This is a genomic window from Leptodesmis sp., from assembly GCF_052746595.1.
The window spans coordinates 1-51483 of sequence record NZ_JBRAGO010000019.1 but is presented as its reverse complement, the minus strand read 5'-3'; the positions used below and the strand labels follow the sequence as shown (position 1 = coordinate 51483).

Sequence of the window (51483 nt, the reverse complement as noted above, 5' to 3'; positions counted from 1 at the left end):
TCTCAGATTAGCACTGACACCACCACCTCGCGTCAGCAGGTGGTCTGAGCTTCATAACCTACGCTCAGGCAAATTTGAAATATCGGGAGGCCAGAGCACAGGCAGAGCATGCTCGCTCTGTGCTGGATCAGGCGTTGAGTACTTCAGAGCCAGAGAAAACCGTAGAGCCAAAAACCTCTAACAAATAGAGCCATTAGTAGTAAGAGCGTAAGCAGACTGCCCATTAAATAAAAGGGTTTTTGAAAAGTATCTGGCGGTTAAAACTGCGACTACACTCACCAAATCTGCCGACGCAGACTCAATACAATCAAGGTTTTCAGTAACCTGCGTCGGCAGATTTTCTCCGCATAGCCGCGACTTCAGCCGCTGGAGTGATCAACGAATACTAATCCAGGTAGCCCATCAATACCGCGGGTTCAGGATCATCCTCGTTGGGGGCAATAGGACGATTGCCAGGGAGCATGGAGGCTTCCAGCAGTTCGTGCGGACTTGCCATAATCGGCCGATGGCCAGGTAGCATAGCACCCTCTACAGCCCTAAATCCACTGTCAAAAATAGGACGATCGCCCGGCAGCATATCCAGCACTCTCAAGCTACTGGCTTCAATGGGACGACCATTCAAATAGGAACCAGCTAGCACTAAATGACTGACTGCTATCGGGCGCACCCCTGCTACAGAAATGGTTTCTGCAACCTCAATTTCACTGGGCATCACAGGCCGATCCCCAACCATTGCAACAGGTTGGCGCAGGGCGATCGAAGATTGTTCCGAACCCCCTTCTTGAACAGGTCGAGTTGTGATTTGAACCACGTTGTCTGTGCTCATAGAATCTCCATCGTTTGTGTTAGCACTGTCCGGCTTGACCGTCTGCTCCTCAACCACTTTGCTGACTTCTGATGCAGCTTTGGTAGAGCGGGAAGAACGCGCTTTTTGACCAGAGGATTTAGATAAGTCTTCAGTTGCCTTCGCCGTATTATCAGCAGTCATGGCGGATAGCTCCTTAAGCAATTTGTTAACGCTAGGAATACACCTGATTTCTTACCAGCTTTGTCTATATAAGCCCGTTGCTGATTAAGCTTGATTGCTCCAAACGGGTAAGCTAGGTTTTCCAACGATATCTGTAAAACTTAATTAATAATTATAGATGGAAGTAGCAACAGAAAATCCTCAGGTTCATCGGGAAAAGCTGTAGCCCTTATTGAGTCAACTAATCAATGAAAGGGAGCACAGATCCCTCCGTACTCCCACGTTTACAGTTCTAAACTCGAGCTGCAATTTTAGCTTCTTTTGCCGCTAGACGTTCATAGGTAGCCCGCATCTTTAAGCCCGTTAGCACCTGGAACAGACCCGTACCGTTGTTAGAACCTGGATAATCCCGATGCTGCAACAGCAACTCAGTTAATTCACCGTTATACTTGGCGGACGTATTGCTCAGGTGTTGTTCGATGTAAATCACTTCTTCCAGGCGATCAAACTGGCCATCGACCTCCAGCACAGAAACTCCATGCCCATAGTAGGTATCGGGACCGTAGTGCATCCGAATTCCAGGATAAGAACAGGTGAGTTTGCGGCCACAGGGGATCCAGTCGATTGTCGAACCTTCATCAAACAGGTAAGCGGGTTCAAATCCTTCTACCCCATCCCGCTGAATCATTTGTACACGCAGGACTTTGCGCTCCTGATCGTTTTGAATCAGCTTCGTCGGTAATACTTGAATGACCACATCCGCAAATTCTTTTTGAGGGTCAATATAAGCCTCAAAATCCGGACGACGGGAGTTAATGGCTGCCAACACATCTTCATAGGTGTGGCCCCGTTCTGACATATCCCGCTGGATCTTCCAGGCGATTTTCACTTCATCGCTAATATCTAGGTAGACACTGAAGTCGAGCAATCCCCGAACCCGCTCATCATAGAGGGGATGCAGTCCTTCAATCACAACGATGTGATTAGGTTCCACAAGCTCCGGCGGATCGATCGTGCCAGTCTCATGATTGTAGATGGGCTTGTTAATTGTTTCGCCGCTCTTCAGGGCTTTGATCTGCTCATACATCAGATCAAAGTTATTGGCTTTGGGATTGAGCGCGGTAATGCCTGTTTCCTTCCGTTGCTTCCGATCCAGACAGTGGTAGTCATCCAAGCAAATGACGGTGACAAAGTCTTCTCCAAATAAATCTGTTAATCGGCGCAGGAAGGTGGACTTGCCGCACCCAGAATCTCCGGCAACGCCAATTAAAACCACACGGTCTGGCTTACTGGTCATAATTTTCCTCTAACGAAAGGGTTGCTCAATCACTAGGTTGACGAAAAAATTTTTCACCTTTGGGCTAACTGGATTTGCTTGGAGTGGCAATGCACTAGCGAAACCAAGTGTTGAGTTGCCGGAAATGACACTTAACACTATGACGACTAACCCTCAGCAGTAGCGCAAAAAATTGCGCTAAAAATCAAGAAAAGATTTTGCAGCTTATAACAGCAGAGCTGATCTGACTCGCTGGCAGCGCAAAGTCTTTTACATAAGTATTTAATACTACCGTTATAGTGATCTTACCAAAAGGGGATCATCGCTACAAGCTAGAGGCTAAGGAAATTTATGAGAGGTTTGATATCCAACAATTGAAGTTTTCTAAAGTTTTCTGGAAAATTGTAGCGATCGCTCGCTGCACATTCCCTTTGATCCCTCCATTTCCTACATTTACCTACATTTAAGTTTAGTAGTTCTATTCTAAATTGCTTTTGCATCTAGCTCCTTTAGGATAAAGGTATGCTGGGTAATTGGTCAAATAGGGCACATTACCGCACAATAATTAAGTTAGGTTAGGTTTTCAGCGGAGTATTAGACAACATGGACAATCCAAGCGCATCCAGCGCAACGGCCAACACAGGCTCTGGAAGCCGTTTGTTTCGATTTGAGGTCGTTGGGCTACGCCAGAGTCCGGCAACGGATGGGATGACTTACCCGATTCGGAACAGTGGCCATACCTTCATTACCGTTCCCTACGAGCGTATGAGCGATACCTTCCAGCGCATCACTCGGATGGGCGGCAAAATTGTCAATATTGAGCCTGTCGATGTTCTGCAAAGTAAGAATGGAAACGTTCCTCCAGAACAGAAATCAACCTCGAAAGCCTCGCAAACTGTACACAACAGTACACCAGCAACCGAGAGTAAGCCCATGACTCAAGCGAAAGCGGCGGCTACGGATATTCCCATTAACATTTACCGTCCCACCGCGCCTTTTATTGGCAAGTGCATTTCTAACGAACCTCTGGTCAAAGAAGGTGGGATTGGCATCTGTCAGCACATCAAGTTCGACATTTCCGGCAGCAATCTGCGTTATCTGGAAGGTCAGAGTATTGGCATTATTCCCCCTGGATTGGATAAAAATGGCAAGCCTGAGAAACTCCGTCTCTACTCCATTGGTTCCACTCGCCACGGCGATGATCTGGATGATAAAACCGTTTCCTTGTGTGTGCGACAACTGGAGTACAAGCATCCCGAAACTGGGGAGACGGTCTACGGGGTCTGCTCAACCTATCTCTGCAACCTGAAACCGGGTGATGAAGTTAAGATTACAGGGCCAACGGGCAAAGAAATGTTGTTACCAGAAGATCCGGATGCCAAAATCATTATGATGGCGACTGGAACTGGAATTGCTCCTTTCCGGGCCTACCTGTGGCGGATGTTTAAAGATGGAGAACGGGCCATCAATCATGACTATCAATTTAAAGGGTTAGCCTGGTTGATCTTTGGCGTTACCACCACGTCTAATATCCTATACAAGGAAGAACTGGAAGAAATGCAGCAAAAATATCCCGATAACTTCCGTCTCACCTATGCCATCAGTCGGGAACAAAAGAATCCCGAAGGAGGCCGGATGTACATTCAACACCGGGTTGCAGAACACGCCAAAGAGCTATGGAACCTCCTGAAAGAGGAGAAAACCCATGCTTACATTTGTGGCCTCAAAGGTATGGAAGATGGCATTGATGCAGCTTTTTCAACTGTGGCAGCAGCAGAAGGTATCGAGTGGAAAGAATATCAGCGCCAGTTGAAGCGAGCAGGCCGCTGGCACGTTGAAACTTACTAGAGATCCCTAGAGTTGCTCTAGAGCGGGAAACCGGGTTTCTCAGAAGAAACCCAGTTTTTGAATGTTTAACAGACGATCGCAGGTTTCCGTTCTGTAACTAAGACTCCCGGTTCCCGCTGAATCGGTACGATGCTGAGAATGTCAGTCTGAGAGCAATATTTGAGGTCTTCGTAACATTCCAGCCGGAGCAGTCGCTTCCCATGACTGGCGTGACAAAACAACTCCAGCAGCCGATCCTGCCACTGGCGGTAGAGGCTAATCGCCCCAATCACCTCATCATTGGCTGCCAATTCTTCTAGGGAACATCCCAGGGCCTGCAACAATCCCTCTGCGATCGCACCAGCACAGACCGTATCTTCCAACGAGAAGTCGCCTTCCCATCCCGATCCAACAATCCATACGGTTTCAGGCTTTAAGTCCAGGACATACTCTACAACTGCTCGGCGATTAGTTAAAGCAGCAGCAATCACTGTAGGCGCGGCCTGCACCCGTTGCAAGGCGCGAGTTCCATTGGTGGTGCTGATGAAGAGACGACGACCGCCTACACGATCGGGAGTGCATTCCAGGGGAGAGTTCCCAAAATCAAAGCCATCGACCGTGGCCCCGCCTCGCTCACCAGCCCGGATTCGCTTATCAGGCAACCAGTTTTCGCTCACTTGCAGCAGTTTATCGAGGTCACTGAAGACTTGCACGGCTTCTGCCCCTGCCGATAGAGCCGTGACCATTGTGCTGGTAGCTCGCAATACATCGACGGCGATCGCGCAATCGGCTGCAGTGGTAGTCGGGGTTTGTTCAGGGGTATGGAAAATCGATAGCTTCATAGATGGGAGGTTACTCGTACTGCGTGGTTTCAACTTTATGACAAATTGTGTATCACTGAGTATGAGTCTAGCGGCTGAACCAAAGCCGCAATTTAAGGAGTCGACCAGGATACAATGCCGCCAGACTATCTGTTTTAGCAGCTTGGTAGGGGCATTTTAAGCAAAGGCTTGGTTGTATCAATTTTTGCCTTCTTCTTTGTAGGGTTTTCTCTATAAACTGCGAGCTTAGATTGCTTCCCTTTCCATTCCTTCCTACAATAAACCAATCTGCAGCCATTTAGATGGACTGTTTCTCTGCATGGAGGAATCATGAGCAATCGCCCAATCATTCTTGGCATTGTGGGAGACAGTGCCGCTGGTAAAACTACCTTGACGAAGGGGATTGCTTAGGTGCTGGGGCCGGAAAATGTCACCGTAATTTGCACCGATGATTACCACCGCTACGATCGCAAGCAGCGGGCTGAGCTTGGCATCACCGCGCTGCATCCAGACTGTAATTATCTGGACATCATGCAGCAGCATTTGGCCCTTCTCAGCAGCGGGCAACCCATCTTGAAACCCATTTACAACCACTCAACAGGCACGTTTGACCCACCAGAGTACATCAAACCCAACAAGTTTGTGATTGTCGAGGGCTTGCTGGGCTACTCTACCCGTGGGGCACGGGACTGTTACGACGTGAAAGTTTACTTGGCTCCTCCAGAAGACCTACGGGCGAAATGGAAAATCAAACGGGACACCCGGAAGCGTGGCTATACCGAAGAGCAAGTGCTCGCAGAAATGCGGAAGCGGGAACCGGATTCTGAACAATTTATCCGTCCCCAGCGCCAATGGTCTGACATTGTGGTGAAGTTTTATCCACCTCAAGAAGCCCCGAATGAGCGCAGCGCCCATTTAAACGTCCGGTTGGTACTCAGACCCAATATTCCTCACCCCGACCTGACCAAGGTTGTCAGTTGCGATGCCACGGCCTACTCCAAGACGACCATTCGCTTAGGACTTGATCGCGACATGGGCAAACCCGTAGATGTGCTGGAGGTGGATGGCCACGCTACGGAAGACCAGGTGATGGAACTGGAGCATTTCATTTGCGGCGATATTCCCCATTTGTTGTCGTTTTGCGATCGGGAAATGAACCCGGAACTGGGCAAAGTTGTGGGAACCACCGGAGAAATGCTGCAAAGCTACCCGCTGGCAATTACCCAACTGCTGGTGGCCTACCACATGCTGAAGGCGATCGAGGGGTCGCTTTAATGGAAAACGGAGAGGGCGGGATTCGAACCCGCGAGGCTCATCACCTGCTCGATTTCAAGTCGAGTGCATTCGACCACTCTGCCACCTCTCCAGAAGTGACTGTTTTAGTTTAACCTGTCTCGATCGCTCCGTACATGATTCAGCATTTACTCAGCCATGACCCATTTTTTAGTGTTGCGCAACAGTCGCTAGGGTGATTTTAATCGCTTCTGCAATGCAGCCCGGTTTTGTTGGGCTTTGGTATCGTCTGGGTTAATTTCCAAAACTTTGTCAAAGCAGACAATCGCGGCTTCCAAACGGCCCAGCTTAGCCAGTACACCACCCCGATTATTCCAGGCTCGATGATCACCAGGACGAATGACCAGCGCTTTGTCATAGCTGGCCACCGCCTCTTCCAAACGGTTCAGGTTCCTTAAAGCAACGCCTCGGTTAAACCAGGACTCGTAAGAGTCGGGGTTCAGTTCCAAAACGCGGTCATAGCTGGCGATCGCGGCTTCAAAGTTGCCCGATTTTATCTGCACACCAGCCTGACCATACCAGGCTTCCCAGGAGGCAGGATCCAGTTCCAGCGCTTTCTGGTAAGCTATTAATGCTTCCGGCTGGCGATTCAGATACTTCAAACTGTGAGCCTGTTGTAACCAGACTGCGGCATCCTGGGGTTGCAGTTCCAGGGCTTTCTGATAGCTGGAGACAGCCGCTTCGTGATCCCCTAAAGCTTGCAAAGCATCGCCACGTCCAACATAGGCAGCTTGGTAGTCTGGTTGTAATTCCAGGGCCTGAGTAAAATGCTTAATGGCTCCTTCGTAGCGGCCTGTAGCCCTTAAGGCTTGTCCCTGATAATACCAAACTTCGGCACACTGAGATCGCAGTTGCAAACAGTGATTAAACGATGCGATCGCCGCTTCTGCCTGACCTGTGGCGTAAAGGGCGTATGCCTGGTAATACCAGGCATCAAAACAATCTGGTTGGGTCTCTAGAGCAGGCTGAAAATGAGTAATTGCCGCCTCGTACTGCCCTAGTGCATAGTACGCCAGTGCCAGACTGTAATGACCGTTGGGAAAATCGGGCTGCAGGTCTAATGCTTTTTGGAAACCTGCGATCGCCACTTCGTACTGCTCCATGGCATAGGCTGCCGATGCCAGACCGTAGTGAGTCAAGGGATCATCGGCTTGTAGGGCGATCGCCTGTTCAAAGCAGGAAAGAGCATCGGCGTAGTGTTGCAGATTCAGTAATGTATAGCCTTTTTCATTCCAGGCGGCGACATGATCGGGTTGCAACTCCAGCACCTGATCAAACTGTGCGATCGCCGCTTCAAAGTTTTCCTGCTGACTCAACTCCAACGCCTGTTGAAAAATTGTTTCCACCCTGGTCGCCTCACGATAAACGATCTGACTCATAAGAGCACTCTTTGTATTTTTGCTCGAATGTTCTGCTGGCAATCTCAATTTGAGATCTTGCAACTAAGGATACCCGGATGAATTGAAAGGACTACAGGGGAATAATTTATCGATTTGGGATTTGGGGAAGCTGAGAGTAAAGAGTTGAAAGTGAAGAGTAAAACGTTTTAAGTTTTAAGTTCTGAGTTTAGAACGATCCCCTCCCCCACCTCTTCACCCCCTCCCTCCCCTCCCCCACCTGCCCCCACCTCTCACCCCTTACTGTAGACTTGAAGAGTCTTCCCGGTTCAATTGGATGCAGTCTCATGACTATCTCACCCGTTGTTGCTCCTGATTCCGCTTTTCTGTCTTCCCTGGTTGAGTTAGCAAAAAGAACTCGTGCCAGTGCACTGCACCTGGGAAGGACACCGACAGAGATGAGAAATCAGGCGTTGGAGGCGATCGCCCAGTCTCTGGAAGCCGCTGCACCGGAAATTCTGGCAGCCAATCAGGCGGATTGTCAGACTGCCCAGGAAGAGGGGTTAGCCAGTGCGTTGTATGCCCGGTTGAAACTGGATGAGACAAAGTTACGAGGGGCAATCGCAGGAGTGCGGGATGTCGGCAGGTTGCCAGATCCGATCGGAGCAGTGCAAATTCATCGAGAACTGGATACCGGATTGGTGCTGAAGCGAGTCACCTGTCCTCTAGGCGTGCTAGGCGTAATTTTTGAAGCGCGGCCCGATGCAGTAGTGCAAATTTCCAGCTTGGCGATTAAGTCGGGCAATGGAGTGATTTTGAAGGGCGGCAAAGAGGCCATTCGCTCCTGTGAGGCATTGGTGAAAGCCATTCGTCAGGGACTGGAGCAGGCCGGATTAGATCCGGAGGTGGTGCAACTGCTGACCACTCGTGAGGAAACGCTGGAATTGCTCAAGTTGGATACTTATGTGGATTTGATCATTCCCCGTGGCTCCAATTCCTTTGTCCGATTTGTTCAGGAAAATACTCGCATTCCGGTGTTGGGACACGCCGACGGCATCTGTCATTTATATATAGATAAAGCCGCTGATATTCCCCAAGCGATCGCCCTGACGATCGACTCCAAAACCCAGTATCCCGCTGCCTGCAACGCGATTGAAACCTTACTGGTGCATCAGGCGATCGCCAAAGATTTTCTCTCGCAGGCAATTGTCCCTTTGCAGGAGAAAGCCGTGGAGTTGCGAGGCGATGCCCGTACCCTGGAAATTCTCCCGATTCAACCGGCCACGGAGGCAGATTGGTCAACCGAGTATAGCGATCTGATTCTGGCGATCAAGATTGTCGATTCTTTGGAAGACGCGATCGCTCACATCAACACATATGGATCACGGCATACAGAGGCGATCGTCACCAAAGATGAGCAGGCCGCTGCAACCTTCATGGCTCAAGTGGATGCGGCTGGTGTGTACCATAACTGCTCCACCCGATTTGCCGATGGCTTCCGCTATGGTTTTGGCGCAGAAGTCGGCATCAGTACCCAAAAAATGCCTCCCCGTGGCCCCGTGGGGTTAGAAGGATTAGTCACTTACAAATATCAATTAGTCGGTAATGGCCACATGGCTGCCACCTACTCCGGTTCCAACGCCAAACCCTTTACTCACCAGGATCTGTAATGGAGGTTTTATGTCTCTCATGGTTAAAGACCTGGAGAAATTGCAACAACAAGCTCCTGACTATCGTATGGAATTAGTCAATGGGGAAATCATTGTGATGAGTCCATCAGGCTATGAGTCAGATGAAGTAGCTACTTGACTATCAGCAAAACTGTTTAACTGGGTTGACGATCATCGCTTAGGTCAGGTAGCAGGATCTGGGGCGAGATCAGGAGTGAACTACCTGACCCCTGATCCCTAATCCCCAATCCCCAACCCCCCACCGGGCTGTTAGAATCCAAGAATCTTTTTTTGATTCCTGACTCCCTATGAGCGACACGGTTCTCAACGTCAAAGACCTACAAGTTCAATTCACCACTGATGGACAAATTGTTAAAGCCGTTGATGGAGTTTCCTTTGAAGTCAAACGTGGGCAGACGCTGGGGATTGTTGGGGAATCGGGATCTGGAAAATCGGTTACGTCCTTGGCAGTAATGGGATTGGTGCCACCTCCAGGAGCCATTACAGGGGGACAAATCCTGTTTCAGGGGCGACAGGATCAGATCGAACCTGTGGATCTGGCTCAGTTACCTACTCGCCGTTTGGAAGATTACCGGGGGGGAGAAATTTCGATGATCTTCCAGGAACCCATGACTTCTCTCAATCCGGTCTATACCATTGGGTTCCAGTTAGTCGAGGCAATTTGTCTTCACAAACGACTCTCCAAAGCTGATGCGGAAAAAGAAGCGATCGCCCGCCTACAGGAAGTGCGCCTGTTGCCCAACAATGACCAACTACACCAACAATTTAATGGAGATCAGCGCGAGATCGATCGCCACAAAAACGCTTTTCTCAACCGCTATCCCCATGAGTTATCCGGCGGTCAGATGCAGCGGGTGATGATTGCGATGGCGATTTCCTGCGATCCAGCTCTGCTGATTGCTGATGAACCTACCACGGCTCTGGATGTGACGGTACAGGCGACAATTTTGGACTTACTGCGGGACTTGCGCGATCGGCGGGGCATGTCGATCATGTTCATTACTCACGACCTGGGGATCATTGCCGAAATTGCCGACCATGTGGCCGTTATGTATGCTGGCAAAATTGTCGAAGCTGGCCCGGTCTGGCAGATTTTTTCTAATCCCCAGCATCCCTATACCAAAGGGCTACTGACCTGCCGCCCGCAACTCAATCAGCGATTGCGAAAGTTACCGACGGTGGCCGATTTTATGCAGGTGTCCAAGGGACCGGATGGAGAACTGGTGATTCAGGAGCGGGCCAGGGACATTAATCAGGCGATCGCAAGTGAGGAAGTCAGTCCTGAAGAATTGCAGCAGCGGTTAACGGATTTGGAGAAAAAAGCACCCCTGCTATCGGTGCAAAACCTGCGCGTGGGATTTCCGATTCGTAACATTTTTGGCCGCACAAAACGCTATTTCATGGCCGTTAATGATGTCAGTTTCGAGGTTTATCCCGGTGAAACCCTGGGTCTGGTGGGTGAGTCCGGCTGTGGTAAATCGACGCTGGCGCGGGCGATTCTGCAACTAATTAAGCCGATGGATGGACAGGTAATGTTTGACGGGCAGGATATTACCAAACTGGAGCCTGATCAGTTGCGTCGGATGCGGCAGGATATGCAGATTGTGTTCCAGAATCCTTTCAGTTCTCTGGATGCCCGGATGACGGTGGGAGCTGCGATCATGGAGCCGATGCGAATTCACCACAAGCCCAACGATCGCACTCAACAACGCCAGCGAGCCGCCTACTTACTGGAACGGGTAGGACTGACGGCTGAGGCGATTAATCGCTATCCCCACGAGTTTTCCGGCGGTCAACGACAGCGCATTTGTATCGCCCGTGCGCTCGCCTTACAACCCAAGTTCATTATTTGCGATGAATCGGTATCGGCTCTGGATGTATCGGTTCAGGCTCAGGTGCTGAATCTTTTAAAGGAACTGCAAGCGGAATTTGATCTCACCTACATTTTCATCTCTCACGATTTAAGTGTCGTGAAATTCATGAGCGATCGCATTATCGTTATGAATCGGGGGCGTATTGAGGAAATTGGCTCTGCTGAAAGCATTTATCGCCATCCCCAGCAGGAATACACTCGTCAGTTGATTTCAGCCATTCCCGTGGGCACGCTCGAGCGCATCCGGGAACGCCAGGCCCAAAGAGGCATTTCTTTGGGATAAAGTAAATAGGTAAACAGTTCTAGCAAGGCCTATTCTTCAAGGCTCAAGTTCTTACTTACGCTCAGAGTACAATCTCCTTTAGTAATGCAAATGGAATAAACCGTTCCCTTATGCAGAAACCTCGTTTCTTCCACTTCTTTCAGCATCTCAGCCTTGCTGTTATTAAAGAAGTTATTGTCTGCTCAGGGAAACAAAGGTTACCTGGATTGGCAGCAGAGATTGCCTTTAATTCCATGATGGCAATGTTTCCGGCGATTGTCGCGATGCTGACAATCATTGGCATGGTCGGATCTTCTGAGCGGGTGTTTAAGGAATTGATGGCTCAACTAAGCCGGATCGCCCCGGTAGAGGTTTTGCACTTGATCAATAATTTTGTGACTGCCATCAGTCCGGCCAGCAATCGGGGGTTACTCTCCATTAGCTTTGTAGCCGCCATCTGGATTGCCTCTGGAGCTATTAGCTCGACTATGATTGCGCTAGATCACATTCATCAAATCCCGCATCAATATGTCCGGCCCTTCTGGAAGACGAAACTGGTCTCGCTAGTGCTGACCATTGGCACAATTCTGCTCCTGGCCATCGCATCCGTAACGTTTTTTGTCGGTGATCTGATTGTGAAAGCCCTGATTGTGCACAGCGATCAGATTGTTGAGACGATTTCGAAACGCCCTAATAATCTGACTCCCCAATTACTCACAGCCTGGTACCGCTTGAGTATGCCGATTGCCCTGCTGATGGTAGCGTTGGCGTTTGCCTTCATCTACCGCTTTGGCCCCAGCCGCTGGCGCAGAGGCACGCCTATTCTGCCAGGAGCAATTCTGGCAACCGTATTTTGGGCCATTTTTTCCACGGGCTTTCGGCTCTATGTCTCTAACTTTGGCAATTTCAACCGGATTTATGGAGCCGTAGGAGCCATTATTGTGCTGCTGATCTGGCTGCAATCCAGTGCTTTGATGATGTTGATTGGGGCGCAACTGAATTACACGGTTGGCAAAACGATTTATCAAAAGCAGCGATCGCTAGCGGATACTGCTCAATACGACCAGCAGAATACACGCAAAAATCAGTATCCACAAGACTATTCCCGGCATAAATCCCAGTAAGCCAATTCCCCGTAACAGCCAGAGGGCGATCGTCAGGGCCAGCACACCTAAAAAAATTCGAGTCGTCAGCTTCAATCGTTGCATCATCGCTTACTGCTACTCCGCAAACCGCCAATAATGCCTCCTCCCAACGCCAGCAAGACCAAAGCCCAAAGCACATAATCTGGGATACTGGGCACCCATCCCAACCCTTTGAGCAGGATCAGCACGGCCATCATGACCAGCAAGATGCCCACAATGTACAGCAGGATGGTGAGCAGCATATTGGAAGGTTGACGGTTCACAAAAAAAATCTCCTTTCAGGGGGTTTACCGGGTCGTGCCTTGATATTCTCTAGATCTTCATCCCCCTAGTCATGATCACGCAACATCCTTTTACAAAATAGCGTTACGCTGTGGAAGGGGCAGTGAGCTAGTGAGTCAGTCTGGCAAATGCCCAAGGCTTGTAGATCCAATTTTCCATTGCTCAAGGAGTTACCCAATCAGAATGACTGCTTCTACTGTATCCAACCCACGTCCTTACTCCCTCACCGTTCCTCTGCAATACCGGGATGCTCGCACTATGGCCCTGCTGCAGGGAGAAATTTTGTTAGAAACCCGTGCCCATTCTGCCTGGGGGGCTGGGGTAACGGCTCAGATGTATTTGCCAATCCAGAGAGATCGCGTCTGGGCACAACTCACAGACTATCCGCGCTGGGTGCAATTTTTTCCTGACATCACTCAAAGCCGCATTCTGGAGCGATCTCCAATTGGTCAAGGACAGGATACCCGTCAGCGTTTGTATCAGGCCGCTTGTAAGTCCTTCCTTTTTATCACTGCTGAAGTCGAAATTTATTTACAAGTGATCGAAACGGCTGGCCAACGTATTCAGTTCTATTTAGAATCCGGCAGCTTCCATGATTTTCAGGCCGACTTGCAGTTGCAAGACCTGGCTGAGGGGGTTGTACTGACGTACTCTGTGCAAGCCACTCCGACTATTCCAGTTCCCAGTCCTTTCATCCAACAAGCCATTCATTGGGATTTGCCACACAACATGCGAAACATGCGGCAAATGTTGGGTAGTCAGTAGGTTCGCAGGGCCTTATCAGGCATCAATTCGGTATCAATAAAAACACGATTGCTTCTGTAATCTTCCTTGGAGAGACTTTTCTGAGCGTCTTAACATTCCCTTTACCGTTCTTTTACAGGAAAGTTATACGGTAAGGAAGTCGTAATGTCGTGATGTGAGGAAGACGAGATTATGGTTTCCTTGGTGAAGCTTAACCGCTGGATACTTTCAGCGTCTGCCGCGCTGCTGGCAGCCGGTCTGGCTTCTTGTGCTCCCAGTGCGCCTCCTACAGCTCCAGGCGGTAGCCCCGCTACGGGTGGCGGTGGCACGATTTCAATTACTGGTGCAGGAGCAACAGCCCCTAATACCTTGTATCAGCGGTGGTTTTCGGAATACCGTACTGTGAAGCCTGATGTACAAATCAGCTACCAGTCGATTGGGAGTGGTGCTGGGGTAAATCAATTCCTGGCTCAGACTGTTGACTTTGGAGCATCAGATGATCCCATGAAAGAATCCGATGTCGCCAAGTTTCCCAAGGATCGAGGAACCCTGGTTCAAATTCCAACGACAGGTATCTTTCTCGTATTTGCTTATAATCTTGAAGGCGTTAAGGGGCTGAAGCTGTCTCGCGAAGCTTACTGTGGCATTGCCGATGGCACGATCAAAACCTGGAATGATCCTAAAATTGCCAAGGATAATCCAGGTGTAAAACTTCCCAGTACGCCACTTACCTTTGTCGTTCGTTCTGATGGTAGTGGTACCACTGCTGTCTTTACCAATCACCTGTCCAAAGCTTGCCCCAATTGGAAAGCAGGAGCCGGGAAGTCGATCGAATGGCCGACGGGTCAAGGAGCGAAAGGAAATGAAGGTGTAACGGCTCAGATTAAGCAAACTCCGGGTGGTATTGGTTACGTTGAGTTTGCCTATGCCAGAGAAAATAATCTGGAGATGGCGACCCTGCAAAACAAAGCTGGAGACTTTGTAGAACCCTCACCGGATGCGGCGGCTAAGGCATTAGAGGGGCAAAAGCCAGATGCCAACTTCGTGATTAAGGTTCCTGATCCAGCCGGAAAGGGTGCTTATCCAATTGTGAGTTTGACCTACGCCTTGCTTTACGGAAATTATCCTGCACCCAAGGGGTCTACCCTTAGAGATTTATTTACCTGGACCCAAAAAGAAGGCGGTACTGCAGCAAAAAAACAGGGCTTTATTACCCTTCCCCCAGAACTCCAGAAACAAGTGATTGCCAAACTGGATACTCTCGAGGAGAAGTAAATAGGCTTCTTTAACCACTTCGGGAACTTCCCGAAGTGGTTGTTATTGGTGCATTGAGTTCGATGGTGTATGGCTGGGGCTAGGTAATTGAGTTAGTGGTTCAACAGATTATTTCAACTATATAGATTGACGGATTATGGCTTCAACAGCAGAAAGACTTTCAGGGATGTCTTACGAACGTACGCAGACAGCGCGGGTCGTAGACAGTGGCTTTAAGTGGTTGACCTGGCTTTTTGCCATTGGTATTGGGGTAACGCTCCTAGCGATCGCTTTTCAAGTCGCCATAGACGCAATCCCGGCCATTCAAAAGTTCGGCATTATTGACTTTGTCACGGGCGTTCGCTGGAATCCCGTAGAAGATATCTACGGAGCCTGGACTCAGATCTATGGAACATTGGTCACTTCGTTCATTGCGCTGCTGATTGCTGTTCCAGTTGGTCTGGGAGTTGCCATTATTTTGAGTGAAGACTTTCTGCCCCCCAAAGTTCAACAACCGCTGGTGTTCATGGTGGAACTGCTGGCCGCGATTCCCAGCATTGTGTATGGTCTGTGGGGGATTTTTGTGCTGGCTCCTTTTTTGCAGGGGGCGATGACCTGGATTCACCAGAATTTTGGCTGGATTCCGCTGTTCAGCACTCCTCCAACGGGACGGGGAATCTACATGGCATCGATCATCCTTGCTATTATGATTCTGCCGATTATTTCCTCTATTTCCAGAGACTCTCTGGCAAGCGTCAACCCAGCACTGCGTCAGGCTGCCTATGGTTTGGGAGCCACACGCTGGGAGACCCTGATCCAGGTGATTATCCCCACCGCGATTTCTGGGATTATCGGGGGTGTGATGCTGGCACTGGGTCGAGCGATGGGAGAAACGATGGCCGTCACCATGTTGATCGGAAATGCTAATCTGCCTTCTCCATCTTTATTTGCTCAGGGATCAACGATTTCTGCACTGCTGGCTAACCAGTTTGCTGAAGCCTCTGGTCTGCAGGTCGCTTCTTTGATGTATGCCGCGTTAATTCTCTTTGTTCTGACTTTGCTGGTAAATGTCCTGGCTGAATACATCGTGAGCAAAGTTGAGATCAAAAAGCTTTAGCCATATAGGGCGATCGCGCTACCCATCTCACAACCCAGTTCTTTTAGCATCCCCATCCTCTTCCAATCAGCACCTGAGAACTTTGTATGACCAGTCCTGAGATCACTACCTCCCTTGCTCAAGGCCGTAGCCTGACTCGTAAAGTCTCTTCCAAGACCATTTTTTCCAATCTCATGACGGGCCTGGTAATTGCCTGTGCTATATTGGCCCTGATTCCGCTGGTGGCTCTCCTCTATTACGTGATTGCGCAAGGTGTTGTCCGACTCAGTCCGCAGCTATTTACACAACTGCCGCCGCCCCCTCTTCCCCGCGATAACCCTCAGTTTTACTCTGGCGGTTTTGGTAATGCGCTTGTTGGAACATTTATGACCATTGGGATTGCTGCGCTGATCAGCATTCCCTTTGGGGTGCTGGCGGCGGTTTACCTGGCAGAGTTCGCACGAGATACTAAACTGGCTGATGTCATTAACTTTTTGACCAACGTGCTAAGCGGGGTGCCCTCGATCGTGATGGGTGTGTTCGCCTATGGTCTGATCGTAGTCAAGACTCGTTCCTATTCTGCCTTTGCCGCAGGGGTGGCGCTGGCTGTCTTGATGCTGCCGACCATTGTTAGAACCGCGACCGAAGCCTTGGAATCAGTCCCCAATAATTTACGGCAAGCTTCTGTAGGTCTGGGTGCATCTAATTATCAAACGGTTCTGCGAGTTATCCTGCCAGCCGCGATTCCGGCAATTATTACGGGAATTATTCTGGCGATCGCGCGGGCGGCTGGAGAAACTGCACCGATCATCTTTACGGCCCTGTTCAACAACTTCTGGAACTGGGACATCTGGCAACCAACCGCAACGCTCTCAGTCCTGGTCTACAATTTTGCTATTGCCCCCTTTGTCAACTGGCAGGAGTTGGCCTGGGCAGCGGCTCTTGTCCTGGTAGTCCTGGTGCTAATTGCTAACATTTTGGCTCGACAGATTACTCGCAGACGGTAGCCCTCTCCAAAGTTTTTACAAATTTAGCCAAGTTCCTTCTTCGTTTATTTCACTCCCTCCTAACTTCCAATTCCGCTTATGGCTCCCAATCTCCAGCGCAGCGCTAAAACCGATACCAGCGTTGTCTTCAGTACAGAAAACGTCAATATCTACTATGGCGATTTCCTGGCCGTCCGGGATGTTAACCTTGAGGTTCCCAAAAATGCCATTACTGCTTTTATCGGCCCTTCAGGTTGTGGTAAAAGTACCGTTCTCCGTTGTTTCAATCGCTTAAATGACCTGATCAAGTCCTTCCACCTGGATGGCAAAATTCTTTACTACGGTCAAGACTTATACACGCCTGATATTGACCCCGTTGAAGTGCGTCGCCAGATTGGGATGGTGTTCCAGCAGCCAAATCCCTTCCCCAAAACGATTTATGACAATATTGCCTTTGGCCCCCGGTTGCTGGGCTACAAGGGAGACATGGATGAACTAGTGGAAAACTCCTTGAAAGGGGCTGCACTGTGGGACGACGTGAAAGACAAGCTGAAGGCATTAGGAACTGACCTGTCTGGTGGGCAACAGCAGCGTCTTTGTATTGCTCGGGCGATCGCGGTTCAACCCGAAGTGATTCTGATGGACGAACCTTGCGCCGCTCTTGACCCGATCTCAACCCTGAAGATCGAAGACCTGATGCAGGAATTGAAAGAGAAGTACACCCTGGTCATTGTGACCCACAACATGCAACAGGCTTCTCGTGCCTCCGACTACACTGCCTTCTTCAACGTTCAGGCAAATGAGAAGGGCCAGCGGACAGGATATATTGAAGAATACGATCGCACAGAAGTGATCTTCCAGAGTCCCAAAAAACAGGCTACCCAGGAATACGTCAGTGGGCGTTTCGGTTAACAATATGCCCAGTAGAGGAAGACATGGTGCTCTTGAGCAGCTTGTCAACTGAATCCAAAACTTTTCCAAATTTTCTGTCTTAAGAAGTACCCAATCGAGATAGGATTATGGAAGGTTGCAAACGTTACAAAATGTAACAAGTCTGGAAGTTGTTCAGTGACTGGAAAATCTATGAAGCGCTATCTGTCTCGCTGGTTGTCTCTGGTTCTGGTTGTATGTATCGGTCTGATGGGTTGCTCCTCAGCTCCCGAAGGAATCCTGGGTATGACTGGAAACTACCGCCAGGATACTCTGACTTTGATTGATAGCTTGCGATCGGCCCTCCAGTTGCCTGATGATTCTCCCGACAAGGGATCTGCCCAAGCTCAAGCCCGTCAACAGATTAATGAGTTTGCGGCTCGCTATCGTCGCGATGGTTCATTGACCAAATTGCCCTCTTACACAACGATCCGTACTGCCCTCAATTCACTCGCAGGTCATTACAGTTCCTATCCTAACCGTCCAGTTCCTCAAAAGATGAAGGATCGACTGGAACAGGAATTTAAGCAAGTGGAACAGGCAATCGAACGAGGAGCCTAAGACATAAGACAATTTTGGATTAGTGATTTTAGATTTCTGATCTCAAAGAACTCCGACTTCTGCCAGGAATCGGGGTTCTGGTTTTCAGGAATTAAGAGGGAACGGCGACCTCTGAATTAACAGCCTGCCCATTCATCTCATCAGGCTTCAGGAGTCCAGTCAACAGAGAGGCAGGACGTTGACCGTAAGGCCATGCAAAGGCATGACGGAAGGCCGCATCCTGACAGGCTTGCAACTCCTTAAAGCCGATAATATCGTGGGTGAGTAGATTTTCGTATTCAAACGGCAACCGCATATTATGGAGTCCGGCATTATCGGTACAGATGGCAATATCGACTCCAGCTTCAAAACAACGATCGAAGACTAGCTTCAACTGGTTCATGTCCTCTAAAGTACCTGTTTTGAAATAAGTGGTCGGACACACCTCCAAGCACTGATGCTGATCTGCCAGTTGTTTCAGTAGGTGCGGGTAGTGAATCGGAATCTGAATCCCATGTCCAATCCGCATCAAATAGGGTAAAAGTTCAGGATAGCCGCCTTCTCGCGTTTCGTAGAGATGACCAGTGGTGTTGAGACCAAGCGATCGGGCATGGGCGTACAACTCCACAAACTCATCCAGCCGTTCCGCATAGTGATTGTCCCCCCCAGCGACATCAATGCCACACACATAGTCCCGGAACTGAGCCGCCATCTCGACAATGGCACGATTTACCTCATAGGGTAGCTTCGTGTGCATGCAGAGGATCTGACTGGTCACGATCGGATATTCATTCAACCGACTAGCCTTGCCTACAATCTCCACAATCTCTGCCATAAAATCAATCCGCTGGGTTTGACTGAGATGGGTAGGAGTACGGAGGTAGGGAGTGTATCGCAACTCCAGATAAGCCAGATTTTCAAAAATGTATGCTCCCCGCATCAATCGGTAAATGAAATAAGGAAGAGCTTCTGCCGTTTGCACCGATTCAACCAAAGTATGCAGTTCCAGATATTCGTCCAACGTGTTCCGAGGACGAGTATAGAAATCTTCAAACTCTGGATAATCGGAGAAGCGTTGCACTAAATCAGAATCATGACGTTGTAAATAGCGCCAGAGAATGCGAGGAACAACAGATCCTCCCAAGTGTCGGTGTAAATCAGCATATAGAGCCACAAGAACCTCACTGCATCGTACAAATTAGGCGGTTATTGCCAGCGTAGCGCACTTGACATGGGAACCTGTGTGATGTGTGACGCAAGTGCAAGATGAAGTTGACACTCGTATCAATCAGCCCTGATAATAGACGTTTGTGCAAACTCTCGCGTTCATAAAAATCTTGGCTAACGTCATTGTAATTGGTGCCCAGTGGGGCGATGAAGGGAAGGGAAAGATCACCGATTTGCTGAGCAAGTCGGCAGATGTAGTAGTACGCTACCAGGGTGGTGTGAATGCAGGCCACACCGTAGTCGTTAAAGATCAAACCTTTAAATTGCATCTGATCCCCTCTGGAATTTTGTACCCCGATACCGAGTGCATTATTGGCTGCGGTACGGTGATTGATCCCAAAGTATTGATTGGGGAACTGGATCAGCTTGAAGCATTGGGAATTTCAACGAAAAATCTACTGATTTCCGAAACGGCCCATGTGACGATGCCCTATCACCGCATCATTGATCAGGCATCGGAAGAACGAAGAGGAGAGCACCGAATTGGCACCACCGGGCGTGGGATTGGCCCTACGTATGCTGACAAGTCAGAGCGTACCGGGATCCGGATGATTGATCTGATGGATCGGGATTCCTTGCGCAAACGGCTGCGCTGGACGGTGGATTACAAAAATGTCATCCTGGAAAAGCTTTACAACCTGCCACCCCTGGATCCTGAGGAAGTGATCGATGAGTATCTGGTATATGCTGATCGCCTGCGGCCCCATGTCGTCGATAGCTCTTTACGGATTTACGATGCTATTCAACGCAAGCGCAACATTCTATTTGAAGGTGCTCAGGGCACCCTGTTAGATCTGGATCACGGCACCTATCCCTATGTCACCTCCTCCAATCCAGTGGCCGGCGGAGCTTGTGTGGGCACCGGGGTTGGGCCAACGATGATCGATCGCGTGATTGGAGTAGCCAAGGCGTACACCACAAGGGTCGGTGAAGGTCCATTCCCGACTGAATTGCATGGCACAATAGGAAAGTTGCTCTGCGATCGGGGGGCTGAATTTGGCACTACCACGGGTCGGCAACGTCGTTGTGGCTGGTTTGATGCTGTTATTGGCCGCTATGCAGTGCGGATTAACGGGCTGGATTGTCTGGCCATTACCAAGCTGGATGTACTGGACGAACTGGACGAAATTCAGGTCTGTGTAGCCTACGAAGTAAATGGCGAACGGTGCGAAGACTTTCCCAGTAATGCCCGCAAGTTTGCCTGTTGCAAGCCCATTTACAAAACCGTTCCAGGCTGGAAACAATCTACTGTCCACTGCCGCTCTCTGGAAGACTTGCCCACAGCCGCCCTGGACTATCTCAAGTTGCTAGCAGAGTTGATGGAAGTGCCGATCGCGATCGTTTCCCTGGGAGCCAGCCGCGATCAAACTATCATCGTTGAAGACCCAATCCACGGGCCAAAACGTGCTCTGCTCTATACCAATGGCACTCCCAACCAGGAGATTGCCAGCCAAACCCTGGAAGTCAGTTAGTAAGTTTTAAGTTCTCAGTTTTAAGTGATGAGTTAAGGCATTCAGATATCTCAATTCAAAACTTAAAACTCAAAACTTAAAACTTGCCTCACGTTCTCCACTTATCTTTCTGAACTATGGAACTTACGATCGATTGTCAGCCTCGTCCTGAAGGCAGCAAACCCAATTCTCTCCGTCGTGCTGGACAACTTCCGGCAGTACTGTATGGGCACAAAGGAGCAGAATCTATTGCTCTCACCGTACCCATGAAAAAAGCAGAACTGTTGCTGCGGGACGCTTCCCTGAATAACACTTTGATTCAGGTGAATATTCCCGAACTGTCCTGGAGTGGCAAGGCGCTCCTGCGGGAAGTGCAAACCCATCCCTGGCGTGGTACTCCCTACCACATCAGCTTTTTTGCAGTATCAGCGCAAGATTCCTTGGAAGTGGATGTGCCACTCCACTTTGTTGGCACAGCTAAAGGTATTAAGGAAGGAGGCGGTTCTCTTGATCCTTCTATGTCGTCTTTGCATGTGAAATGTGCCCCTGATAGTATTCCCGAACAAATTGAAATTGACGTTTCCAATTTGGGTGTTGGGGAAGCATTGCATATCGGTGACATTAACTTGCCTGTTGGAGTGGTGGCTCTGGGAGATGCGAACCGAGTTGTGGTCAGTGTGCTGGCTGGCCGTGGCGGTAGCGAGGAAACAGCAGAAGGCTAATTAAAAACAGTAGGGACTTGCCATACCCCTACTGTTTTTTAATCGTTTGCACTAGTAGCACCGATTTCACGGGTCGCTGGATGGCTTTACCAGACTTGTTGACTTTGCCATAAATGGTTTCTCCACCATAGTACAAAGCAGCAGAACTCCCTCCATCCAGATTCATTGCTTTTTGTACTTTCAAACTTTGCAGATAATGGGCTAGTTCTTTGAGGGTCATACCAGAGTTTGTTGGCTCATCCGGCTTTTGACCCGCCATGACTAAGACGATCGCCCCATCATAAGTAATGCCGACTGCGGAACGAGCATTGCGGCGATCGCTGGCCAGAGAATCCCGGATCACCTTGCCATTGCTGCTATCTTGAAATCCTTCCTGCACCAGCGTTATATCCGGGAGTAACTGAGGGCCGCCCCCTAAGGCCGATTCCAGTTCACAGCCAGGAGCAGGCAGCGTCTGACGCAACGTAATGTCATAGACAATTTGCGAACCACAGCGATATTGCCGAAACTCAGAACGGTTGAGAATTTTATCCAGGTAGGGCAGTAAATCGGGATTCGTCATTAACCGCTCGTTTTCCTCTGGTTTGGCGACCTGTCGAGCTTGCACGATCGCGGCCGATGTGGACTTCTGGTTCTTTGGATCAAAGAATCCGCCATTAATCGCGGCGATCGCGCCATAGGTTTGCACAAACGAGACTAGTGGTTCGACCGTATTCGCCACTCCCGGCGTCACTAAATACTGCCCTTGATTGGGAATGTGCAGAGTATATACAATGCTATGCGGCAACCGCTCCACCTTAAATTCGATCTTGGCAGGAGAAGGAGATACTACGGGATAAAGGGACACAGGAGACCGAGCCGTTGGCGAAGACGACATCAAGGGGAATGACTCCGAACAAGCGACCACCAGCATCCCCATTCCCATGAAACCAAATATCCGTACTCGAATCTTGTCCATTCCTTTCCCATACAGTTGTGAACCACCCTTGATTATCTGATATTCAATTTGCAAGAGAGGGCCGAATCTGAGTATTTCTTTTGGAGAGGGAAGAAAATGGTTAACTTAGAGAAATTAGATCAGGTCAAGCTACTCTTTAATGCCAATTTAGCCTCTAAGGTGAGAGAAAAGATTGTTAAGAATCTATCTGCTGTGGCCTTTTCCCATGAAGGTCAGTATCTTTGGTTGGGAACCGACGAATTTACGGCCATAGAACGATTAACGCAGCTAAAGGGTAAAACGTTTGGTAATCATATCCGCTTTGAATTCAAAACCTTTATTAAGGGTTTTAATGAAGCTCAAGGAGAGGTTGATATCGAAGGATTAGACTACGACAATGGCTACCTTTGGATTATTGGGTCTCACAGCAGTAAGCGTAAAAAGGTAGAAATTGAGGAAAACAAGTTTGAGGTTCAAGGAAAAGAACTAAAAGGCATCGAAAGGCAAGAGAATCGTTACTTACTAGCGAGAATTCCGATCGATGAGCAGGGCAATTTAGCGGCTGAATCACCCCAAAGAGCCTGGTTAAACCGAAGTGAGAAGAGTGATGCTCTCACTCAAGCCCTTGCAGGAAACGAATACCTTGATCTGGCAAAGATTGTCGAAGGTGAAGAGAGCGGCTCTTTACCAGGGAAGGACTTTTACTTCTATCTCCCTAGTAAAGAAAATGGTTTGGATATTGAAGGATTGGCAGTAAGCGGCAACAGAGTTTGGATCGGTTTGCGAGGGCCGGTTCTTCGCGGTATTGCTATCTTGCTTGAAATTGAAGTCGAAGCAAGCAAAGCCCATGAATTGAAACTTAAACCCATTGGCAATCATGGCAGGCTATACAAACGCCATTTTCTTGATCTCGATGGTTTAGGAGTTCGAGAGCTTTGTTGGAACGAAAAAGACAACTATTTGCTCGTTTTAGCAGGCCCAACCATGGATTTAGATGGTGCTCATTCACTGTTTCGCCTGAATCAGCCATCCACTCCAGTAGATAACAGTCTTTCTAGCCAAAAGAATCAGCAATTAGAGTTTCTCGGAGAGATTCCTCATCAACGCAAGAGCGATCGCGCTGAAGGGTTGACATTTTTCGAGGAAGCCAAATCAATTCTGGTTGTTTATGATAGCCCTGCCAAGGAGCGGTTAATTACCAATGAGCAAGACACTGTGACTGGAGTTCATACAGATATTTTCTCCTTAAAGTCAAGTGAATCGAATGTTCAACATCAGTTGCAACACCCTTGACCTGTGGTTGAAGCGAAAAGCAGACACTAGCGATTGCCAAGCGATTATCCACTAGCAACAGGGTAATAGACACAAAATCAGGGACTGGCAACGCTTTCCAGAGTTTGTTCAAGAGCATGGCGAGCAGCCCCAAGGAGAAATGGTCAAACTGTGGGGAGACGGTGTAACGCAGCAAAACATCAGTGATGCGCTGTGTAAACTGGGCATGAGTTGAAAAAAAGACTTAAGGCTATCAGCAATGAGATGCACTCAAGTGCCAAGAATTCCTCGAGTGCTTGAAGACTAAGTCGGCAGACTAGCTTGGCTGCGCTGATGAAGCTGGCATCGACAAGCGAGACAATGATTCCTATGGCTACTGTGAAACTGAACAGCGCTTTGCTCCCTTAAATCAGGCAAACGCACCGAGCGCATCACCAGTTTTCATCGCTCGCAATCTATTGATGAAATAGTAGCCGCCGCAGGCTGTAAGTTGGTATCTGCCCGCCTATAGCAATTGAGGGGCGGGTGAGGACAATTGCAGAAAGGCATTATCGACTGCATCCCAAAGAGTTGAAAGCTCAACCCCTTGAGAGCCGAAATCAATTCTGATGAAACTATACAAAGTACCCTGGCTACTCTTTTTTGATTCTAGTCAACCCAATCTGTTGCCACGCAGAGACAAGTATATCTTTCTGACAATGGAGCTACATCAAGCAATAAAAAGACAGGTCTCCGGACTTCCTAAAAGACCTTGTCTCGTCTGCTGCTCACACCAACCTGCAATCATGCTGAGGCGCTCCATTCGATGCCCTAACTTCAACACCTCAAATTGGCTGGATTGCTCACACCAACCGTAGGCATAGTCTGCGGTATCATTCATCCCAGCTTCGCCCACATGTCAGATCGCCTTCTAGTTGTGCAATCAATCCGTCTTCGTACACTTGCAACTTGCGTCCGCGCCAGTAAACTTGTTGACCATAGGAACCTGCAACCCAGATCACAAAGCTGAGTAGATCGCGCAGTGGTAATGCCCACAACCAGCGAAATAAGTTGGGTGCTCTCATGCACACGATCGACAGGCAGACCTGGCCGTAACGAGTCAGGTAGGTGACGATCGTCAGGGCGATCGCCCAGCCAGCCCATCCCGTAACCAGTAGCAGCGGCAGGCAAAAGACCGTGCCAAAGCAAAAAATCATGCTGTAGTACTGCAGCCCTCGATTGAAGCGAATCGTGCGTGCCCAGCGCAATTCTCGTTGATAAACGTCACCGATGCTTTCCGTACCTGTATCCGATTCCAGGACGTATTGGGATAATTCAACAACATACCCTGCCTGGGCAGCCCGTTTGCCCAGGTTGTAATCTGACCCGATGCGGTTCATGTGCAACCCACCATAGTTGGCTAACGCATCCCGTCGTGTGGCAATGGTCGTTCCCACCGCACACTTCAAGCCACCATCGATTGCCCGCGCGATCAGCAGACTGGGAATGAAATCAAAACAGCGGCCAAAGGAGGCGATCGCTGCTCCCAGGGACTTGGGATGGTAACCAATAAAGGCACAGGTCACTACACCGATGGCCTCATCCTTTAACGGAGCAGTGACGGTGTAAATATAATCCTCATGTACCCGAATGTCGCTATCGACAAAAATAATCCAGTCATACCTGGCTTCCTCCAGTAGATAACTGAGGCTGCTGTCTTTGTGATTAATGCCTCTTGGCTTCAGTCCGACAAATAACTTCACTTTGTCAGGAAACTCTGTGGCCAACTCCTGAATCACTGGAATGGCTGGATCATCCAAATCCACCACGCCAAACAGCACTTCATAGAGCGGGTAGGTTTGAGTACAGAGGGATGACCAGTTTTCCTTGGCTCCTGCATCAAGGCCGCGCACAGGAACCAGGATCGAGACACCAGGCGGAGGGGGATCGAAGATCGGGAATCGGAGATCAGGGGGATGGTGCTTAATGTCCCCAGGAGTCATCTTTTCGTGGTCTTCAGTTTCGGCTTTGCTAAAAAACTGGGCGGTGAACCAAGCACAGGCGAGGTAAAATGCAATGCTGCCACCAATTAGAATCGTCAACAGGGTTTGAACTGCAATCATCATTTAGTTCAGGCCATGATCTCCGCCATCTGAATTAGCAGGAGTATCTACTCATTCACCTTATTACACCGCGATCAAATTTTGAGAGGGTGTTTGAAAAGTATCCGGCAGTTAAAACGCGACTACACTCACAAAGTCTGCGACGCAGACTCAATACAGTCAAGGTTATCAGTAACCTGCATCGGCAGGTTTTCTCGGTATAGCCGCGACTTCAGTCGCTAGGGTGATTTTTTACATTTGTTAGTCAGACGGAAGTACTTGCACCTCCCGTTCTTTGTCGTATTCAATCTGGCCATAGTCGAGTTTGATGATGCGATCGGCGAGGTGGAAATAGCGATCATCATGGCTGATGCAGAGAATGGTGCGGCCCTGATCTCGCAGTTGGGGCAGCAGTTCGGTATAGAACACGTCTTTGAAGACAGGATCCTGGTCAGCGGCCCATTCGTCAAACAAGAAAATGGGGCGTTGTTCCAGGTAGGCGGTTAGCAGGGTGAGACGTTTCCGTTGTCCCTGGGACAGGGCTGTTGTGGAAAGCTGGCCCTGATGGACGGTGACTTTGTGAGCCAGTTGCAACCGCTGTAGATAGGCTTCTGCTTCCGCATCCAGGTCAGAATGATCCAGACCCAGCAGGCGATCAAACAGAAAGAAATCTGAAAAGACGACGGCAAAATGCTGCCGATACCACTCCCGGTTGTGATCATCAATCTGCTCCCCGTCAAACCAGATCTCTCCTGATTCGGGAATATACAGGCCCAAAATCAGCTTCGCCAGGGTAGATTTGCCACTGCCATTACCGCCGACAATGAAGATCAGTTGACCGGGACGCAGAGTGAGATCGATCGGGCCGACTGTAAATGCAGAGTCTTCGTGTTCTACGTGGTAGGTATGCGTTACACCTTTCAGCTGCAGATCTGTCCACTGTTGGCGCATGGGATCTGTGGTGGAGGTAGATTCTACCCGATTGGCTAAAGAAATGCCCAGAGACTGAATTTTCTTCAACGCTACTCCAGCCCGTCCCAGCACAGGTAAGGAGTTAACCAGATTGTCCATTGGCAGCATCAGGTAAGTAAAGGTGACAACATAGCCAGCTAACGTTTGTGGCTTGATGGCCATCAGTTTGGGCAGGGCAAACAGGACAAAGCCGATCGCAAAGAAAAAAATCAACTTACCCCAACTGGAGGTCATAGCAAACAGAGTCAGACCACGAGTGTTGTAACTCCGATAGGCGGCAGCAGACCGTTGTAGATCCTCCTTGAGGAATGCCTGCCTTCGGCGGTAGTGCAGTTTTAATTCTTTGGTGCCGTCCGTCACGGTGCGGAAGTGCTTAAACAGAGAATCCTGCTCTTCCCGTGCCCTGGCTATCCACTGCTGGCCCCGCTGCAGCAACCACTGGCAACTTCCCAGGGCTACAACCGTCAGCAAACAGACTAAGAGAAACACTTTCCAGGACAGCCACACGATATAGGCCAGACACCCCGCCACGATCGCCATATCAATGCACAGGAACGGTACCAGCCGCACGGCATCTGCCACGGCCTGCACATCATCCGTCAGGGTTGCCAGGAGTCTGGCACTGCCGAGTTGTTCTAGATGAACCAGTTCCGTGGCCAGAATCTGACGACTGAGACTGAGCCGCAGTTGAAAAATCGCCCGTTGAGCCAACCGGATCAGCAGCACCTGGGAAAGGATGCTGGAACTGAGAGCAACAAAGGCCAACCCACCAAAGGCGATTGCCAGGGTATCGAGGGAGTGGCTTAAGCCCTGACTGATTCCCCGGCTGATGAGCGCAATCAAACTGGCGCTACTGGCTCCACTCAAAAAACCAGTGATAATCGCAATCGTCACCATTTGCCAGGACGATCGCAGCAAAAATGAGATGAGATTCATTCCAGTTGCGCCACTCCCCTATTCAACTCCCCGATGCAGCCCCACTTAGCATAATCTAATCGATTTGCATCTTACCGCTATCCAGGGTATTAGGAGCGATCGCTACTAGAACGAGCAAAGGTAGATGCACCAACGCCAGCAGCAAACCGTGCGATCATCACTTTCCTCACAGGTGGAACTGCCACTTTGATCCGAATAGGCCAGTGTGATAAAGATTATTTGGCGAAGAGAATGAAAAGGTTTTCCGTGTTAGCCCGAAAAATGTTGGAAAATTCCAGAATTTGCCGTAATACTTGCTTTTAGCAGGCTTTGTTGGCTGCTAGAGTGCTGAGTATTGTGAGGAGACGTTTTAATGACGGCCACCCTACCCCCCGTTGAAAAGTCGTTATTGCCCAATGCAGTTGTGAAGCCGGAGCAGCGATCGCACCGCACGCCCTACGTTCCCCGCAACCAGCGCAAAATTCTTTGCGTCTTTCCCAAATACAGTCGCTCCTTTGGCACCTTTCATCATGCCTATCCCCTAATGCGGGGAGTGAAAGCTTTTATGCCACCGCAAGGAATTCTCGTCGCGGCTGCCTATCTACCGGAACTGTGGGAAGTGCGGTTTGTGGATGAGAATATTCGGCCTGCAACAAAGAAAGATTACCAGTGGGCCGATGTAGTGATTACCAGTGGGATGCATATCCAGCGTCCGCAGATTAATCGGATTAATGACCTGGCCCATCAATACGGCAAGATCACAGTGATTGGTGGCCCATCCGTGTCCGGCTGTCCAGAGTACTATCCCGACTTTGACCTGTTGCACATTGGTGAGTTGGGTGATGCAATGGATAGGTTGATTGAGTATTTAGATAACCATCTTGATCGCCCCCCGCACCAAATCCGGTTTGAGACGCGAGATCGCCTGCCGCTGGAGAAATTTCCCATTCCGGCCTATCACCTGTTGAATTTGAATCAGTACTTTATCGCCAATGTCCAGTTTTCCAGCGGCTGTCCCTATCACTGCGAATTTTGTGACATTCCTGAATTGTATGGCCGGAATCCTCGCTTAAAAACGCCGCAACAGGTACTGGCTGAACTGGATGCCATGCTGAAATCGGGCAATCCTGGGGCTGTCTATTTTGTAGACGATAACTTTGTTGGTAATCGGCGGGCTGTGGCTGAGTTATTGCCGCATTTGATTCAATGGCAGAAGGCGAATGGCTATCCGGTTCAGTTTGCCTGTGAAGCTACGCTGAATATTGCCCAGAGTCCCAAGTTGTTGGAAATGATGCGGGAAGCTTATTTCGGCACGGTCTTCTGTGGCATTGAAACACCGGAACCGGAAGCTCTGAAATCTATTGCCAAGGATCAGAATTTAAGCCTGCCGATTCTAGATGCTATCAAAACCCTGAACAGTTACGGACTGGAAGTGGTTTCCGGAATTATTTTGGGATTGGATACGGATACCCCAGAGACGGGCGATCGCATCCTGGAGTTCATTCGCCTCTCCAATATCCCTATGCTTACCATCAATCTGCTCTATGCTCTGCCCAAAACTCCCCTCTGGCGCAGATTAGAAGCGGAAGGAAGGCTCAACTTTGAGGAAGGGCGGGAATCCAACGTGGAATTTCTTATGCCTTATGAAGAGGTAGTAGCCATGTGGCAGCGCACGATTACTCAGGCTTACGAACCCGAATTTCTGTTTCAGCGCTTTGCCTACCAGTGCGAACATACCTACCCTAACCGGATTAAACCACCCAAAAGTCCGGCCCGTGTAAATAAGGAAAATGTCCGGCGCGGTTTAACGATGATGGCAAAACTGTTGCTTTATGCTGGGGTATTCAGTAGCTATCGTCGTACTTTTTGGAAGATGGCCAAACCCGAAATCAAGAAGGGCAAAATTGAACGTCTCTTGAGTGTGGGACTGGTGGCTCATCATTTAATTGAATTCACCAAAGAATGTGCTAAGGGCCAGGAATCCGCATCATTCTATTCTCAACGAGTGAGGAAACAATGACATTACCCAGTTTTTCGATCGTGTTGGAAACAGAAAATTTGGCCAATGCGGATCTCGAAGGATTAACGCATGCTTTGGCATCCCTCGTGCATCAGGATCTCTCTCCTGAGCAAGCCAATGAGGTGATTTTGATTGACAGTGGCGATGTACCGCCAGAGTTGTTGAGGCAGTTGTGCGATCGCTATCCCTGGATCAAAGTCTATCCCGCTCCAGCCGACACCGGCTATTACAAAGCCAAAATGCTGGGTGCCGAATTAGCCACCGGGGAGATAATTGTCTATGCCGATTCCGATTGCCTCTACGAACCCCACTGGTTGCGGAGCATCCTGACGACCTTTGCTGAAAACCCGCAAATTCAAATCGTCGCTGGCGAAACCACCACCCGTGGACATGGCCCCTATGGTACCGCAATGGCGCTAGTTTACATCTTTCCGCAGTTTTCTGGCAAAACGGAACTGACCCCCACCCACCAGTATTTTTTGAATAACGTTGCTTTCCGCCGCCAGTTTCTCCTGGAGCATCCGATTCCTGCAGAGTTGCCTCTCTATCGCGGCAATTGTGTGGTGCATGGAGAAAATCTACAGCGTGAGGGGCACATCATCTGGCTCCATCCGCAAGCCCGTGCTACTCATGCCCCCCCCTCTGACCTATCCCACTTCTTCTGGCGCTTTCTCCTGATTGGTCACGACTATTACTGGCAAAAAAAACTGATTCCCAACTCCTTATCTCCCATCTCCAGTCCCCAAGACCGGGATCCCACAGCCTCTAGCTTTACCGAAAAGATCAAGATTTTTCGCAGTCGCATGGTCCGTTTACTGCACAACAATCCCCGTCATGCCCTCTATTTGCCGCTGGCTATTCCCATCATTCTGGTAGCTGCGTTACTGATTTATGTAGGGTATCTCATTACTCTCGTCAGCCCAAATTATTTGGTGAAAATGTACGATCGCCTTCTTGAGTAGGAGCGGGGGTTGTTGTTTACCAAAACAGCTTGTAACAATTCAGAAATGGGCTACTCAGTTTATTGATTACCGCATGATTACTGCAACAACGCGATGATGCTCGTCACCTGCAAGCACTTTTCTGGATGTAGGCCTATCCCCAGATTCTTTTTGCCTATGGTAACCAGGATCCCGTCCATTTCCCGATCTGGCGCGTTACAGACAATCAATCGCAAAAAATCCTCTGCTCTGACCTCCAGCCAGAAACAGAGGATGAAAGTTAATCAATCTTGTGGATGGTACAAGCCGGAAATGGCAGGGGAAGTAAAGATTAGCCATTACTGTTGCTAGCTTCACCCGGTAAGGTGCCTCCCACATTGACTTTTACTACTTTGGGGCGTTCTGCCTCAACTCGTGGCATTGTCAACGTCAGGATACCATCCTTAAAGTCAGCTTTGACTTGGTCATTTTCAACGGCCACAGGTAGAGGAATCACCCGTTGGAAGCTACCATACCGGAATTCAGAGCGGTAGATTTGGTGCTCTTTGTCTTCTGTTTTGCTTTCAGTCTTGTATTCACCCTTGATAGATACTGCCTCCCGACTGACTTGAATATCTAGATCTTTAGCGTCAATTCCAGGAAGTTCTGTCCGCAGAATCACATCGGTATCTGTACTCTTCAACTCAATGGCTGGCACCCAGGCATTGCCATTGGTTTTCATTGTACTGCTCCGACTAATGGGAGTCAGCTCATCAAATAGTTGATCAAATTGACGACGCAAAGTATCAATTTCTTGCCAGGGTTGCCAACGAATGATTGCCATACTTTGTTCACCTCTATGCTCTACTCAGTAAGGGACAGAATATTGCGATTCTGCAATAGAGATCGCATATTCTGTTACACATGGTTACTAACCAACCAGATTCTGGAAGGCAAATTAGATGTCGATTACGGTTCCTGAAAAGGCCATCTGTCTTTGCTTATCCACAGTCTTAGTGTAAATCCGGTGATGGCTGGAAGTACTGGGGAAAACCGTATTAATCGAGTCGGGATTGCCGAAAACGAAATTGAGGTGAGGAATCAATCCCTGCTCTCTCACCTGACCTGTGTCACTCGCCAACTCAGTTTGAGGTTGATCCAGAAATTCCAGAAGGTGACGATCGCGATTGCGATTAAATTTGCGAGATAAGGATTCATTTGCAACCCATTAAAGAACAGGTTCAGCAGCAACACTTTCAAAATTAGTCCCATCAAGCAAATAATGTTGAACTTGAGGAATCGTTTGATCACCATGCCTCGTTGCGACTGTTGTTTGGCTAGATCCCCAAATGTCCAGCGATCGTTCCAGAGGAAGTTGTTGATAATGGCAATCTCTGCTGCCAGGATGGCACTGCGAGTTAATCCCATTCCTAGCACATCGTACAGGATATACAGAGAAGCCATATCAACGGCTAATCCGCTAATGCCGACTAGCCCAAACCGCAAGAAGCGGCCTACTGGAAAGTGCAACCGTTCTCCCCAGCGGCCTAACCGACCGGAATCTACTCGTAGGCGCAGGAGATGATGCACATAATCCATGTACTGCTTCCAGGTAACTTTACTTTCCCCTTCTTCCCGCTCCTGGAATACATAGCCTACCTCAGCGATCTGATCAATCGCTCCCCGGCCTAACACCTCAATCAAAATCTTGTACCCGACTGGATTGAGGATCTGACCTGCGATCGCTCCCCGTCGTACCAGAAAATACCCGCTCATTGGATCGCTGACCCGACTGACGACCCGAGGCAGAATCATCAGACCCAGTAACTGGGCACCTCGCGATAAAAATCGGCGGGTCGCGCTCCAGGTACTGACTCCACCACCCTCTACATGACGACTGGCCACAGCCAGGTCAGCCCCATGCTCTAACTCGCTTAACAACCTCAGCAACGTATCCGGGGGATGCTGCAGATCTCCATCAATGACACCTAGCACTTCTCCCTGTGCTACCTGCCAGCCCCGAATCACAGCCGTTGCCAGCCCTCGTTCCGTTTCCCGGCGCATGACTCGTAAGCAGGGGTACTCTGGGATTAAAGCTGCAGCTAACTCCCAGGTGCGGTCTGGACTGTCATCATCCACCACAATCAACTCATAGTTATGGGGCAATACCTCATCCAGCATGGCGCTTAGCTGTTGGATGATGCGCTCAATATTACCGCTCTCGTTGTAGGTGGGAATAACCAGAGAAAACCGGATGGGATAGATAGAGTTCACACCAGGACGATTGGATGTCGTGTTCTCTAAGGAAAGAGGCCGCCTGGAAATTTGTAAGGCTCCCGTAGGCACGGGAAGTAGATTACCGTGTTGTGTTGTGAACATCTAAACCCTTCAAAAACCTCAACCACACTGGGAAAAAACCCATGTGTTGCAGTCTACACCAAGATGCTGTGTTTGGTTGGAATCATGACTATCTTGTCTGGTCAAGGGTTCCCATGCTTCCACGGTAGAACTAGCACACAATCTATCTGGACGTAGATTATTCGTACATCGAACCGTCTGGCAGTGTGGCACCTTGCAGATTTGCCCCACTCAGGTTGGTGCTGCTGAGTTCAGCTTTGGCCAGATTGGCATCTGTCAGGTTGGCTTCTCGCAGGTCGGCTCTTCCCAGATAGGCTTCAATGAAGGTCGTTTCTGCTAAATCGACTCCCCGTAGATTGGCACGGCTTAAATCTGCCCGGTTGAAGCGCGATCGCCGCATGGTTGCCTGCGTGGCCTGAATCTTAGCCAGAGTAGCGGCGGTCAGGTTGGCATCGATCAGTATGCAACCCGTTAAATCTGCGGCTGTCAAATTAGCCCGTTCTAGCCTGGCATTCGTCAGGCAAGCCTCCTTAAAACAGGCCTCCGGAGCGATCGCGTCAGTTAAGAAAGTCCCTCGTAATTCCGCCCCAGTTAGATTGGCTCCTGTGAGTAACACTTCCCGTAAACTGGCCTCACTCAAATTTGCACCTCGTAAGTCGGCCTTGCTGAGATCCGCTCCTGTCAAATTCGTACCACGCAAATCCGCATTTCGTAAATCGGCACCCCGTAAATTGGCTCCTTCATAGCATCGCTTCTCGTAGCGCAAGTTTGCTCCCCGCAGGCAAGCTCCCCGCAAATTGGCACCACTCAAGTTGACATTACGCAAATCGGCACTGATTAAATTGGCATCTAGCAAGTTTGCCAGGGTGATATTGGCACCCCGTAAATCTGCAGCATAGAGCACGGCTCCATGCAAATCTGTATCCTGCAGGTTGGTGCGCAGCAGGTCTGCCTGACTCAAATTGGCTCCACTTAAGCGGGCACCCATCAAATTGGCCTTGCTTAAATTCGCTCGATTCAAATAGGTCAGCACTAAATTTGCACCTCGCAGATCACACTCTGCCAGGTTAATCCCAATCAGATCTGCACCGCTGAAATCAAATCCCGCTAAATTTTCGCCCTGAAAATTAATTTCCCCTGCCCTGTACCGCTTTAGTAATTCATTGGCATCCATAGCATTTAAACTGCCCCTGACTCAGTAATTATGGATCCAAACGCTGGTTCTGATCATCCTCCACGATCAAAGCTGCCGTTTCCAGGGACGTGATCGCGGCATCTTGTTCGTCAATGACGGTTAGGCCCTGAGCAGCTTCTTCAAACTCATCCAGACTCATTTGAGTCACCTCATCGGGTGAGCCAGTGCGGAGTGCAGGGGAACCGTGGATATAGAAGGTTCGCAAACATCTGGTAACAGTATCGGCCGTTTGAATCAAATCATCGGGGGCTGTTAAGCGTTTGGCAGTGTTGTAGAGCTGCAGTTCCAGGTCAGTATACGTTTTGCAAGTGCCTAGCAGGGTTTGGAGGAGGTCATCCAGTTCATACTGCTTAAGTGCCAACCAGTCCTGGTGATTGAAATGAAAATCAGAGTACAGGGTTGAAAACACAAGAATCTTGGCCTTGAGCGGGTTGGCATACTTTATGATGCCCGACCGGATGTCGAACAAACTGCAAGGGGCAAGAGACGGCGGAACTGCAGCAGACTGGCGGGAAGGCTCAGCTGCGAGAGGTGAACTAGCAGTAGGTGCAGCAGAGGCGGAGGATAAGGTTGGTGTTTGGTTGAAAACCGTCTCCTGAGTGGAAGTCAGGGTATAGAGGGGGCGGAGCTTGTTGATCAGTTCTCCAGCGATCGCACTGTACTCGGCTGGTTTGCTAAGACTTCTGACTGTTCCCTCCAGGGACTGCTGAAGTTGTTCCAGGGAAGAGGCAAGATGATGCAAATCTTCGATTAAAGCGGCAGTGCTAAAGCCTGTTAGTTGAGCGGAATCACTCAACCATTGTTTTTTGCTGACGCACACAATCAGCTTTTTCATTCGCAGGGCATCGGGATGCCGATCCAGTTCCTGGGCGATCGCTCCGTACAAAGGGCTAGGTTCTGGAGTGGAAAGAATTACTGCCTGAACCGGGAGCGGGGCAGAGTCGGAGGCTGAAATCGGGGCTTTTGGCAAGAGGCCAGATTGGGTCGATGCCTTGGGAGATTGATACAGACGGGCAAAACTCCGTAAGAGTGTGCTCGCTACCAGACTGTACTCGGCTGGTTTATTGAGAGTCTGGACAAATTTGGCCACCAATTGTTGCAGACGATCGATGGTAGGAGCCAGGTAATGTAACTCCTGTACCAGAGTCATTGGATTCACTGCTCCCAGACGGATGGGATCGCTTTCCCACTGCCGCTTGCAGATGTAATAGAGCAATTTCTTGAGCCGATCGTACTCGTGATGATGTTCCAGATCCCAAACAATCTGTTGATAGAGGAGTTGCTGTTCTCTGTTTTCCGGGAGAGGGGTGGCCCAGGATTGTAAATTAGGGGTTTCCGGGAGCATGGGCTGCTCCGTCTTGGCTACTTCAAAGGGTTGCTCTAGAGGGTAAAATCGCGCCGCTTCCGTCAGAATTTCATTGGCAACGGCATAATATTCAGCCCGTTTACTGAGGGTACTGACTGCTTTGGTCAGTAATTGTCTCGCTTGCTCAAAATTAGAAGCTAACCCCAAAAATTCCTGAAATAAATCCCGCAGACTCAAGAGATTGAGTTGGCTTTCGTCTGTTTCCCACCGATTCTTACACACATAAAAGAGCAATTTTCTAATGCGCTTGTGTTGCTGACTCTGTTCTAGCGTCTGGCCTGTTTCTGCATAGGGATCCTCTGGAAGGTCATCGGGATGCAGCAGAACTTTGTAAGCGGGAACCACCTCTCGGATGTTCTTTAGCTCTCGTGGCCCCAAATATTTTGTAGCTACTTGCAGCCCATGTTTGGCCACATCGTATACTGTCTGAGAAATGCAAATGCCGCCGGGATCTGCCTCTGTTTGCAAGCGAGCCGCAATATTGACCCCATTGCCCATCACATCAGTTTCGGTGATATACATATCTGCAAGATGAATACCGATGCGATGCATAAGTACATCATTGGGAAGCAGATGGCTTGCTGCCTCCGCGATCGCCCGCTGGATTTCGATCGCACATTCCACTGCTTTAACCGCACTGGAGAAGCACATCAGTAGACCATCTCCAGTCGTTTTTAGCACCCGTCCTTCAAACTCTTCACAAAGCTGCCTCATTAATCGGAGATCGCGACGAATTAAATCCAGCGTATGGTCTTCGTCTACCGACATCCGGGCACTAAACCCAACACAATCCGTAAATACAACGGTGGTTAAAGTGCGTTGTCCCTTCAAATCTGATGTCAGTATCTCGTTTTCCATGAGGGCTATTACCGGCAAACAGATTTCATCCCGCGTGAGCAAACCCCGACAACCAGAGCCGCTGACGCTGACTGTGTAGTGATAAGTCTAACTGACAAATTCGAGCGATCGCCTTGAGCATCATAAGAAGCAAGGTTAGGCTAACTCAGATTGAGTAACAAATACAAATAGAGAAAAATTAAACTTGTCAGGAACTTTGATTCACCTATCTAGGGTGCCCTTTTGAAGGGCACTTCACACCTGTTTTTGAAGACTATCAACTTAATCTGCATTCAACCTTAAACTACTGCCGGCAGAGAGTAACGGTAGTAAGTAGAAAGCCACACAATTTTGCATCCTGGATTTACCCTGGATTGTGCGCCTGGTGGAACACCCTTCATAGCTGTGCTAAACCCGTTTCAGCATCCTATCAACTATCAACGATGAAAATTTTTTTGCATAAAATTTTATGTCGCGGAATGCCACTCAATTGCTGAAGGCTCAGCACCAAGGGTAACTCTCTAGATAGGGGCCTTTGCTATAATATCGCTTCGATGAGTTATTTATATTTTTTATGCTAAAAAGACAAATTATAGAAATGTCTGATGCAATGAATTTTCGCAAGGTCGTACCTCATCGAGGCGAAGACATACTCACTGTTGGCAAGGCAGTGATCTTGAGATCCCATGGTTTTTGTTTGTCGAAAAGTTACCTGATTTGACTTTAAGAGGGGTGAGTTAATTGAAAGACCTTTGGGCTTTCGTGTTACTGTAGCTTTGCCCTTCTAGCTAGACAGTCAATGTTTAATGCGGTGACAATGGAGACAATGAAGGTCTAGCTAGACTCATGTACAAAAACGTAATAAAATTCACCTTTGATTTGCAAAATCTAAATTTTTCGCTGAGTTCGTCGTTCTTGAGGTTATAAAGGCTAGTGGGTCTTTTCAGTCGCTTCTCCCTTTCACGGGATATGGGTATCGACCTTGGCACAGCAAACACCCTGGTTTATGTGTCTGGTAAGGGTATTGTGTTGCAGGAGCCATCTGTGGTCGCAATCGACCAGAATGATAGGGTTCCGCTGGCTGTTGGAGAAGATGCGAAGCGGATGTTAGGACGAACTCCTGGCAACGTGATCGCGCTGCGTCCATTACGGGATGGAGTGATTGCAGATTTTGATACGGCAGAGTTGATGCTGAAGCACTTTATCGCCCGTGTCAATGAAGGGAAGACCCTGGTTGCCCCTCGAATTGTGATTGGCATTCCCAGTGGCGTAACCGGGGTTGAGCGTCGGGCGGTAATGGATGCGGCCTCTCAAGCTGGGGCCAGGGATGTTTACCTAATTGATGAACCCGTAGCAGCAGCGATCGGGGCGGGCCTACCAGTTGCCGAGCCAACCGGAAACATGATTATTGACATCGGTGGTGGCACAACAGAAGTGGCTGTTCTCAGTTTGCAGGGGACCGTACTGAGTGAATCGGTGCGGGTGGCTGGTGACGAACTGAGCGAATCGATTTCCCAATATATGAAGAAGGTGCATAACCTGGTGATTGGGGAACGCACCGCAGAGGAAATCAAAATCACGATCGGTTCAGCCTATCCGACCAACGATGACATTCAGATGGATGTGCGCGGCCTGCACCTCCTCTCAGGATTACCCCGAACCGTGACGGTGAAAAGTGCCGAAATTCGCGAAAGCATGGCCGAACCCCTGGCGGTGATTGTGGATGCAGTGAAGCGGACTCTGGAGCGAACTCCTCCTGAACTGGCTGCCGATATCATTGATCGTGGCATCATGCTAGCTGGAGGTGGTGCGCTGCTCAAAGGACTGGATACACTGATCAGTCACGAAACCGGAATCGTTGTGCATGTGGCTGCTGATCCCTTAAGTTGCGTGGTGCTGGGGACTGGCCGGGTTCTGGAGAACTTTAAGCAACTGGAGCGTGTTTTCAGTGGTCGTTCGCGCAACTTCTAGTCTGGATTGCTGCGACGCTGGCCATTTTGCAATACCTAGCCGTTATGTTTATAGTTTCAACTTCTTTGATTTCCCTTTGTTGTCCAGCCACCCCTTTCTTTTTGCATGTTTACTCTGCGTCGCTGGTGGGATCGTCACCGACTACAGATCGTTCTGGCTAGTCTAGCTCTGGGTGCTGCGACTTTTCTGCGTCAAACTCATGGAGCAGCTCTATACGAAACCTACCAGTTTCTGACTCGTCCCTTTCAACCAGATATCGAACGCAAGGTTGTTCTGGAAAATGCTCAAGTCCAGGAACTACAGCAACGGCTCACTGAGTTAGAAAGTCAAAATCAACGGCTACAAGCCTTGTTGGGTCATGTTTCCGCAACCAAACAGACTGGTATTACCGCTCCAGTGATTGGTCGCAGTGCAGACCACTGGTGGCAGCATGTCTTGTTGGGCCGGGGGAGTCAGGATGGTGTCAAGGTTGGGTATATAGTGGCAGCACCGGGAGGGGTAGTTGGCCGTGTTATTTCGGTTAGCCCCAATACCAGTCGTGTGCTGCTGTTGAGTGATCCCTCCAGTCGGGTAGGGGTAACGGTTAGCCGCAGCCGCAACATGGGTTATATCCGGGGACAATCCTCGAACCGGGCCACCATGGAATTTTTTGATAAAGTTCCAGATGTACGGCAGGGAGATGTGATCACCACATCTTCACTAAGCCAATTGTTTCCTGCAGGGTTGCCCGTCGGTCGGGTAGAATCCATTAACTTGAGTAAAAGTCCGGCTCCGGAGGCAGTGATTGAATTGACAGCCCCGATCAGTTTTCTAGAATGGGCAACGATTTACCCTCACACTCCTTCATCCCAAGTGGATGTGGTGCCCGGTGAACCCGCAAAACTCCGGCTATGAGAAATGAATCCTTTCACAATATGCTACAGAGCCGGCCAGCGCTGCGGTTGGTGGCCAACTGTGCAGTTACAGCCGCATCAGTCATTTTGTGCTTGTTACTCTCTCCGACCCGACTACCAGGAATGGAACTGGCTGGGATTGGACCAAATTGGGTGCTGATTTGGATTGTGGCCTGGAGTGTCAAACGAACAATGCTGCAAGGTGCATTGGCTGGACTCTCCCTGGGGTTGATTCAAGATGGGATGACTGCCGATCACCCAACTCATACCTTAGGTCTAGTGTTGGTGGGAATTCTGACGGCGCGGTTGCGAAAAGAGCGGTATGTGCGCGAGGATTTCATTTCCATTGCGTTGATTGCTTTTGCGATGGCAGTCGTCGCCGAAACGGTTACAGCGATTCAGTACAGTATTTCTGGCGATCGCAGTTTGGTGGAAATTTGGAATTATCACCAACTCATTGCTCTGGGATCAGCCGTTTTAAGTAGCCTCTGGGCACCCGTCATCTACTTTCCCCTGAACCACTGGTGGCAATATATCCAGATGCTGGATCAACAAACTCAGGAAAAATATAAATTATAAATTATGAATTCATAATTTCTTCCAGGTCTGTGGGAGTGTTGCAATTGAACAGCATTTGTTGCTCACGCAGGCGAGTGGACTTAGTAGGGCTGAAGACAATTTCTTGGACGACTTCTTGGGCCAGCCAGTGCTGAAAGGAGCGCCCACCCTGTTGAATGAAAGCGTTCAACCGGGGCAAACAATTGGCACGATAAAACCCACAAAGGGGTTCCCAGCCTTGTTCATGGCGGGGGAGCAGGGCGGCGATCGCTGGCTCCAGGGCATCCAGTTGTTGCATCCAGTGCTGGAGCAGATCGGCCTGTAAGTAGGGCAGATCACAGGCCAGCAGCAGCACCCACTTGGTTGGGATCACACCTAGTCCCTGAGCAAAGCCGACTAATGGCCCGTGGGGTTGAAGTTCATTAGACAGCGGCTGTTCTAAAACCAGTTGACACTGGGGAGGCAGCAGAGGCTGGTAGATTTCCGGACGAGGCGTAACGACATAGACCTGAGAGGTGCAAGCTAGAGCTACTTCACAGGTACGACGCAAGAGGGCCATACCCTGTACCAGAATCAGGGCTTTATCCTGGCCCAGGCGAGAACTTTGCCCCCCAGCTAAGACGATCGCAGCTAGAGAATCAGCCATTGTGCGGCTCTAGCAGTTGCTGGCTGGGAATTTCTCGTTTCAGAAACACACTGTTGCGAATGGAATCTTCCAGTAACTGGGGAGGATCGTCATCGGGTTTCCGTTGCAACACTCGTCTGGCCCGCCATAGACTGAAGCCAGCTAGCCAACTGATATCCACCAGTGCGGCATATAGCCAGCCATGATTTTTCAGGAAGTAGCGCCGCCGGGAATCGAACCAGTATTGGGGTAGTCGCCGGGGTTTCTGATTAGTGGCTGTTACGCCTGTACTTTGCCCCAGAATGTGCATAATCCGGCTTTGGGGCACATACCAGCAACTCCATCCGGCCCGCTTCGCCTGCAGGCAAAAGTCGGTTTCTTCGTAGTACAGGAAATAGCCTTCATCCATTAAGCCAACCGATTCAAAGACCTCCCGACGCACCATCATACTGGCTCCGGGAATCCAATCAATTGGTTGTTCGCGATCGGGAGCCATCGTCTGCGGCACTTTCCAACGGGAAAGCAGTTTGGTAATCAGGCCCAGCCGGATACCACTTTCAAATTCGCTGATGAAACTGGGAAACCGAAAGGCATAGGGCCATGGCTTACCATCTGCCTCCTCAAAACTGCTCCCAGCAATTCCCACGTTGGGATGCTGATCCATAAAGTTGAGCAATTCTTTAATTGCTCCGGGACGAATTTGCGTATCCGGATTCAGGAGTAGAAAGTAATCGGGTGGATGAGTTGCCTGAAGTGCCGGACGAACGGCATAGTTATTGCCGTAAGCAAAACCGCCATTGACTGTAGAGGGCATTAGAGTCACCCAATCTTCCCACCCTTCAGCCGTGATCGCGGCTCCAATCTTCTCAACAGAACCGTCACCAGAATGGTTGTCTACGATCGCGACCTGGATTCCTGGTATGGCCCTAACCTCAGGTTCCAGAGAACGTAGACATTCAATCACCAGATGGGAAGTTCGGTAATTTACCGTCACAATCAGCAAACGGGTGTTACTTTTTAGCAAAATTTCAGCAGGCATAAACAGAATAATTGCTCAAATATAAAAGTATCGGTTCTGGAATGGGGGATTACATTGCTTCAACGGTCTGGCTAGCACCATTTAAGCCAGGTTCTGATAGAGCAGCGGTTGTAGTTTTAATGACTTTGGCTGGAATGCCCACGGCTGTTGCCCCTGCCGGCACATCCTGGAGTACCACAGCATTCGCCCCAATACTGGCTCCATCCCCGATCGTCACCGCCCCAAAAATCTTCGCTCCTGCCCCCACATTGACTCGCCGACCCAGTTTAGGAGCTTCCAGGGGTTTCTCCAGGTAACGATTGCCCAGCGTTACGCCCTGCCGGATGATACAGTCATCTCCAATCTCGCAGTGCCCATGAATGACGATCGCGCTCTGGTGTTCAATCACCACTCGTCGCCCCACCTTAGCGGTGTAAGGCAACTCAATGCCGTAGGTGTTGCGTACTTTGCGGAATAACATGCGATACAGTACGCTCAACGGTGCCCGTAGGAGTTTAGATTGAATTCCCATGCGCCAGACCCCAAATCGGTATACTGCCACTGCTCTAAAGCCAGGTTTTGTCCAATCCTGTCCATGAGCGATCCAGTCTTCTAGAATTTGTTGCCACAGAGTGAGTGTTTCCGTCTCGGTATTTGAGTGATTCATTACAGGCTGCAATCCTTGAGACATAACCCACTACTATTTTTGACAATAAAGCTTAAAATTGCACGATTTGAAACATTAGAATTTCTGACCTTATCGTTGGCAAGGCGTAGAAGATATAGACACAAAAATTTTGGCATCCGATGCGAATTGGAGTTTTGAATTGGGCTTACCAAGATACTTCTAGAAATGGATAGTTGGCATTAAAACCGTTCTACACCTGCAAATTTCTGGTTGCTTGTAACTCGAGCCGCTTCACCGCAGGTACGAGGAGTCGGGAAAATCTTTGTAGGATTGGCAATGTTTTGCGGATCAAAAGCCTGTCGTACCCATTGCATGGTTTCCAGATCAGTCGGGGTAAACATTTCCGGCATGTAGCAGCGTTTATCGGCTCCAATGCCATGTTCCCCAGAAATACTGCCCCCTACCCGAACACATAACTTGAGAATTTCTCCCCCCAGTTTTTCCACGGTTTCCAGGGCACCGGGAACCGAGTTGTCATACAGAATCAGGGGATGCAAATTGCCATCTCCAGCATGAAACACATTGGCGACGTTGTAACCGTAATGCTGTCCTAATCGTTCAATTTCCTGCAACACATATTCCAACTTGGTACGGGGAATCACACCGTCCTGCACATAGTAATCCGGAGCCATTTTGCCCATCGCTGCAAACGCGGCTTTCCGTCCCTTCCACAGCGTTAGCCGTTCATCAGGATCCGTTGCTACTCGAACATTGCGTGCTCCATTTTGGTAACAGATAGATTCTACGCGTTTGGTATTCGTTTCTACTTCAATTCCTAAGCCATCCACTTCTACCAATAAAATCGCAGCAGCATCACGGGGATAACAGTTGGTAGCAACAACATTTTCAACGGCGTTGATACTCATGTTATCCATCATTTCCATGCCACCAGGAATGATGCCCGCACTGATAATGTCGGATACGGTTGCTCCTGCGGCTTCCACACTGGTAAAGTCTGCCAGCAACACGCGAATCGATTCGGGAACTTTCACCAGACGCAGGGTAACTTCTGTGGCAATCCCCAGGGTGCCTTCTGAGCCGACAAATACCCCCGTCAAATCGTATCCTGGCATTTCTGGAACCGAACCACCCACATCTACGATACTGCCATCCGGCAATACCAGCTTCAGGCCCAACACATGGTTTGTGGTCACGCCGTACTTGAGACAGTGAACGCCTCCAGAATTTTCTGCCACATTGCCCCCGATCGAGCAAATGATTTGGCTGGACGGATCCGGCGCATAAAAGAAACCTGCACCACTGACGGTTTGAGTCACCCAACTGTTGATTACACCGGGTTGTACTACAATCCGCTGATTGTCCAGATCCACGTCCAGAATTTGCTTCATCAGTGCTGTGACAATTAATACGCAATTTTCAATCGGTAAAGCCCCCCCCGATAAGCCCGTGCCCGATCCTCTGGCGATGAAGGGAATCTGATTGGCAGCACAGACTTTGACGATCGCCGCTACATCTTCAGTGGTGCGGGGAAGTACGACGATCGCAGGCCGCTGACGGTAGCTGGTTAACCCGTCACATTCGTATACCAGGAGTTCTTCTTTGCGGCGCACCACTCCGTTTTTGCCGATGATCGCCTCAAGCTGATGAGCAATCAGCGACCAATCGGTTTGAGTGTTGGGGGGAACTGTCAGCATGAAATAATGGGAGAAAATCCTACATTCTGATCCTATAGTAGTCTCAATAATCTTGTAGCAGTCTCAATAATCTTGAGCGAATCGAAGGGAGTGAACTTGCATTCAAGGTAATAGAGCTATAGCTCAAGCGTGGCGTAGAGATGCAAGAGGTGATGAATTATGATTGTTCTCTCACACGAGAGCAGCCAAAAAGCTATAACCCTAACATCTCTCCGGATGGATTTTCTGATCAGTTAGCAGCGGAAAGAGTGAATCCACTAAAAACTTAATGTTCTATACAGACAGACTAAATTTTTCAATGTTAATCTTAGATTGTCTACTTCAAAATTCCTTTAAGAACCTAAAAATAATAAAGCACAGAGGCATGAAGGCATAAGGTATCAAAGTGAACATTGCCGATAAATGCTGAGGATCGAATTTCAGGTTACGCCCCCAATCCTGTAAAGCAAGGAGATTTTGGTCATACAAGTGCTCTTCGATACCACCTCAAACCACCAACCTCAAGCGCTCTTACTAGAAAAGAGGCTTGTAGATGCTGATCTGAATACTAAATACCAATTCACCTAACGTTGTGATTTCAAAGTAATTAATTGGCAATCAAGCTCAGCAAGTAATTGATTAACGCCGACATATCAATATTTTCACCTGACCAAACCTAGGCGTGATTCCAGTGTAGTTGGTCCCGACTTCGCCTAAAGACTCAATACAAGGTTGCAACTATGAATTCAGGTGTGCAGACCGATTCGCTTTCCCGCCTTCTAGGGGAAAATCTAGCCACTGTCCCAGAACTTTTAAAGCAGCTTCCTCTGTCTCAGATGGAACCAGAGTTACTGGTACATTTCTCCCAGGAACTTGAGCTACTCCAGCTTGACTTGGGGCAGGTAATCTTTTCTAATCATATCAATAGTCACAGCATTGATTTTGCTCCTGGTGAACACAACAGGGCTGATGCAACGGATTTGTTGATCGTTTGTCAGGGACGGGTGCGCTTACTGGCATTTGATGCCCATCGACAACGACTGGTTTCAGTCAAGAGTTTAGAGGTGGGTGAAATTTTTGGCGCAGACCAGGTGTTTTCTAGCACACCACTGCCCTATCATGCGATCGCTGCCTCCCCAACTCAAATTGCCCGCCTCAGTCACGACAAAGTGCAGCCCTGGTTGCAACAATTACCCGATCTACGGGATTTTTTAGAGCAGCAGACCCGATGACGGGAGCATCTCATCTTTTTCAAAACGTCCACCCTGTTGCGATCGCTAGCCAGCTATCAACTCCAACACTTATTACCTCTGCTAGCAGAAGATCGAATTGCCGCAGGAGAACGATTAGCTGATTCTCACCTTTCCCAGGGAAACCATTGCTGGTTGCAGTACGGGCATATTGCTAGTCCAGAGAATACAACACAGGTTTCTCAGATCGGAGATTCCTGGGGGTATCCTGATCCGGTGCCCTCTGACTGGCTGGCTGAAACAGAACTAATGCTTTACAAGCTACCCGAAGAACACTAGCAAGCCGCCTGTGCGATCGCTCCCATCCTGAGTCAGAAGGCTGCCATTAGCAGTCTATCAGATGCAACTTCCCATGCAATAGGAGTAGGAAACTGGGGCAATCCAGGCAGTTCTCCATCGCCTCTCACAGTCCCACGCTTCCCCCCATGTTCTGTTTCTGCCGCTACAAAGGTCATTCCTGCCGCTCACCTCGTTGGTTCGGTAGCAGCAGCAGAACAATCTCCAGAACTGATTCCTGCACAACTAGAGGTTGTGTTTCCGGCTCCGACGCGGCAGCGATCGCGCAGGCGTTTCTGGCCGTCTTACCCCTTTATCGAACAGCAGAGCACTTCCGACTGTAGTGCAGCCTGTCTCGCCATGATTAGTCAGTATTGGGGTAAACGCTTGAGCATTAATACACTCCGTAATCTGGCTAACGTAGGGAGATCGGGGACTTCCCTCAAGAATCTGGCTGGTGCGGCTGAACGTGTCGGATTTCAAACCCGTCCTGTGCGAGCCAGTTTAGGACGGTTAGCAGAACTGGGAAATCCCTGGATTGCTCACTGGCAGGGCGATCATTATGTGGTGGTATATTGCACTCGTCGTCATCGAATTTTGATTGCGGATCCAGCAGTTGGCAAACAATTACTGACGTTAGAAGAGTTTCAGGCGAATTGGACAGGATATGCCCTGTTACTGGAGCCGAGTGAACGGTTTCAATCGGTAGAAAGCGAGGAACTTTCTCTGGGACGGTTTTGGTCTGCAGTGCTGCCTTATCGTTCCGTGCTTCTACAAATTGTTTTGGCCTCCTTGCTGCTGCAGGTTTTTGGCCTAGTCACCCCCTTGTTTACCCAGATTATTCTGGATCGGGTGATTGTCCAAAAGAGCATAGCCGCTCTAAATGTGTTTGTGATTGGTTTAGTACTGTTCAGCATTTGGCAAATTGGTTTAACGGCTGTACGCCAGTATTTGCTGGACTATTTCTCCAATCGGCTGGATCTCAGTTTTATTAGCGCTTTCATTAACCACACCTTAAAGCTACCCTTGCAGTTCTTTGAATCCCGCCATGTGGGCGACATCATTACGCGGGTGCAGGAGAACCAAAAAATTCAAGTGTTTCTGACTCGTCAGGCGGTTACAGCCTGGTTGAATGCTCTCACAGCAGTGGTCTACGTGGGGCTGATGGCTTACTACAACTGGCAGCTCACGCTGCTGGTGCTGGCTCTGTTACCTCCGATTATTATCCTGACGGTTGCTGCCAGTCCTTTCCTGCGGCGTATCTCCCGTGCCATTTTCAAAGAAGCGGCGGCGCAAAACTCCTCGCTGGTTGAAATGATTAGCGGAGTCGCAACCGTTAAGGCTACTGCTGCCGAGTATGAAATGCGCTGGTTGTGGGAAGATCGCTTTACTCGCCTGCTCAACGAACGATTCCGGGGCCAGAAGTTTGCTTTGGGGCTGCAAACGACCAGCAGCCTGATTAATACCGTGGGCAGTACGTTGCTCCTGTGGTTTGGAGCCAAGTTGGTGATTCAAGATCAACTGACGATCGGCCAATTTGTTGCCTTCAACATGCTGATTGGCAATGTGACTGGACCAGTTCTGGCTTTGGTGGGATTGTGGGATGAATGCCAGGAGGTGTTGGTTTCAGTCGAGCGGTTGAATGATGTGTTCTCAACTCCGCCGGAAGAGTCTCCTCGGAATCCCATGTTGGTACTGCCCCCATTGAAGGGAGAGGTGCGGTTTGAGAATGTCACCTTCCGCTATGAGGGAACTGAGAAGAACGTTTTGCAGAATATTTCCCTGGAGGTACAGCCTGGTCAGACGATCGCCATTGTCGGGCACAGTGGGTCTGGAAAAAGTACCTTCGTTAAGCTCCTGCAGGGACTGTATCATCCCACCAGTGGTCGTATCTGGATCGATGGCCATGATATTCGCCATGTCTCTCCACCCTCCTTGCGATCGCAATTGGAGGTGGTGCCGCAAGAGTGTTTCTTGTTCTCCGGCACGATTCTGGAAAACATTACACTGTTCCGTCCAGAGTTTACGTTGGAGGATGTGATTCAGGTTGCTAAGCTGGCAGAAGCACATGGCTTCATTCAAGATTTGCCGTTGGGATACAACACCAAGGTGGGTGAACGCGGTGCCAATTTATCTGGTGGACAGCGACAGCGGATTGCAATTGCCCGTGCATTATTGGGAAATCCTGTTATTCTGTTACTGGATGAAGCCACCAGTTCTCTCGATACAAAATCGGAACGACGCTTTCAGCAGAACTTAGCCCGTATCAGCCGCGATCGCACGACGTTCATCATTGCTCACCGTTTGTCTACGGTACAGCACGCGGATCGCATTCTAGTGCTCGATCGGGGCGTGTTAGTAGAACAGGGCACCCATGCAGAACTGATTGTAGCGCGAGGGCTTTACTATCACTTGGCTCAACAGCAATTAAATCTCTAAGTTGAGGGATTCAATTGATAAATCTGCCAGATTGGCAGATTTAAACTTAGCTTACTACTACTATGGATGATAAAGGGATGATAAAGCAGGTTTTCAATGGATATAGCAAAATTCACCCTGCAAAGGCTCCACTTCAGAGCTTTCTATGTTACGATTCCACGCTCTATCTTGGAACTTATACTTTTAATGATTGATCCATCTAACTAGAAGTTCCCAAAAATAACTTTAAAGTCTCACCTGATTGTTAAACGTTACCTGGTTCAGATGATTTCGTCCTCACACAAACTCCTCGGGCTAATGTATGGTTGTTACCCCCAAATCGCCAATTCAGGAGAAAGAGACAAAATCTCATTCTTCGACAGCATCTCCTCAATGGTCATTCCCCCTGCAGACCGTTCTGGATCAACCTCCTTCCAACCTGCCCATCCGATTCATTCTGGGAGGAACTGTGTTTGGCTTACTGTTCGCAACGTGGGCCTGGATTGGACATACGGATGAGATGGCTCAAGCTAGAGGGAAGTTAATTCCCAAAGGGGAAGTGTTTCAAGTTCATTCTGTCGATGCTGGCAAGGTGGTTCGCATTGCTGTGCAAGAGGGCCAAACCGTAGAAGTTGGACAGGTTTTAGTCGAGTTGGATACTGAGCTAGCCAGAAAAGATGTTGAATGGTTAGAGCACCTGTTGCAATCCTCGCAACTGGAATTGTTACAGACTCAAGGTCTGTTGGATAAAACCAAATTACAGGCAGAAACCCGTGCCGCGATTGCGAAAACAGCCATCAGTATGCAGGAAGCCGCGATTGCTCAGTCCAGGAATAATGTGGCCAATAATCAGGACTTGTTATCGCAATTTCAAACCGATGCCCGTGCTCAGGAGGAACGGTTGAAACGGTTAAAACCCCTGACTCAACAAGGTGCCATTTCTCAGGAAAACTTATTTGCGGCAGAACAGCAATTGCGCGATCGCCAGCGCAACATCACAGAACGACAAAATGCTTTGCAACAAGCTCAAGCTGAGGCTAACCGATTACAAATTGAGTTAGCTCAAAAGCAGGAGGAGGCCCGCCAAAGCCAATTAGAAGCACAACAGCAAGTTCAGTAACTCACTGTAAAATTGACTGAGTTGCAAGCAAAGGTCAAAGAAACCCAAATCTTACTGGAAGAAACCAAAACTAAACTCAAGCAGCGCTTCCTGCGAGCACCTGCGAACGGCGTAATCCTCTGGCTCAATGTGCGTCGCAGTGGTGTCTATACTCAACCGGGACAAACAATTGCTGAAATTGCTCCTCAAGGCCAACCCCTAGTCATCTCTACCAGCTTACCCAGTTCCGAAATGGGGTTTGTTAAAGTGGGGCTGCCTGTGAATGTCAAGCTGGATGCCTACCCCTATCAGGATTACGGAATTGTTCCGGGGCGTGTCAGTGCCATTTCTTCTGACAGCAAATCTGACCAGCAATTGGGGCAAGTCTATCAGGTTGAAGTTACTCTAAACCGTGACTATGTTCGTGCCAAAGGTCAAACCCTCAAATTTAAGCCTGGACAAACGGCTGTAGCTGAAATCGTCACCCGTCGTCGCCGCATTGCAGATGTGCTGCTAGATCCCCTGAAGAAGTTGCAGGGCGGTACAAATTTATAGACTGAACAATAGCTTGGACACAGTATCTACTGTACTGGGAGAAGAATTTATGAGCTATCAAACGTCCTACTCCGAAACCACTCGTGCAAAGGTTGATAAAGTCATGGAAGCGGATCAATTTGCTCAAGTTGTTGAAGCCATCCTGGCTGGCAAGTATTCCTGGGCCTGTGTTTTAATCTTACGGTTTGCTGGGTATAATCCGCTGCACTACATTCCCTATCGAACATACAATCGCTTAATTAAAGACAATATGCAATCGAAATTAAAACCTCAAGATAACAAACCATCTAGTAATATTCAAAAGACTGAGAAAAGTATTACCTCAGACGTTGATAAAAAATCTTTTTCAGAAATTCCTCAAAAATCATTGAATCAAATTCAAGATTTGGCTTATCTTGAAGCGGTTCACGAACACCATCAAGTACTTGGCGGACATCAGCTGATCTGGGTCAATAACTGGTTGATTGGCTGAAATAATGCCATTGTGGCAATACAATCTACTCGGTTCAGCCTTATGGTATGAATACTGTTTTCGCAGAAAAGAGTAACGGCCATGAAACACCCATTTGACTCAAGTGCAGTCGAATTGGAAACCCTTGATTTAGAGTTTGCAGACGATCTGGCACTGGATGAGCTTGAAACTACTACAGGTAGTCTACGCTTGACCACACTAGCTCTTGGAGAGGAAGGTGGCAGCGGTGATTACATTCCTCGTCCTCCCAAGTGGCCCCCAGTCTATCCTCCCCATCCCCCCATCAAGCCTCCTATCCAACCACCTGAAGTCACAACCCTGGCTTTAGGAGAAGAAGGCAGTTATCCCAATCCGTTGCTCTAAAATTTGATAACTCAGCATCCAATGGCAGTAAAAGGTTTTGATTACTGTCATTTTTAATGCATTAACAATTTCACCAGTCGTTGAGTGATGGGATACCCCGTTTGTTGCTCAAAATTTAAAAACATTGGGCTGGGATTTACTTCCAGAAAGATGTAATCCCCTGCAGGGGTTAATCTCCAGTCGGCCGCCGTCCATTCCAGCATCAGAGCGCAGGCGATCGCATGGCGTGGGCAGCATGGACATCTGTAGAATTTCCCAGTACTAAAATCTTCATGGGATGATGACCTGATAGTTTTCTAAATCTATCATTCGTCAATCTATAAAAGACTGCCAAAGTGGCACCATTACTTCTGATGAATTGATTAAGCTAGCCATACATCTTGAGAGTATTCCTATGCTAATCAAGGATCTGTCTTACCTGGAAATCATCAATCAGAACCTGATCTTTTCTGGTGTCAATGGTTCTGATGGTTTACTGCTATCTATTCAGGATACGGCACTTGCCTTATACCTGGGTTCTCAGCTCTTGTTTCAGACAACGCTGCCAACTGCACCGACCGGAATTTCTGTTTCCGCGATCGGGGTGTCAGGCGTTGCTATTTCCAGTAGCACCCAAAACATTAATGGAGCTATCTAGTCCTTAGTGAGCGTGGACTTTAGAGGAGTATCAGTTAGCGATGGCTGGTTCATTCTCACTGAAACTTCTACTCTAGTTCCTGGAACTTAACATCTATCAATCAAACTGTGTAGTGTAATTAAGTTTTCATTCCTATGATGATCAACAACTTGAATCACCTGGAAAGTATTCTGGATGTCCATGCTATTTCAGGTGGAGTTTTTGTAGGTGTTACAGCTGATGCCATAGCTATAGGCGATTCATCCACCACCTTGACTAGAACAACTGCCATAGTTAAACCATTAGGAAATGGTGGCTCTATCGGAAAGGGACGTGGAATTGCTATTGCAAGTGGGGATAATTCACTTGCAGGGGTTGATGTATACGGCTTTGGAGATGGGTGCGTGTCACCTTCTTGGTAGGAAAATTAGGCTAGAGGAGAAGAATATC

Annotated in this window: 47 protein-coding genes, 1 tRNA gene and 1 pseudogene; 30 read left to right on the top strand and 19 right to left on the bottom strand. The window is 49.1% G+C overall.

The annotated features are described in order from the left end of the window. Positions 1-385 precede the first annotated feature (385 nt). Positions 386-988 carry a hypothetical protein gene (locus ACUVQO_RS06380; protein WP_445925055.1) on the bottom strand — a complete coding sequence of 201 codons (603 nt, stop codon included), beginning with the start codon at positions 986-988 and terminating at the stop codon, positions 386-388. Between the two features lie 271 nt (positions 989-1259). Beyond that, entirely contained in the window at positions 1260-2264 is a 1005-nt protein-coding gene (locus tag ACUVQO_RS06375) for a phosphoribulokinase (protein ID WP_445925054.1), read from the bottom strand. 582 nt (positions 2265-2846) lie between these two features. On the opposite strand from ACUVQO_RS06375, the gene petH reads away from it, so the two are divergent. Then, positions 2847-4091 carry a ferredoxin--NADP reductase gene (petH, locus tag ACUVQO_RS06370; protein ID WP_445925053.1) on the top strand — a complete coding sequence of 415 codons (1245 nt, stop codon included), beginning with the start codon at positions 2847-2849 and terminating at the stop codon, positions 4089-4091. 65 nt (positions 4092-4156) lie between these two features. On the opposite strand, the gene ACUVQO_RS06365 is transcribed toward petH, so the two are convergent. Continuing rightward, entirely contained in the window at positions 4157-4912 is a 756-nt protein-coding gene (locus ACUVQO_RS06365) for a 2-phosphosulfolactate phosphatase family protein (RefSeq protein WP_445925052.1), read from the bottom strand. A 390-nt stretch (positions 4913-5302) separates the two neighbouring features. Here ACUVQO_RS06365 and ACUVQO_RS06360 point away from each other — a divergent pair, with 390 nt between their 5' ends. Continuing rightward, positions 5303-6166, top strand: coding sequence for a phosphoribulokinase (locus ACUVQO_RS06360; RefSeq protein ID WP_445925051.1), 864 nt, complete (start codon positions 5303-5305; stop codon positions 6164-6166). Positions 6167-6173: 7 nt separating this feature from the next. Here ACUVQO_RS06360 and ACUVQO_RS06355 read toward each other — a convergent pair. Both ACUVQO_RS06355 and ACUVQO_RS06350 read right to left on the bottom strand, forming a co-directional pair. Then, positions 6174-6257 (bottom strand) — tRNA-Ser (locus tag ACUVQO_RS06355). 97 nt (positions 6258-6354) lie between these two features. Further along, the gene (locus ACUVQO_RS06350) at positions 6355-7563 is read right to left on the bottom strand and encodes a tetratricopeptide repeat protein (protein ID WP_445925050.1); all 1209 of its coding nucleotides are present in this window, start codon (positions 7561-7563) and stop codon (positions 6355-6357) included. A 305-nt stretch (positions 7564-7868) separates the two neighbouring features. Here ACUVQO_RS06350 and ACUVQO_RS06345 point away from each other — a divergent pair, with 305 nt between their 5' ends. From ACUVQO_RS06345 to ACUVQO_RS06330, 4 genes are all read left to right on the top strand, one after another. Beyond that, a complete protein-coding gene (locus ACUVQO_RS06345; RefSeq protein ID WP_445925049.1) occupies positions 7869-9191 on the top strand; it encodes a glutamate-5-semialdehyde dehydrogenase in 1323 nt (440 codons plus the stop codon). A 10-nt stretch (positions 9192-9201) separates the two neighbouring features. Further along, complete coding sequence (locus ACUVQO_RS06340; RefSeq protein WP_445925048.1) at positions 9202-9330, top strand: hypothetical protein; 129 nt, start codon at positions 9202-9204, stop codon at positions 9328-9330. 169 nt (positions 9331-9499) lie between these two features. Continuing rightward, complete coding sequence (locus tag ACUVQO_RS06335; RefSeq protein ID WP_445925047.1) at positions 9500-11368, top strand: ABC transporter ATP-binding protein; 1869 nt, start codon at positions 9500-9502, stop codon at positions 11366-11368. A 110-nt stretch (positions 11369-11478) separates the two neighbouring features. Beyond that, entirely contained in the window at positions 11479-12471 is a 993-nt protein-coding gene (locus ACUVQO_RS06330; protein ID WP_445925046.1) for a YihY/virulence factor BrkB family protein, read from the top strand. An 83-nt stretch (positions 12472-12554) separates the two neighbouring features. Here ACUVQO_RS06330 and ACUVQO_RS06325 read toward each other — a convergent pair whose 3' ends face one another. Further along, a complete protein-coding gene (locus ACUVQO_RS06325; RefSeq protein ID WP_445925045.1) occupies positions 12555-12755 on the bottom strand; it encodes a hypothetical protein in 201 nt (66 codons plus the stop codon). 202 nt (positions 12756-12957) lie between these two features. On the opposite strand from ACUVQO_RS06325, the gene ACUVQO_RS06320 reads away from it, so the two are divergent. The 6 genes from ACUVQO_RS06320 to psb27 all read left to right on the top strand — a co-directional run bounded on the left by ACUVQO_RS06320 (position 12958) and on the right by psb27 (position 18345). Beyond that, positions 12958-13539 (top strand): SRPBCC family protein, encoded by a 582-nt coding sequence (locus ACUVQO_RS06320; protein ID WP_445925044.1) that lies wholly within the window; start codon positions 12958-12960, stop codon positions 13537-13539. 171 nt (positions 13540-13710) lie between these two features. After that, positions 13711-14793, top strand: coding sequence for a phosphate ABC transporter substrate-binding protein PstS (pstS, locus tag ACUVQO_RS06315; protein WP_445925043.1), 1083 nt, complete (start codon positions 13711-13713; stop codon positions 14791-14793). A gap of 166 nt (positions 14794-14959) precedes the next feature. After that, the gene (gene pstC / locus ACUVQO_RS06310; protein WP_445925042.1) at positions 14960-15889 is read left to right on the top strand and encodes a phosphate ABC transporter permease subunit PstC; all 930 of its coding nucleotides are present in this window, start codon (positions 14960-14962) and stop codon (positions 15887-15889) included. An 86-nt stretch (positions 15890-15975) separates the two neighbouring features. After that, entirely contained in the window at positions 15976-16875 is a 900-nt protein-coding gene (gene pstA / locus ACUVQO_RS06305; protein ID WP_445925041.1) for a phosphate ABC transporter permease PstA, read from the top strand. 78 nt (positions 16876-16953) lie between these two features. After that, the gene (gene pstB / locus ACUVQO_RS06300) at positions 16954-17766 is read left to right on the top strand and encodes a phosphate ABC transporter ATP-binding protein PstB (protein WP_445925040.1); all 813 of its coding nucleotides are present in this window, start codon (positions 16954-16956) and stop codon (positions 17764-17766) included. 156 nt (positions 17767-17922) lie between these two features. Then, positions 17923-18345: a photosystem II protein Psb27 gene (gene psb27 / locus ACUVQO_RS06295; RefSeq protein ID WP_445925039.1), complete on the top strand. Its 423-nt coding sequence runs from the start codon at positions 17923-17925 to the stop codon at positions 18343-18345. A gap of 91 nt (positions 18346-18436) precedes the next feature. On the opposite strand, the gene ACUVQO_RS06290 is transcribed toward psb27, so the two are convergent. Beyond that, positions 18437-19498, bottom strand: coding sequence for an adenosine deaminase (locus tag ACUVQO_RS06290; RefSeq protein ID WP_445925038.1), 1062 nt, complete (start codon positions 19496-19498; stop codon positions 18437-18439). 163 nt (positions 19499-19661) lie between these two features. Here ACUVQO_RS06290 and ACUVQO_RS06285 point away from each other — a divergent pair, with 163 nt between their 5' ends. After that, positions 19662-21023, top strand: coding sequence for an adenylosuccinate synthase (locus tag ACUVQO_RS06285; protein WP_445925037.1), 1362 nt, complete (start codon positions 19662-19664; stop codon positions 21021-21023). A 116-nt stretch (positions 21024-21139) separates the two neighbouring features. Then, positions 21140-21724 carry a 50S ribosomal protein L25/general stress protein Ctc gene (locus ACUVQO_RS06280; protein ID WP_445925036.1) on the top strand — a complete coding sequence of 195 codons (585 nt, stop codon included), beginning with the start codon at positions 21140-21142 and terminating at the stop codon, positions 21722-21724. Between the two features lie 28 nt (positions 21725-21752). On the opposite strand, the gene ACUVQO_RS06275 is transcribed toward ACUVQO_RS06280, so the two are convergent. Next, positions 21753-22682, bottom strand: coding sequence for a phosphodiester glycosidase family protein (locus ACUVQO_RS06275; protein ID WP_445925035.1), 930 nt, complete (start codon positions 22680-22682; stop codon positions 21753-21755). A 96-nt stretch (positions 22683-22778) separates the two neighbouring features. Here ACUVQO_RS06275 and ACUVQO_RS06270 point away from each other — a divergent pair, with 96 nt between their 5' ends. Then, complete coding sequence (locus ACUVQO_RS06270; protein ID WP_445925034.1) at positions 22779-23954, top strand: DUF3616 domain-containing protein; 1176 nt, start codon at positions 22779-22781, stop codon at positions 23952-23954. Next, positions 23923-24445, top strand: a pseudogene (locus ACUVQO_RS06265) (IS630 family transposase); the annotation flags it as partial. The gene ACUVQO_RS06270 and the pseudogene ACUVQO_RS06265, both read left to right, overlap by 32 nt. A gap of 360 nt (positions 24446-24805) precedes the next feature. On the opposite strand, the gene ACUVQO_RS06260 reads toward ACUVQO_RS06265, so the two are convergent. Then, positions 24806-26038 (bottom strand): glycosyltransferase, encoded by a 1233-nt coding sequence (locus ACUVQO_RS06260; RefSeq protein ID WP_445925033.1) that lies wholly within the window; start codon positions 26036-26038, stop codon positions 24806-24808. 237 nt (positions 26039-26275) lie between these two features. Next, entirely contained in the window at positions 26276-27922 is a 1647-nt protein-coding gene (locus ACUVQO_RS06255) for a cyclic peptide export ABC transporter (protein WP_445925032.1), read from the bottom strand. 352 nt (positions 27923-28274) lie between these two features. On the opposite strand from ACUVQO_RS06255, the gene ACUVQO_RS06250 reads away from it, so the two are divergent. Together ACUVQO_RS06250 and ACUVQO_RS06245 are read left to right on the top strand one after the other, a co-directional pair. Beyond that, entirely contained in the window at positions 28275-29921 is a 1647-nt protein-coding gene (locus ACUVQO_RS06250; RefSeq protein WP_445925031.1) for a B12-binding domain-containing radical SAM protein, read from the top strand. Continuing rightward, entirely contained in the window at positions 29918-30883 is a 966-nt protein-coding gene (locus ACUVQO_RS06245) for a glycosyltransferase family 2 protein (protein ID WP_445925030.1), read from the top strand. The genes ACUVQO_RS06250 and ACUVQO_RS06245 overlap by 4 nt, the downstream gene beginning before the upstream one ends. A gap of 310 nt (positions 30884-31193) precedes the next feature. On the opposite strand, the gene ACUVQO_RS06240 is transcribed toward ACUVQO_RS06245, so the two are convergent. From ACUVQO_RS06240 to ACUVQO_RS06220, 5 genes are all read right to left on the bottom strand, one after another. After that, positions 31194-31685 carry an Hsp20/alpha crystallin family protein gene (locus ACUVQO_RS06240; RefSeq protein WP_445925029.1) on the bottom strand — a complete coding sequence of 164 codons (492 nt, stop codon included), beginning with the start codon at positions 31683-31685 and terminating at the stop codon, positions 31194-31196. A gap of 114 nt (positions 31686-31799) precedes the next feature. Further along, complete coding sequence (locus ACUVQO_RS06235) at positions 31800-31982, bottom strand: hypothetical protein (protein ID WP_445925028.1); 183 nt, start codon at positions 31980-31982, stop codon at positions 31800-31802. Beyond that, on the bottom strand, positions 31958-33220 hold the full coding sequence (locus ACUVQO_RS06230) for a glycosyltransferase (protein ID WP_445925027.1): 1263 nt from the start codon (positions 33218-33220) through the stop codon (positions 31958-31960). The genes ACUVQO_RS06235 and ACUVQO_RS06230 overlap by 25 nt, the downstream gene beginning before the upstream one ends. Before the next feature lie 157 nt (positions 33221-33377). Next, positions 33378-34373, bottom strand: a complete 996-nt coding sequence (locus tag ACUVQO_RS06225) for a pentapeptide repeat-containing protein (RefSeq protein ID WP_445925026.1) — start codon at positions 34371-34373, stop codon at positions 33378-33380. Between the two features lie 28 nt (positions 34374-34401). Then, positions 34402-36618 (bottom strand): adenylate/guanylate cyclase domain-containing protein, encoded by a 2217-nt coding sequence (locus tag ACUVQO_RS06220; protein WP_445925025.1) that lies wholly within the window; start codon positions 36616-36618, stop codon positions 34402-34404. Positions 36619-37566: 948 nt separating this feature from the next. On the opposite strand from ACUVQO_RS06220, the gene ACUVQO_RS06215 reads away from it, so the two are divergent. From ACUVQO_RS06215 to mreD, 3 genes are all read left to right on the top strand, one after another. Then, positions 37567-38568, top strand: a complete 1002-nt coding sequence (locus tag ACUVQO_RS06215) for a rod shape-determining protein (protein WP_445925024.1) — start codon at positions 37567-37569, stop codon at positions 38566-38568. A 105-nt stretch (positions 38569-38673) separates the two neighbouring features. Beyond that, complete coding sequence (gene mreC, locus ACUVQO_RS06210) at positions 38674-39462, top strand: rod shape-determining protein MreC (protein WP_445925023.1); 789 nt, start codon at positions 38674-38676, stop codon at positions 39460-39462. After that, on the top strand, positions 39459-40040 hold the full coding sequence (mreD, locus tag ACUVQO_RS06205; RefSeq protein ID WP_445925022.1) for a rod shape-determining protein MreD: 582 nt from the start codon (positions 39459-39461) through the stop codon (positions 40038-40040). The genes mreC and mreD overlap by 4 nt, the downstream gene beginning before the upstream one ends. A gap of 1 nt (position 40041) precedes the next feature. Here the strand turns inward: mreD and ACUVQO_RS06200 are convergent, their stop codons facing one another. From ACUVQO_RS06200 to glcD, 4 genes are all read right to left on the bottom strand, one after another. After that, positions 40042-40665: a molybdenum cofactor guanylyltransferase gene (locus ACUVQO_RS06200; protein WP_445925021.1), complete on the bottom strand. Its 624-nt coding sequence runs from the start codon at positions 40663-40665 to the stop codon at positions 40042-40044. Further along, positions 40658-41683 (bottom strand): glycosyltransferase family 2 protein, encoded by a 1026-nt coding sequence (locus ACUVQO_RS06195; protein ID WP_445925020.1) that lies wholly within the window; start codon positions 41681-41683, stop codon positions 40658-40660. Before ACUVQO_RS06195 ends, ACUVQO_RS06200 begins: the two co-directional genes overlap by 8 nt. A 49-nt stretch (positions 41684-41732) precedes the next feature. After that, the gene (locus tag ACUVQO_RS06190; protein WP_445925019.1) at positions 41733-42329 is read right to left on the bottom strand and encodes a serine O-acetyltransferase; all 597 of its coding nucleotides are present in this window, start codon (positions 42327-42329) and stop codon (positions 41733-41735) included. 200 nt (positions 42330-42529) lie between these two features. Beyond that, positions 42530-44005 (bottom strand): glycolate oxidase subunit GlcD, encoded by a 1476-nt coding sequence (glcD, locus tag ACUVQO_RS06185; RefSeq protein WP_445925018.1) that lies wholly within the window; start codon positions 44003-44005, stop codon positions 42530-42532. A 719-nt stretch (positions 44006-44724) separates the two neighbouring features. On the opposite strand from glcD, the gene ACUVQO_RS06180 reads away from it, so the two are divergent. The 9 genes from ACUVQO_RS06180 to ACUVQO_RS06140 all read left to right on the top strand — a co-directional run bounded on the left by ACUVQO_RS06180 (position 44725) and on the right by ACUVQO_RS06140 (position 51455). Continuing rightward, entirely contained in the window at positions 44725-45216 is a 492-nt protein-coding gene (locus tag ACUVQO_RS06180) for a cyclic nucleotide-binding domain-containing protein (protein ID WP_445925017.1), read from the top strand. A 36-nt stretch (positions 45217-45252) separates the two neighbouring features. After that, positions 45253-45513 carry a hypothetical protein gene (locus ACUVQO_RS06175; protein ID WP_445925016.1) on the top strand — a complete coding sequence of 87 codons (261 nt, stop codon included), beginning with the start codon at positions 45253-45255 and terminating at the stop codon, positions 45511-45513. Between the two features lie 252 nt (positions 45514-45765). Next, positions 45766-47949: a peptidase domain-containing ABC transporter gene (locus ACUVQO_RS06170; RefSeq protein ID WP_445925015.1), complete on the top strand. Its 2184-nt coding sequence runs from the start codon at positions 45766-45768 to the stop codon at positions 47947-47949. A 301-nt stretch (positions 47950-48250) separates the two neighbouring features. Then, a complete protein-coding gene (locus ACUVQO_RS06165; RefSeq protein WP_445925014.1) occupies positions 48251-49048 on the top strand; it encodes a hypothetical protein in 798 nt (265 codons plus the stop codon). 12 nt (positions 49049-49060) lie between these two features. Beyond that, entirely contained in the window at positions 49061-49582 is a 522-nt protein-coding gene (locus ACUVQO_RS06160; RefSeq protein ID WP_445925013.1) for an HlyD family efflux transporter periplasmic adaptor subunit, read from the top strand. Positions 49583-49631: 49 nt separating this feature from the next. Further along, a complete protein-coding gene (locus ACUVQO_RS06155) occupies positions 49632-50054 on the top strand; it encodes a HetP family heterocyst commitment protein (RefSeq protein WP_445925012.1) in 423 nt (140 codons plus the stop codon). A gap of 81 nt (positions 50055-50135) precedes the next feature. Continuing rightward, entirely contained in the window at positions 50136-50417 is a 282-nt protein-coding gene (locus ACUVQO_RS06150; protein ID WP_445925011.1) for a hypothetical protein, read from the top strand. A gap of 394 nt (positions 50418-50811) precedes the next feature. Beyond that, positions 50812-51054 carry a hypothetical protein gene (locus ACUVQO_RS06145; RefSeq protein WP_445925010.1) on the top strand — a complete coding sequence of 81 codons (243 nt, stop codon included), beginning with the start codon at positions 50812-50814 and terminating at the stop codon, positions 51052-51054. Between the two features lie 134 nt (positions 51055-51188). Further along, a complete protein-coding gene (locus ACUVQO_RS06140; RefSeq protein ID WP_445925009.1) occupies positions 51189-51455 on the top strand; it encodes a hypothetical protein in 267 nt (88 codons plus the stop codon). The last annotated feature ends 28 nt before the right edge of the window (positions 51456-51483 follow it).

Coding starts and splice junctions, on each gene's coding strand:
- ACUVQO_RS06380 (WP_445925055.1), bottom strand. CDS start 988: ATGACTGCTGATAATACGGCGAAGGCAACTGAAGACTTATCTAAATCC.
- ACUVQO_RS06375 (WP_445925054.1), bottom strand. CDS start 2,264: ATGACCAGTAAGCCAGACCGTGTGGTTTTAATTGGCGTTGCCGGAGAT.
- petH (WP_445925053.1), top strand. CDS start 2,847: ATGGACAATCCAAGCGCATCCAGCGCAACGGCCAACACAGGCTCTGGA.
- ACUVQO_RS06365 (WP_445925052.1), bottom strand. CDS start 4,912: ATGAAGCTATCGATTTTCCATACCCCTGAACAAACCCCGACTACCACT.
- ACUVQO_RS06350 (WP_445925050.1), bottom strand. CDS start 7,563: ATGAGTCAGATCGTTTATCGTGAGGCGACCAGGGTGGAAACAATTTTT.
- ACUVQO_RS06345 (WP_445925049.1), top strand. CDS start 7,869: ATGACTATCTCACCCGTTGTTGCTCCTGATTCCGCTTTTCTGTCTTCC.
- ACUVQO_RS06340 (WP_445925048.1), top strand. CDS start 9,202: ATGTCTCTCATGGTTAAAGACCTGGAGAAATTGCAACAACAAGCTCCT.
- ACUVQO_RS06335 (WP_445925047.1), top strand. CDS start 9,500: ATGAGCGACACGGTTCTCAACGTCAAAGACCTACAAGTTCAATTCACC.
- ACUVQO_RS06330 (WP_445925046.1), top strand. CDS start 11,479: ATGCAGAAACCTCGTTTCTTCCACTTCTTTCAGCATCTCAGCCTTGCT.
- ACUVQO_RS06320 (WP_445925044.1), top strand. CDS start 12,958: ATGACTGCTTCTACTGTATCCAACCCACGTCCTTACTCCCTCACCGTT.
- pstS (WP_445925043.1), top strand. CDS start 13,711: ATGGTTTCCTTGGTGAAGCTTAACCGCTGGATACTTTCAGCGTCTGCC.
- pstC (WP_445925042.1), top strand. CDS start 14,960: ATGTCTTACGAACGTACGCAGACAGCGCGGGTCGTAGACAGTGGCTTT.
- pstA (WP_445925041.1), top strand. CDS start 15,976: ATGACCAGTCCTGAGATCACTACCTCCCTTGCTCAAGGCCGTAGCCTG.
- pstB (WP_445925040.1), top strand. CDS start 16,954: ATGGCTCCCAATCTCCAGCGCAGCGCTAAAACCGATACCAGCGTTGTC.
- ACUVQO_RS06280 (WP_445925036.1), top strand. CDS start 21,140: ATGGAACTTACGATCGATTGTCAGCCTCGTCCTGAAGGCAGCAAACCC.
- ACUVQO_RS06275 (WP_445925035.1), bottom strand. CDS start 22,682: ATGGACAAGATTCGAGTACGGATATTTGGTTTCATGGGAATGGGGATG.
- ACUVQO_RS06270 (WP_445925034.1), top strand. CDS start 22,779: ATGGTTAACTTAGAGAAATTAGATCAGGTCAAGCTACTCTTTAATGCC.
- ACUVQO_RS06260 (WP_445925033.1), bottom strand. CDS start 26,038: ATGATGATTGCAGTTCAAACCCTGTTGACGATTCTAATTGGTGGCAGC.
- ACUVQO_RS06255 (WP_445925032.1), bottom strand. CDS start 27,922: ATGAATCTCATCTCATTTTTGCTGCGATCGTCCTGGCAAATGGTGACG.
- ACUVQO_RS06250 (WP_445925031.1), top strand. CDS start 28,275: ATGACGGCCACCCTACCCCCCGTTGAAAAGTCGTTATTGCCCAATGCA.
- ACUVQO_RS06245 (WP_445925030.1), top strand. CDS start 29,918: ATGACATTACCCAGTTTTTCGATCGTGTTGGAAACAGAAAATTTGGCC.
- ACUVQO_RS06240 (WP_445925029.1), bottom strand. CDS start 31,685: ATGGCAATCATTCGTTGGCAACCCTGGCAAGAAATTGATACTTTGCGT.
- ACUVQO_RS06230 (WP_445925027.1), bottom strand. CDS start 33,220: ATGTTCACAACACAACACGGTAATCTACTTCCCGTGCCTACGGGAGCC.
- ACUVQO_RS06225 (WP_445925026.1), bottom strand. CDS start 34,373: ATGGATGCCAATGAATTACTAAAGCGGTACAGGGCAGGGGAAATTAAT.
- ACUVQO_RS06220 (WP_445925025.1), bottom strand. CDS start 36,618: ATGGAAAACGAGATACTGACATCAGATTTGAAGGGACAACGCACTTTA.
- ACUVQO_RS06215 (WP_445925024.1), top strand. CDS start 37,567: ATGGGTATCGACCTTGGCACAGCAAACACCCTGGTTTATGTGTCTGGT.
- mreC (WP_445925023.1), top strand. CDS start 38,674: ATGTTTACTCTGCGTCGCTGGTGGGATCGTCACCGACTACAGATCGTT.
- mreD (WP_445925022.1), top strand. CDS start 39,459: ATGAGAAATGAATCCTTTCACAATATGCTACAGAGCCGGCCAGCGCTG.
- ACUVQO_RS06200 (WP_445925021.1), bottom strand. CDS start 40,665: ATGGCTGATTCTCTAGCTGCGATCGTCTTAGCTGGGGGGCAAAGTTCT.
- ACUVQO_RS06195 (WP_445925020.1), bottom strand. CDS start 41,683: ATGCCTGCTGAAATTTTGCTAAAAAGTAACACCCGTTTGCTGATTGTG.
- ACUVQO_RS06190 (WP_445925019.1), bottom strand. CDS start 42,329: ATGAATCACTCAAATACCGAGACGGAAACACTCACTCTGTGGCAACAA.
- glcD (WP_445925018.1), bottom strand. CDS start 44,005: ATGCTGACAGTTCCCCCCAACACTCAAACCGATTGGTCGCTGATTGCT.
- ACUVQO_RS06180 (WP_445925017.1), top strand. CDS start 44,725: ATGAATTCAGGTGTGCAGACCGATTCGCTTTCCCGCCTTCTAGGGGAA.
- ACUVQO_RS06165 (WP_445925014.1), top strand. CDS start 48,251: ATGGTTGTTACCCCCAAATCGCCAATTCAGGAGAAAGAGACAAAATCT.
- ACUVQO_RS06155 (WP_445925012.1), top strand. CDS start 49,632: ATGAGCTATCAAACGTCCTACTCCGAAACCACTCGTGCAAAGGTTGAT.
- ACUVQO_RS06150 (WP_445925011.1), top strand. CDS start 50,136: ATGAAACACCCATTTGACTCAAGTGCAGTCGAATTGGAAACCCTTGAT.
- ACUVQO_RS06145 (WP_445925010.1), top strand. CDS start 50,812: ATGCTAATCAAGGATCTGTCTTACCTGGAAATCATCAATCAGAACCTG.
- ACUVQO_RS06140 (WP_445925009.1), top strand. CDS start 51,189: ATGATGATCAACAACTTGAATCACCTGGAAAGTATTCTGGATGTCCAT.